The organism is Tardiphaga sp. P4_G1 (assembly GCF_056401215.1).
Genome location: NZ_JBFUJU010000002.1, coordinates 569,405 through 627,075, shown reverse-complemented (window position 1 = coordinate 627,075; position 57,671 = coordinate 569,405). Strand labels below are relative to the sequence as shown.

Below are 57,671 nucleotides of genomic sequence, written 5' to 3'. Positions count from 1 at the left end.
GCCGTCTTGATCTTGAACAGACCGCGCAGCGTCAGCAGACGCTCGGACTGTTCGTTTAGGATCTTGGCGAAGGCGCGATAACGATCCTGCGAGTTGCCGCGCACCGCATGCTGCAGCAGCGATACCGACTCGGCGTTCCACGCATGGTCTTCACCACGGCTGCGATAAGCGTATTCGCCGCCGACATCGAGCGCGGTCTTGTAGATCTGGATTTCGCCGAACGCCTCGTTGTGGCGGCGCACGGTTTCCTCGGCGATTTCGGCGAGGCCGACGCCTTCGATCTTGGTGTGGGTGCCCGTGAAGTACTTGGTGACGAATTCCTGACGCAGGCCGACGGCGTCGAAGATCTGCGCGCCGCAATAGGACTGGTAGGTCGAGATGCCCATCTTCGACATGACCTTGAGCAGGCCCTTGCCGATCGACTTGATGAAGCGCTTGACGATTTCGTAGTCGTCGAGCTGCACCGGCAGCCGGTCCTTCATGGCGATGATGGATTCGAAGGCCAGATATGGATTGATCGCTTCCGCGCCATAGCCGGCGAGGCAGGCGAAGTGATGCACTTCGCGCGGTTCGCCGGATTCGACGACCAGGCCCACCGAGGTGCGCAGGCCAGTGCGGATCAGGTGGTGATGCACGGAGGCGCAGGCCAGCAGAGACGGGATCGGAATGCGATCCGAGCCGGCCATGCGGTCGGACAGGATGATGATGTTGACGCCTTCGCGCACCGCGGCTTCGGCGCGGGCGCAGAGTTCATCGAGCACCTGCTCCATGCCTGCCGCGCCGAAACCGGCATGGAAGGTGGTGTCGAGGGTGCGCGAGACAAAGTGCGACTCGGCGACGTCGGTGATCGAGCGGATCTTTTCGAGATCCTGGTCGGTCAGGATCGGCTGGCGCACTTCGAGACGCTTGGTGGTGGCGACGCCCTGCAGGTCGAACAGGTTCGGCCGCGGTCCGATGATCGAGACGAGGCTCATGACGAGCTCTTCACGGATCGGATCGATCGGCGGGTTGGTGACCTGCGCGAAGTTCTGCTTGAAGTAGGTGAACAGCGGCTTCGGCTTGCTCGACAGCGCCGAGATCGGCGTGTCGGTGCCCATGGAGCCCGAGGCTTCTTCGCCCTGCGATGCCATCGGCGTCAGCAGGATGGTGACGTCTTCCTGGGTGTAGCCGAAGGCCTGCTGGCGATCGAGCAGCGGCAGGTTGGAGCGCTGGCCCTTGGCCGCCGCGTCCGGGAGCTCTTCCAGAACGATCTGGGTGTGTTCAAGCCACTCGCTATAGGGATGACTTGCAGCCAGCGTCGCCTTGATCTCGTCGTCAGGGATCAGACGGCCCTGGACGAGGTCGACCAGCAGCATCTTGCCGGGCTGCAGGCGCCACTTGGTGATGATGTCTTCTTCCGGAATCGCCAGCACGCCCATTTCGGACGCCATCACGATGCGGTCGTCCTTGGTGACGAGATAACGTGCGGGGCGCAGACCGTTACGGTCCAGCGTCGCGCCGATCTGGCGACCGTCGGTGAAAGCAAGCGCAGCAGGACCGTCCCACGGCTCCATCATCGCGGCGTGATATTCGTAGAAGGCGCGGCGCTGCTCATCCATCAGGGGATTGCCGGCCCAGGCTTCCGGAATCATCATCATCACGGCGTGGGGCAGCGAGTAGCCGCCCTGCACCAGGAATTCGAGCGCGTTGTCGAAGCAGGCGGTGTCCGACTGGCCTTCATAGGAGATCGGCCACAGACGGCTGATGTCCTTGCCATACAGTTCGGACTCGATCGACGCCTGACGCGCCGCCATCCAGTTGACGTTGCCGCGCAGCGTGTTGATTTCGCCGTTATGCGCGACCATGCGGTAGGGATGCGCGAGCGACCATGTCGGGAAGGTGTTGGTCGAGAAGCGCTGATGCACCAGCGCCAGCGCGCTTTCGAAATCCTCTTCGTGCAGATCGGCATAGTAGCTGCCGAGCTGGTCGGCGAGGAACATGCCCTTGTAAATGATCGTGCGGCACGACATCGAGCAGGGGTAATAGCCCGCGAGGCCGCGCTCGCGGCGCTGATAGATCGCCTGCGAGATCGACTTGCGGAGGATGTAGAGACGGCGTTCGAATTCGTCCTCGTCGGCGATCTTGGCTTTGCCGATGCCGATGAAGACCTGCATGTTGGCGGGCTCGGTCGGCTTCACGCTCTCGCCGAGCGACGAATTGTCGGTCGGCACGTCGCGCCAGCCGAGCAGCTTCAGGCCTTCGGCCTTGATCTGGTCGCCGATGATGCCCTGAATGACTTTCCGCCACGCGGTATCACGCGGCATGAACAGTGCGCCGATGGCGTATTGGCCAGGCTCCGGCAGGCTGAAGCCGAGTTCCGCCGTCTTGCGGACGAAGAACTTGTGCGGGATCTGCACCAGAATACCAGCGCCGTCGCCAAAGCGCGGATCTGCGCCGGTGGCGCCGCGGTGCTCGAGGTTGCAGAGGATGCTGATCGCGTCAGACACGATCTGATGCGACTTGCGGCCCTTGATGTTGGCAATGAAGCCGACACCGCAGGCGTCCTTTTCCTGCGACGGGTCATAGAGGCCCAGCGCCGGCGGACGGTAGGTATGGAGTTCCGGTTTGATGGCGGTGTCTTTCACGTTAGCCGATTTGATAGCCGGGGCCGCCGAATGCGTGCCGGTTTCGATCAATTGGCGCTCGTGCTCTGATCCGCTCATCTTCGTCCTCTCAACCCCCGTCGGGGTTCTGCCACCCTTGTCGGCGCACCTTTGACGCTCGCGGAACCCGTTCGGGCTACCGCTCGCGCGTCTTGCGAGCCTCGTTTTCAGAATTCAGACTGGTGGTGCCCATCGTCCCCGGCGGCCACCCCATATCTCGCCTTAAAGGCATTTCGTCTCAGCAGGCGTGTTTTTTAGTCGCGACGCCTGCTTATGTTGCAAACCCCGTGCCGGATTTGCCACCAAAAATTGCGACAGTGATGCTGTCCTAACCAGGACTTTGCCAAATTTTTATCTAGCACACAAGCGCGCTTGAGTCCGTCGTCGCATAGCAACAACGCATGCCAAATTGTCCATGTCTCGAAGACACATTCAGCCCGGAGGTGCCGCGTTCCGGTCAAAGGCTGGCCCAAGGGCTGCCGGATTCAGCAGTGAGGTTGCGCAGTGCTCGTTAACGCCTGTGGCAGCGGTGCTGGCAGGCGAGCGAAGCGTGAGGTTCAGGAAGTTGAATACTCTCCGGGCGCGGGGGCGTCGAAGGAGCATGCAATGAAGGTACTTGTGGGATGTCTGGCCTCGGCCGGTCTGTTGCTGGCGAGCGGCGCTGTACAGGCGCAGGCGCTGCCGCCGATGCGCGGCGACGTTGCCGCTGTGGCGCAGGTATCCGATGTCGGCGGTCCCTATGCGGCCATGCGGCCCGTGGAATATGCGGAGCCGCGCCCCTATGGCGTGTTGCGCCGCGGTTATGATCTGGCGGTGCTGCCGCTGCGCGAGGTCTATTCGATCCTCCGCGAGGCCGGCTTCTCTGCCCTCGGCATGCCGCAGCAACGCGGCCTCATCTACACGGTTGCGGCGATCGACCTCGACGGCGAGGACGGCCGGTTGGTGATCGATGCGCGCAGCGGACGCATTCTGCGCTTCATTCCGGCCTATCGCATGGGCGACCGGATGAGCGAGGAGATCGACACGCGCTATGGCCCGCAAGGCGCAGTGCCGACGCTGCAATATCGCCGCCCGCCGTTTACGGCCGGAACGGCAACGCCCGCGCCGAAGGTTGCCAGCCGCACGACGAGCGTGCCGCTGCCGAAGCGGCCACCGGTGCGCGCGGTTGCGGCGCCGGCTAAGCCTGTTACGCCAGCCGAGACCAAGCCGGTCGCAGTCAAACCCCCTGAAACGCCGCCGGCCGCTGCGCCCGTGCAGCAATCGGCCGTAACTGAGCAGAAACCGGCCGAGACGAAGGCGCCGGAAACGACGGGTGCTGCGCCGTCGACCTCTACTGCCTCGAAGCCGGAGGCCGCAGCACCGACGGTCGCTCTGCCGGCAACAGAAGCAAAGCCCGCGGCGTCGCCTACTGCAGAAACGCCGCCGCCTGCCCAGGGGCTGGAATAGTCCGGGCCCTCCAACACTTCGCTTGGAGAGGGATCAAGAAAAAACGCCCCGGATCGCTCCGGGGCGTTTCGTTCTACAAACTACACTTACTTCAGTTCACATACTTCAAGTTCAAAGTCGCGGTTACGCGGCGACTTTCTCGGCCGAGCCGTCGACCACCTGCGGTGCGCTTACTGCGCTGGTGGAAATCGGAATGCTGCGCGGTTTCTTGGCTTCCGGGATCTCGCGGACAAGGTCCACATGAAGCAGGCCGTTCTCGAGTGAGGCGTTCTTCACCTGCACGAAGTCGGCAAGCTGGAAGGCGCGTTCGAAGGCCCGCGCGGCAATGCCGCGATAGAGCACTTCGGCCTTGCTGCCATTCTCGTTGGCAGCCTTCTCGCCCTTGATCGTCAGCGTGTTTTCCTTCGCGACGATGGCGAGCTCGTTCTGCGCAAAGCCTGAAACGGCAACGCTGATACGGTATTCGTTCTCGCCGGTGCGCTCGATATTGTAGGGCGGATAGCCCGGCGCTGCGTCACCTGTGCTCTGATCGAGCAGATTGAACAGGCGGTCGAAACCGACGGTGGAACGATAAAACGGGGTGAGATCATAGCTACGCATTGGATAGTCCTCCATTGAGCGACTGTTGCAATAACCCGCCCGCCATAGGGGCCGGGCTTTCGTGTCATGCAGCCTAGAGAGGCCTGCATGAAGCTGATATGGGAGGGGGCTGGCGGCTCGCAAGGGGGGCCGAAAGATTCGCGCCGACCTGATCTCCCGCCCTTGAAATCCCGCGTTTTTCGCCTAACCGGTCCCCCGCCATGACGCTCGTCTCCATTCCCGCCAACCCCGTTCCCGAGGGTGCCGTGTCCGGCACCATCAAGACGCCGGACGGCGCTGAGCTACGTTTTGCGCGCTGGGCGCCGACGACCGGGCGCAAGGGCACGGTCTGCGTGTTCAGCGGGCGCGGCGAATATATCGAGAAGTATTTCGAGACCGTGCGCGACCTGCGCGACCGCGGCTTTGCAGTGGCCATGATCGACTGGCGCGGGCAGGGGCATTCGTCGCGGCAGTTGCGCGATAGCCGCAAGGGTTACGTGCGCAGCTTCTCGGATTTCGAGATCGACGTCGAAACTTTCGTGCAGCAGGTGGTGATGCCGGATTGCCCGCCGCCTTACTTCGCGCTGGCGCATTCGATGGGCGGCGCGGTGATGCTGCGTGTGGCGCATTCCGGCAAGCGCTGGTTCGATCGCATGGTGCTGTCGGCGCCGATGATTGATCTGCCGGGCCGTTCGACCTCGCTGCCGGCGCGGTTGTTGTTGCGTGTCATGCGCTGGACCGGGCAGGGCGGCAACTACATTCCCGGCGGCAATGGCGAACTGGTCGGGACCTCGTCATTCCCCAATAACAAGCTGACCAGCGATCCGGTGCGCTATGCGCGCAACGCGGCGATCCTCGAAGAGGATCCGACGCTCGGCATCGGCTCGCCGACGGTGGCCTGGGCCGATACGGCGATCCGTGGGATGCACGGCTTTCGCGAGGCCAGCTATCCCGTGAAGATCCGTCAGCCGATCCTGATGCTGGCGGCCAGCAACGACCAGGTGGTGTCGACGCCGGCCATCGAGGAATTTGCCTATCACCTGCGTGCTGGCTCGCATCTGGTGATCGCCGGCTCCCGTCACGAGATCCTGCAGGAGCAGGATCGCTACCGGCAGCAGTTCTGGGCGGCGTTCGATGCGTTCGTGCCGGGCACGCCTCTGTTCAAGTAACGAAAGCCACTCATGCTCGGTATTCACGGTCTCTGGCTCTTCATCCTCTCCGGCATCCTCCTCAACATCACGCCGGGGCCGGACACGGCCTATATCGTCGGGCGCAGCGTGCAGATGGGCTGGCGCGGCGGCGTCGCGGCAGCGCTGGGGATCAGTGCAGGATGTCTGGTCCATGTCTTCGCCGCGGCGGTCGGATTGTCGGCGCTGCTGGCGGCGTCATCTTATGCTTTCACCGCAGTGAAATGGATCGGTGCGGCCTATCTGCTTTACACCGGCGTGCAGATGCTGCGTGCGCGGGCATCGACAGTTGCAACGAACGACGCCGCGGAAAAGCCGCTGCTGTCGCTTCGGCAGGTGTTCTGGCAGGGCGCCTTCACCAACGCGCTGAACCCGAAGGTAGCGCTGTTCTTTCTCGCCTTCCTGCCGCAATTCGTCGACGTGGATGCGCCCAGCAAGGCGCTCGCCTTCATCGTGCTTGGGCTGATCTTCATCAGCACGGGCACGATCTGGGGACTCGGCACGGCCATTGTCGCTGCGAAAGCCGCCAGCCGCGTCCGGCAATCCAGTCAGGCAATGGTGTGGATCAACCGCGCGCTCGGCGGCGTGTTCATCTATCTCGGCATCCGCGTGGCGATGCTCGAAACACGCTAGCGTTTACTTCAGCACCGCGAAAGTGGCGGTGACGGAGAGATAGATCCCGAGCAGCAGCATCGCGATCAGGAACCAGCGGCGGAACTGCTCGGGCTCCATGCGGTCGCGCACCGCCTGGCCGATGAACATGCCGGCAAAGGCGGTGATCATTGCGACAATGCCGGGCACCGCCGTCGCGGCCGTGAGCAGACCGGCGCTGGTGAGGTTGAACGCCTGGGCCATCGTGGCGACGGTGAAATAGAGGCCGAGCGCCTGCACCAGTTCGTTTTTCTCCATGCCGATTGACTGCATGAACGGCATGGAGGGAATGACCTGCACCCCGGTGGCCGCGGAGACCACGCCGGTCAGCACGCCGGCAATACCGCCGACCCACTTCTCGTTTTGCGGCGCCGTCTTGAACTGGAATTTCACCAGCGTCACCACGGCATAAATCACCAGCAGTACGCCGAGCACGATCGAGCCGTATTTGGCGTAGGGGCCGGTCATCAGGCTGCCGCAGAGCCAGATGGCCACCGCAGTGCCGATCAGCAGCGGCCACAGCCGGCGAATGATGTCGCGCAGATAGGGGCCGGCGAAGGTCTGCCAGATATTGGTGACGATGGCGGGCACGATGACGATGGTCAGCGCCTGCACAGGCGTCATGGTCACCGCCAGCAGGCCCATCGAGACGGTGGGCAGGCCGAGGCCGATGACGCCTTTTACGAAGCCGGCGAGCGCGAAAACAGCAGCAATCAGAATGAGCATGGAATCGATCATGGTGCGACACATTGACCGATCGGCCCGGCCGGCACAATCTGGAGGTTACGGAGACTGCCTTCGTTTACAACGAAGGCTGATATGGAGAGCGTCATGCATGCCGACCTTGTCGATCTCAGGCTGTTCGTGGCGGTCGCCGAGGCGCGCAGCATCACCGCGGGTGCCGCCGCTGCCAATCTGGCGCTGGCTTCGGCGAGTGCGAGGATCAAGGGGCTGGAGGCAACGATCGGCGTGCCATTGCTCAAACGCGGGCGGCGTGGCGTCACACTGACGGCGGCCGGCGAGAGCCTGCTCGGCCATGCCCGCATCATCATGCAGAATGTCGAGACCATGCGCGGTGACATGGCGGCCTATGCCAATGGTATGAAGGCCAGCGTGTCGATGCTGGCCAATACGGTGGGCCTGTCCGAACATCTGCCGAAGGCGCTGGCGAGTTTCCTGCGCGAGCACCCCAATGTCAGCCTCGAGGTCGAGGAGCGCGAAAGCGCCGATATTGCACAGGCAATCGCTGCCGGCATCGCCGATTTCGGCTTCGCGGCCGAGCATACGCTGCCAGACAGTCTGGAACGCTTCACCTTCAGCGAGGACCGGCTGATGCTGGTGACGGCGCCGCGCAGCGATTTCGCCGGCCGCCGTCACATCGATTTCCATGAGATCATCGACCGCGACTTTATCGGTCTCACCAATGCGACCGCGCTACAGAACCACATCGGCAAATATGCGGCGAAGCTGGGCGCGCGACTGCGCTACCGGGCGCAGATGCGGGATTTCGATGCGATGTGCCAGATGGCTGCGGCGGGGGTCGGCATTGCGGTTGTGCCGGAAGTCGCGGCACGGCGCTGCGCGCGGTCGACGGCGCTGGCGCTGATCCGCATTCGCGATCCCTGGGCGAACCGCAGACTGGCGATCTGCTTTCGCAGCCTGAAGACGTTATCCCGTCCCGCGCAGCAGATGATCGAGCATCTGCGGGCTGCAGCGCGGGCGTAGCAGTGCCCGATCAGGCGTTGAGGATCTTCAGCGCCGCCTCATGCACGCGCGGGTCGCCGGCGGCGACGATGCGGCCACCGTTCTGCGCGGGCTTGCCCTCCCACGTTGTCACCACGCCGCCGGCGCCGGTAATGATCGGGATCAGGGCTGCGATATCGTAGGGCTTCAGCTCGGTCTCGATGACGAGATCGAGATGGCCAGCGGCGAGCATGCAATAGGAATAGCAATCGCCGCCGTAGCGCGTCAGCCGCACACCTTTTTCGACGTCCTGAAATTTCGCGCGATCGGCGTCGTTCATCAGCCGCGGGCTGGTCGTGAACAAAGTCGCGTCTTTCAGCGATGCGCAACGGCGCACGGCAAGCTTGCGGGTGGTGTTGTTGGCACCCTGGTAGCGCGCCGAGCCGCTGTCGCCGCTGAAGCGCTCGCCGATATAGGGCTGGTGCATCATGCCATAGACCGGTGTGCCCCGATGCAGCAGCGCGATCAGCGTGCCCCAGATCGGGAAGCCGGAGATGAAGGATTTGGTGCCGTCGATCGGGTCGAGCACCCAGACATATTCGGCGTCTTCGCGTTCGGTACCGAATTCCTCGCCAACAATGCCGTGCTGGGGGAAGTTGGCCTTGATCAGCCGGCGCATCACCGCCTCGGCGGCGCGGTCGGCTTCCGTGACCGGGTCGAAATCGGTGCTGTTCTTGTTGTCGATACTCAGCGAGGTGCGAAAGAACGGCAGGATGGTCTCGCCCGACGAGGTCGCAAGACGACCAATGAAGGCGTTGAAGTCGATGACCGTCACGGAGAGGTCCTTTGTTGCGGCTGCTGGATGGGGACGTGTCGCTTCCTATACAGCGCAGGGCAACGACTCGCATCTGCGGTGATCGAAATCTCTCTGCGATTCCCCTAAGCCACAGCACTGAATCGGATTGCGATTTCCCTAAGATTCCTGATGTCCGGCATCAGAAATTGGCAAATGAAATGAATATATGATCATTTCTTAAATAGGTCAAAGCTGCTGTCATTTCTATATCGCATTGATTTTGCTTATAGAAATTATGACGCCTATGCCTGAACGGTGCGATCACCATGCGAAATTTGCATGGAAATTTGCCCGAAAACTCTTGCACTTGGTGCGTCGCGGCTGCATATTGTTGCGGTGCGGTAGCGCTTGCGCTATCGCTGCCCTCCTTGGGCGTTTCCTCCCTAGACTTGGACCGCTTGCTATCGCAAGCGGTCCTTTTTTCTTTTCGGAGGAGTTTTGCATCACGGCGTGCCGACGTGGCTGCCGGCGATTGTCTTTATGTCGCCTGGCCTGTTCGTCGCCTGGCACCCCGACAGCCTCGGGCCCATTGCGACGTCAGTCATCAAGCAAGACTTATTCGGCTGAGAACCTCAAGCCGGTGTCCACGTCGTGGCGGTTACTTCAGCGACCCATTGATTTCGGTGAACTTGCCGTTGAGGTTGGTGCCGAGGCCGTTGACGACGGCAATGATGGCCAGCGAGATGCCGGCGGCGATCAGCCCGTATTCGATCGCAGTCGCTCCCGATTCGTCCGACCAGAATTTCTTGATCATGTTCTTCATGTTCTCTCCTGCCATTTTACGCGGTTCCAATCCGCGGAACCACGCTGGTGGGGATAACCTAAAGTTGCATTAATCCCGGTGGTAAAACTCTGCCCCATCTCCAAATCCAGCGAAAATTGACAATTTGTCGCACGAAATAAGCGCTTCCGTGACCCGGCGGTCACGGTTCCAAATACCCCACCTGATTGAGTGACGGTTCGAACCCCGGCGAGACGTTCGGCCCCGGCCTATTCGGCGGCGGCCTGGAATGGGCCGAGGCTGTCCAGCGGGATCTTCGCCAGCGCATCGGCCAGGACGGTAAAATCGGCAGCAATCTGATCGAAGCGCGCGGTTCGCTCACGGCGGCGTTCGTCCATATAGATCGCCCGGTTCAGCTCGATCTGGATGGCGTGCAGCCCGCTGGCCGGGTTGCCGTAATGCTCGGTAATGAAGCCGCCGGCATAGGGCTTGTTACGGCCCAGCGAATAGCCGAGGCCGCCGAATGTGCCTTCGACCACCTCGGCCAGGATAGTGGCGCAGCTGGTGCCATAGCGGTCACCGACGACCACGTCCGGGCGGCGCGGCTCCTCACGGGAAATTCCGATCGAGGGCATCGAGTGGCAATCCACCAGGATCACCGTGCCGAATGTCTGGTGCGCCTTGTTGATCAGGCGGCGCAGGGCGCGATGGTACGGCTTGTACAGCGCCTCGATCCGGGTGAGGGCGTCATCGACGTCGAGCCGCTCGCGGTAAATCTCCTGGCCGTCGCCGACCACCCGGGGAATCGTGCCAAGGCCGCCGGCGACCCGCATCGAGCGGGTATTGGCAAAACTGGGCAGGCGGCCGTTGAACATCCGCGGATCGAGCTCATAAGGCTCGCGGTTGACGTCCACATAGGAGCGCGGGAAGTGCACCCGGACCACCGGGAAGCCGCGATCGCTCAATCCGGCGATCAATTCGTCCATGAACGAATCTTCCGAGCGGCGCAGCGCCGTCACGTCGATGCGGGACGCACTAAGAAACTCCGCTGGATAGACCGAGCCGGAATGCGGGGAATTGAAAATGATCGGGGCGCGCCAGTTGGCCGGCTCGACGATCTCGAAGGGAGGCGACAGCTCACCGTCAAACTGGGTCATCGTCGCGCATCGTCCCTGCAGCCGCGTTCTTCGGTTTGCCCAGTCTGGCAGAAAACCGGCGCTTTGTGAGGCTGCATTGTCGATAACCGAAACAAGTCTGCCAAGTTAAAAACCTTCCGCAGGCGCGGCGATCGCGAGAAACGCGCTCATTTGTTGTGTTTCACGACGTTCTGGCGCACCATCTTGAGACGCTTAGGCACAGTCTGCGCTGATCACCTTCACCCGAAATTTACCAGACCTCGGGCTTAGTGGGCGAACAGGTCCTCTCATTCGGGTTCGACGTCCAACCGCCATGCACAAAATCCTTCTCGCAGAAGACGACAACGACATGCGCCGCTTCCTAGTGAAGGCGTTGGAAAACGCCGGTTTTCAGGTGTCGCACCACGATAACGGGATGTCAGCCTATCAGAGACTCCGCGAGGAACCCTTTGAAATGCTTCTAACGGATATCGTGATGCCGGAGATGGACGGGATCGAACTGGCGCGCCGCGCCAGCGAACTCGACCCCGACATCAAGATCATGTTCATCACCGGTTTCGCCGCCGTGGCGCTGAATTCCGACTCGGAAGCGCCGAAAAACGCCAAGGTGCTGTCCAAGCCGGTCCACCTGCGCGAATTGGTCAGCGAAGTGAACAAGATGCTGGCCGCCTGAGGGCAGCCCGCTTTCCTGGATTTCTTTCTTGGATTTCCTGCAAATCAGGCAAGGATTGGCCCTCCGCCGTCCTTGCTTGTCCGGGTTTGACCCGTTATAGACCCCACACCCGTAACGACCGGTTCTTAGGGCGCGTAGCTCAGCGGGAGAGCACTTCCTTGACATGGAAGGGGTCACAGGTTCGATCCCTGTCGCGCCCACCATCCAAACGCACCTCAGACTTTCGAAAACTGCCGGATTGGCGCCTTTTCAGGCGCCGGGAGACGTTTATTTCCCTAATGCTCCGATTAGTGACAGTTTTATTTCGGAACCAGTCGTGTTCACGCCGTGACTCGGCTATAGCTCAATGGTCCAGGACTTTTCGACCGGAAGCTGATGCCAACGAAGACCCGGCCGGTAATCGGCGTGATCGGCAACGCGTATCGCATTGAGAACAGGTTCTCCGTCCAGGCGGTCGGAGAAAACAACCTTCGTGCGGTCGCTGAAGTGGCCAATGCCCTGCCGATGATGTTTGCCGGCACCCCCGACATTACCGATATCGGCCAGGTGCTCGATCTGGTCGATGGCATCCTGCTCACCGGCGCGCGGGCCAATGTCCACCCGACCCGGTTCGGAATGGAAGCCCATGCCCGTCACGAGCCCTATGACAACGGCCGCGATGCGGTGGCTCTGGCCATGATCGAAGCCTGTGTCGCGCGCGGAGTCCCGATTTTCGGTATCTGTCGCGGATTGCAAGAGATGAACGTTGCGTTCGGCGGTTCGCTGCATCCCGAGATCCGCGAGATTCCTGGCCGCATCAATCATCGCATGCCGCGGCTCGAGAGCGGCGAGATCCATCCCGATCCGGCGGTCGTATTTGCCGATCGCCACGACGTGCATCTGACCAGCAACGGCACCTTCGCCAGCCTGCTGGGGCGCGAGACCATCACGGTCAATTCCCTGCATGGTCAGGGCATCGATGTCCCTGGCGAGCGAGTGGTGATCGAGGGTATTGCCGAGGACGGCACCATCGAGGCCATCCGCATTGCCGATGCGCCGAGCTTCGCGCTCGGTGTGCAATGGCACGCCGAATATGATCCGCAGATCAACCCGATCAACCGGACGCTCTTTCAGGCCTTCGGCGAGGCAGTGGCCGCTCGCAGGCAGCGTGGGGCCTTCACGGCTGCGGCCGCGCCGCTATCAGCAGGAATGCGCTGAGCGCGGCTGCGACACAAAGCACAGCACCCGCGACCGTCGCTGCTGCAAAGGCGCTGATCAGCGCCGGCCCCTTTGCCGCCATAACCGATCCGATCAGCGCCGTGACCACAAGACCGCCCGTGCGTGCGACCGCGCTGTTGAAGCCCGATGCAGACCCGGTGTGACGCGCATCGACGGACATCAGCACGGCCGTCGTCAGAGGTGCGACAGCGCCGGCCATGCCGATAGCGATGACGACCATGGCGGGGAAGACGCTGGTCCAGTAGCTGGTGTCGGGACCGATCCGGAGCGCCAGCAGAAAACCCATCGCCACAATCACCGGTCCCAGCGTCAGCATGATCCTCGGGCCGGTTCTAGCTGCGAGCGAGCCAGCGAGCGGTGATGTCAAAGAGATGACAAGCGGCAAGGGCAGCAGCGCGGCACCGGCCTGTGTCGCCGTGTAGCCGGCGGCTTCGATCAGGAGAAAAGGCATCAGGACGAACAGCCCGCCGAGTGCGCCGTACAACAAGAATGTCAGCAGCGTCAGGCCGACGAAGCTCGCCGACCCGAACAGTGCGAGCGGCATCATCGCGCGTTCGCCCTTACGGCCTTCGATCCACACGAACACAAGCAAGAGCAGGAGTCCTGCGACGAGCGCGCCAAGCGTGAAACCCGTCCAATCATGTGACGTAGCTTCGGTCAGACTCCAGGTCGTCAGGCCAAGTCCCACAGTCGCGAGGATGGCGCCGAGACTATCGAGCGGCTCGTCGCTGTCGAGTCGATCGCGGGGGATGCCTAGCCAGGCAAGCGCCATTGCGGCCAATGCGATCGGCACATTGATGAGAAAGATGAGATGCCAGCTGCCGATGTCGATCAGCCATCCGCCCAACACCGGTCCGAGCGCGCCGGCGGCAGCGCCGCTGGCAGCCCAGATGCCGATAGCGCGGCCCTTGGCTTCGCCGGAAAACGTCTGGCCGAGGATCGCCAGGCTGTTCGGCATCAGCATCGCCGCGCTGACGCCCTGAAGGAAACGCGCGGCCAGCAGCAGAGGCAGGCTGGGCGCCACAGCGCAGGCCAGCGAGGCCAGCGCGAACAGGCCGACTCCGCAGATCAGAAGCCTGCGGCGGCCGAAGCGGTCGCCTGCTGCACCGCCGAGCAAAAGAAGTGCACTGAGCGGCAGCAGATAGGCATTGATCACCCATTGCAGGTCGACGGCATCGGCCTGAAAACTCGCAGCAATGGCCGGAAGTCCGACATTCACCACCGATCCGTCGATGAAGGCCAGGCTGGAGGCCAGAATCGTGGTGGTGATCACCAGGCCGGGATGGCTGATATCATCGATCTTTTCCGTGGCGCCGGCGGCGCCTGCGTCACAAAGCGCATGCAAGGCGTTACTCATGACCGGGTTGTAGGGGAACGGGAGCTCAGAACAAACCATTGTCCTCCGATCGGGCAATTCCGTTTTGGCCCCGATTGTGCAAGCATCCCGGGCGGTCGTGCCGGGGCGCTCGGTAAGAGAGTCGTCGGCGTGAGATCGGACTGTGTTGAGGAGAGGGACTATGAAACGAATTTATCTGTTGGGGACCATGATCGCCGCGGCGGTCTGCACGACGCAGGCGGGCGCTCAGGAGCTCACCGGCACGCTCAAGAAGATCAAGGACACCGGCGCCATCACCATCGGCTTCCGCGATTCCTCGGTGCCGTTCTCTTATCTGGATGACAATCAGAAGCCCGTCGGTTTCGCCATGGATATCTGCTACAAGATCGTCGATGCGGTGAAGAAAGAGCTGAAGAACGACAAGATCGAGGTGAAGCTCAATCCGGTGACCTCTGCCACCCGTATTCCGCTGATTGCCAACGGCACCGTCGACCTCGAATGCGGCTCGACCACCAACAATGCCGATCGCCAGAAGCAGGTCGCGTTCACCAATACGCACTTCCTGACGGCCAGCCGCTTCGTTTCGAAGAAGGCCGCCAAGCTCGACAAGATCGACGATCTGAAGGGCAAGTCGGTGGTCTCGACCTCCGGCACCACCAACATCAAGCAGCTCACCGAAGCCAATGCCGCGCGTAATCTCGGCATCAACGTCATTCCCGCCAAGGATCACGCCGAAGCATTCCTGATGGTCGAGACCGACCGTGCTGTGGCCTTCGTGATGGATGACATCCTGCTTGCCAGCCTTGCTGCCGGTGCGCGCGATCCGAGCGCCTATGTGATCTCCAAGGACGCGTTCTCGAAAGCTGAGCCCTACGGCATCATGCTCCGCAAGGACGACGCGCCGTTCAAGAAGGTTGTCGATGCGGCCACTGCCGAGCTCTACAAGAGCCCGGAAGGCGCCAAGATCTATGACAAGTGGTTCACGCAGAAGATTCCGCCCAAGGGCCTCAATCTGAACGTTCCGATGGGAGCCGAGCAGAAGAAGGCGTTCGCCAGCCCGTCGGATTCGCCTGATCCCGACGCCTACGCAGCCAACTAACTCTTGCTTACCTCTCCCCGCTTGCGGGGAGAGGTCGTCTTACATGCGCGTAGCGCGTGTAAGACGGGTGAGGGGGAGGCAGCGAGTAAAACACTGGCTCCCCCTCACCCGTCTCGAACGACCCTCGGTCGTTCGATCCACCCTCTCCCCGCAGGCGGGGCGAGGGAAGAAGCAATGGCCCGGCCATTGCATGGGTTTCTGCCTGAGGTTGCCAGGTTTTCGCGTGGACGGCGCGTGGGGGTGAATGCGTGAACTATAACTGGAATTGGGGAATCTTCTGGGATCAGACGCCTGATGCGACGGGGACCTATTTTGGCTCGCTGATGAGCGGCCTTCAGGTCACGATCCTGCTCGCACTCTGCGCCTGGTTCATCGCGTTTGTGATGGGCTCTCTGATCGGCATCATGCGGACCCTGCCTGCGCGCTGGGCGGTGTTTGTCGGCAATGCCTATATCGAGATGTTCCGCAACATTCCGCTGCTGGTGCAGTTGTTCATCTGGTTCTTCGTCGTTCCCGAACTTTTGCCCGGCGATCTCGGCATCTGGATCAAGCAACTGCGCAACGGGCCGTTCATCGCCGCGATGCTCGGGCTTGGCTTCTATATGTCCTCGCGTGTCGCTGCACAGATCACCGCCGGCATCAATGCACTGCCAAAGGGCCAGCGCATGGCCGGCACGGCCATTGGCCTTACCACCTGGCAGACCTATCGCTACATCCTGCTTCCGCTGGCCTATCGCATCATCTTCCCGCCGCTGACCTCCGAATTTCTCAACACCATCAAGAACACGGCGCCGGCGCTGACCATCGGCGTGCTTGAGCTGACGGCACGGGCGCGGTCCATGCAGGAATTCTCGTTCCAGGTGTTCGAGGCCTTCTCGGCTGCGGCCGCCATCTACCTCGTCCTCAGTGCCGTTGTGACGATCGGAATGCGCATCCTCGAAAAGCGCCTGGCGATCCCCGGCTTCAACGAGGGGAAATAAGCGATGTTCAGCAATTTCGATTACGACGTCATCTGGCGCAGCCTGCCTTACCTGTTTCAGCAGGGCATGGCGTTCACCCTCACGCTGACGGCCATTGCGACGGTCTTCGGTCTCATCCTCGGCACCTTGATCGCGATGATGCGGCTGTCGTCCAGTGCTGTGCTGTCGGGCTTCGCCGTAAGCTACGTCAATCTGATGCGCTCGCTGCCGCTCGTGCTGGTGATCTTCCTGTTCTACTTCCTGATGCCCTATGTCGGACAGTGGATCATCCGCTCCGATCAGCCGGTACAGGTCGGCGCCTACGCCTCGACTATCGTGACCTTCACGCTGTTCGAGGCTGCCTATTTCTCGGAGATCATGCGTGCCGGCATCCAGTCGGTGCCGCGGGGGCAGGTGATGGCCGGTTATGCCATCGGCCTCAACTATCGCGAGGTGATGCGCCATGTCGTGCTGCCGCAGGCGTTCCGCAACATGCTGCCGGTGATCTTCACGCAGACCATCGTGCTGTTCCAGGACACATCGCTGGTCTACGTGCTGTCGATAACGGATTTCCTGGGCGCCGCGTCCAAGGTTGCGCAGCGCGACGGTCGTCTCACCGAAATGTATCTGTTCGCGGCGCTGGTCTACTTCCTGATCTGCTTCACCGCGTCATTCTTTGTGAAGCGCTTGCAGAAGCGCATCAGCATCATCCGCTAGCCACTTTCGCTTTCAGTCTTTGCCTCCAACTGTCGGTCGCTCATCATGCCCATGATCACCATCGAAAAAGTCAGCAAGTGGTACAACCCGCAGTTCCAGGTGCTGAAGAACTGCACGACGGCCGTCGAGAAAGGCGAGGTGGTCGTCGTCTGCGGTCCCTCGGGATCTGGTAAGTCGACGCTGATCAAGACCGTGAATGCGCTGGAGCCCGTGCAGGCGGGCACTATCATGGTCGATGGACTGAATGTGACGACGATGAAGAAGGACCTGCCGAAGCTGCGCTCACGCGTCGGCATGGTGTTTCAGCACTTCGAACTGTTTCCGCATCTGAAGATCGTCGAGAACCTGTGTCTCGGCCAGACCATCGTGCTCGGCCGCTCCGAAGATGCGGCGAAGGCCAAGGCCATGAAGATGCTGGAGCGCGTCGGCCTCACGGCGCATGCGCAGAAATATCCCGGCCAGCTCTCCGGCGGTCAGCAGCAGCGCGTCGCCATTGCGCGCGCGCTGGTGATGGATCCGATCTGCATGCTGTTCGACGAACCGACCTCGGCGCTCGATCCCGAAATGATCAACGAGGTGCTCGACGTCATGGTCGAGCTCGCCAAGGAAGGCATGACCATGATGGTGGTGACCCACGAAATGGGCTTCGCCAAGAAGGTCGCCAACCGTGTCATCTTCATGGATGCCGGTGAGATCGTCGAGGATGCGCAGAAGGAAGACTTCTTCGGCCATCCGCGCAGCGATCGGGCCCAGCAGTTCCTGTCGAAGATCCTCGCGCACTGACGCAAGAGCGGGCGCATAGCATCGCGCAAGTGCCTCAAGTTTATGCAGATTCTTGAATGCTGCATGACGGGGCAATTAACGAATGTGTCAGAAATGGAGTGGTATCCTTCAACCGTGAGGGCGAGGGCCTGTTGGTCCGCTGATTGAACTCCACCGGAGCGATCGGGTCTTTGTCCTCACGGACAATTCCGCGACGCCCCGTTCTCTGCCTCTGCCCAATGCTTCTCTGACTGTCTTCCAACGACCCGAGCCGAGGGTGCGCGAGCCATGCTTGCGCGCGTCCTGACTTGGCCCTTCTCCGGAAAGTGCATCGCATGATCAAGATCAACAGTGTCGGCAACAAATTGGGTCTTGCCGGTCTCGTTGGCATCTTGCTCTCGGCGGGCGTTGTCGCAAACCAGATGAGGACCGAGAGCGCGATCTCGGAGGTCAATCGTCTGGCTGATGTGCAGCAGAAAATCGCCGATAGCGCGATGGAGGCCGACGGCCAGATGCGCGCCATGCAGGTGGCCAGTCAAGGCCTGCGTATGGCCATCACGACACCCGAGATTGACAAGAACGCGGCCGAGATCAGGGCCGCCAAGGCTGCGCAGGACCGCATCATCGATGCCGCGTCCGCCCTGGCGACCAGGCAGGAATACAAGGACAATTTCGCGAAGATCAAATCGCTGACGTCAACCTATCTCGCCGCCGCCGACGAGATCGTCAGTCTGCAGAAGAAACTGCTCGAGCTCTATCGCAACCGCAACGTCGCCGTGATCGACTGGAACCGGCATCTCGACCAGCTGCGCCTCACCACTGCCGTGACCGAGGCGACGAACTGGCCTGAAGTCGATGGACAGCTCAAGATCGCGGACAATGCCATCAACGCTGTGCAGGCAGCCGCATGGCGTTATGCGTCGATGAATGAAGTCACGCAGAAGGGCCAGATCATCACCAAGGCCAAGATCCTCACCGATGCGCTGGCCAAGGCCAGCGTGTTCGAAGACAGCGAGCTCGTGCAGAGCGGCCTGATCCAGCTCGGCACCGACATGAAGAAGTTCATGACGGCCACCGATGAAGCGATCGGCAGTAACGACCAGAAGACCGATATCGTCCGCACCAAGATCACGCCCGCCGCTGCGGCGGCATCTCAACTGGTCGCGCAATCGGTCTCGTCGGCCAAGGCTGCGGTTGGAGAGGCTCGGGCGCAGGCCGCCGAGGAAATGGCGCGCTCCGGTCAGGTCAATCTCGTGCTCGGACTGGCGGTCGTGCTGGTCCTGATCTGCACCATGGTGTTCTCCTTTGTCGGCGTTGCCCGGCCGATGACGCGTTTAAATGGCGCCATGGGCAAGATGGCGGCCGGCGATCTCGATGTCGTCATCCCCGGCGCCAAGCGTGGCGACGAAATCGGCGACATCGCCAAGACCGTCACGGTCATCCGTGCGAATGCCGAGCAGAAGGCGCGCGATGAGGCTGCGGCGCGCCTCGACCAGGACAATCTGGCCGCGGCGTCGCGCAAGCGCGAAATGGTCGAGCTCGCCGGGTCGTTCGAACGCGCCGTCGGCAATATCGTCGACAATGTCTCCTCGGCGTCGAACAGACTCGAGGAGTCCGCGGGGGCACTGACGGCAACGGCCGAACAGGCCAAGGAGCTGACCGCTGCAGTCGTCGCTGCATCGGACGAGGCATCCACCAATGTGCAGGCGGTTGCGTCATCGACCGAAGAGATGTCGTCATCGGTCAACGAGATCAGCCGGCAGGTGCAAGAGTCGGCGAATATCGCCAACTCGGCCGTGGCGCAGGCGCGCAAGACCAATGAGCGTGTGGCCGAGCTCGCCAAGGCAGCGGCCCGGATCGGCGATGTCGTCGAGCTCATCAATACCATTGCCGGCCAGACCAACCTGCTGGCGCTCAACGCCACCATCGAAGCGGCGCGCGCCGGCGATGCGGGCCGCGGCTTTGCGGTGGTTGCGTCCGAGGTGAAGGCGCTGGCCGAACAAACCGCCAAGGCGACGGGCGACATCAGCCACCAGATCAACGGCATCCAGGCGGCGACCCAGGAATCCGTCGGCGCCATCAAGGAGATCGGTGACACCATCGGCCGCATGTCCGAGATCGCCTCGACCATCGCCTCTGCTGTCGAGCAGCAAGGCGCGGCAACCCAGGAAATCTCGCGCAATGTTCAGCAGGCAGCGCAGGGCACGATGCAGGTGACGTCGAACATCACCGATGTACAGCGCGGCGCCAGCGCGACCGGATCAGCTTCGACGCAAGTGCTGTCCGCGGCGCAGTCGCTGTCCGGCGAAAGCGCGCGGCTCAAGCTCGAAGTCGGCAAGTTCCTGGACTCCGTCCGGGCCGCATAAATTCATGCTTCTCCCATGATGGGGGAAGCCACAACGAAGACGGCGCCCGTCGCCGAAGCCAGATCAAGTCCTACCTAGGAAGCCAATGATGTCGCTGCTTAATCTCCGTATCCGCGGTCGCCTCTATGGTGGTTTCGGCGCGCTGGTCCTGTTTGGTCTCGCCAGTTCGGGATTTGCCGTCTGGCAGATGACGGAAGTTGGAACGCAGGTCGACTCCCTGAACATTCTTTCGGCCAACACGATCCGGGCCTCGGAGATCGCCTCCGAACTGCACGCGATCCGCGGTGCCGTGTTGCGCTATTCGTTCGATCAGGATGAAGCGGCGCTTGCGGATGCCGACAAGCGTCTCGCCGGCGTCACCGCCAGCCTGGACACGGTGATCAAGACCAGTCGTTCGGAAGAGCGCCGCGCCGCCTACCGCACCATCGAGAAGGACGTCGCCGACGTGAAGGCGCAGCGCCAGGCGCTTGGCGAGGCCATCAAGCAGATGGTCGCCGGCCGGGAAGTGCTGCAGGAAGCCGGCGACAAGCTGTCATCTAGCCTGCGCAAGCTGGTGATCAGCACGCGCAACACCATGTATGGCCAGGGTTCGACCAAGCTCGAATCCGACACGCTGATGGTGCAGATTGCGAATTGGCGCTTCTTCGTCAGCCGCGACGAGAAACATATCGAATCTTTCAAGGATCATGTCCGCATCGCGGAGCAGCAGATCGGCGAAATGGAGAAGATGCAGATGCCGCCGACGCTCAGCGCGTTGTTCGGCACCATCCGCAGCAACCTGAAGAGCTACGCCGCCCAGTTCGAGAAGGCTGCCGCCAGCCTGCAGACGGCAGACGGCATCTTCAACAAGTCGATCAGCCCGACCGTCGTGAAAGCGATCGGGAAGGTCGAGACGATCAAATCCGACATCCAGCAGGTTCAGTCGCAGACCGTCGCCGCAACCAGCAACCGCATGTCGACGACGAGCATGCTGCAACAGATCGTGGCCGGCGTCGCTACTGTGGTCGGTCTAGCGATTGCCTTCCTGATCGCGCGCGGCATTATTGGCCCTCTGTCGGGCCTGACGGCTGGAATGAAGCGGCTCGCCGACGGGGATTTCAGCGTGGTGTTGCCGGGTCTCGCCCGCAAGGACGAGGTCGGCGACATGGCACGCGCAGTCGAGACCTTCAAGGTACGGGCCGAGGAGAAGGCACGCGCCGAGGCCGAAGCCAAGCTGACGCAGGACCAGCAGGCAGCGATCCAGCGCCGCCGGGACATGATCCGTCTCGCGGACGATTTCGAGGGCGCTGTCGGCAGCATAGTCGAGAACGTGTCATCGGCTTCGAGCCAGCTCGAAGAATCGGCGGGCGGACTGACTGCGACCGCCGAGCAATCTCGCCAGCTCACCGCCATGGTGGCCGCGGCCTCCGACGAAGCCTCGACCAATGTGCAGGCGGTGGCGTCATCCACCGAGGAGATGTCGTCTTCGGTCAACGAGATCAGCCGTCAGGTTCAGGAGTCGGCCAATATCGCCAACTCCGCGGTGGCACAGGCCCGCAAGACCAATGATCGCGTGGCTGAGCTTGCCAAGGCGGCCGCGCGGATCGGAGATGTTGTCGAGCTGATCAACACGATTGCCGGCCAGACCAATCTGCTGGCGCTCAATGCCACGATTGAAGCGGCGCGCGCCGGCGATGCTGGTCGCGGCTTCGCCGTTGTTGCATCGGAAGTGAAGGCGCTCGCCGAACAGACGGCCAGGGCAACCGGCGACATCAGTCACCAGATCTCCGGCATTCAGGCCGCGACCGAAGAGTCGGTCGGCGCCATCAAGGAAATCGGCGACACCATCGGCCGCATGTCGGAGATCGCGTCGACCATCGCATCTGCCGTCGAGCAGCAGGGCGCGGCGACGCAGGAGATTTCGCGCAACGTTCAACAGGCGGCGCAAGGCACGATGCAGGTGAGCTCGAACATTCTGGATGTGCAGCGCGGCGCGAGCAACACGGGTTCAGCGTCGTCGCAGGTCTTGTCCGCTGCGCAATCGCTGTCCGGCGAGAGCGCGCGGTTGAAGCGCGAGGTCGGCAAGTTCCTGGACTCCGTTCGCGCGGCATAGGACAAAACGTTACACGATCACGCGCGTTCGCCCGACGAGTAAGATACAACTCGCAAACAGCCCGGATGCGTCATCGCATCCGGGCTGTTTGTTTTAGTGGGTCAAACGATGACACGCGCGACAAAAAGTCATTCTACTTTAAAGCGTTTGCGCGGCTGAAATTAACCCGAAGTTCTCGCAACCTGACGATGATCGGATTCGAGATTGCCTCTTGCGTTGCGGGTGCGATTCGCGACGTGCAAGGTTGGCTGTCAGTGGTTCTCCCAAGAAGGGCATGTCGCATGTCGCTATTCAATCTCCGCATCCGTGGCAGGCTGTATGGGGGCTTCGGTGCGCTCGTCTTGTTCGGGTTGGGCATGGCGAGTTTCGCCGTGTGGAAACTCACGGAAATTCGCGACGACGTCTCGGCGATGAATGCCCAGTCAGCCAATGCGATGCGCTCGATGGAGATTTCGGCGGAACTCCAGGCGCTTCGCCGCGCGATGCTGCGCTACACGTTCGATCAGGATGAGGCGTCATTCGCTGAATCCGAGAAACTACTGACGCAGGTTGGTGGCGTGTTGGAGGAGACGATCAAGGCGAGCTCGGAGGAGCGTCGCACGATCTACCGCGAAGTCGAGAAGACGATCGCCGATCTGAAGAGCAGGCGCGTCGATCTCGGTAATACCGTCAAGGAGATGCTTGCCAGCCGCAAGGCGCTGCTTGCCGAAGGTGAAAAGCTTCAGGCCGACCTGAAGAAACTCGTGCTCGCGACGCGTAGCTCGCCATTCGCACAAGGGGCGACCACCCTGCAATCCGAAACTCTGTTGGTTCAGATGGCGAACTGGCGGTTCTTTGCAGGTCGCGACCAGGACAATGTGACGTTGTTTGCCAACAGCGTGAAGAACGCGCAGCAACAGATCGCCGAGATGGAAAAATTTGATATGGCGCCGAGTCTTTCAGCGCTGTTCGAATCGATCAAGAAAGGCTTGGTCAGCTATTCCAGCGGGTTCGATAAGGCGTCGGCCAATCTGCTGAAGATGGATCAGCTCTATTACAATACGATCACGCCGATGGTGGTCAGCGCCATCCGCAAGACCGACGGCATCAAGGCAGCGATCCAGCAGGAGGTCGTGAGCGCGACGACAGCCAATGAGCAGCGCATTTCCGGCACGATCACGCTGCAGCAGATCGTGGCCGGCGCAGCGACCATCACCGGTCTGCTGATTGCGTACCTGATCGCGCGCGGAATCATCGGGCCGCTGTCGGGGCTGACGGCGGGCATGAAGCAGCTCGCTGAGGGCAATTTCGGCGTGGTGCTGCCGGGGCTCGGCCGCAAGGACGAGGTCGGCGACATGGCGCAGGCTGTCGAGACCTTCAAGGTCAAGGCGGAGGAGAAAGCCCGGGCGGAAGCCGAGGCACGGATCACGCAGGATCAGGCGGCAGCGCTGCAACGCAAGCAGGACATGATCCGGCTCGCCGACGATTTCGAAGGTACGGTCGGTGAAATAGTTGAGGCGGTGTCGTCCGCGTCGACCGAATTGGAAGCCTCGGCCAGCACGCTGACGTCGACAGCAGATCGGTCGCAGCAGCTCACCACGGTCGTCGCGACGGCGTCGGAAGAAGCCTCCACCAATGTGCAGTCGGTGGCGTCTGCCACTGAGGAAATGGCGTCGTCCATCACCGAGATCGGCCGTCAGGTCCAGGAATCCGCGCGTATTGCCAACGAGGCCGTGGACCAGGCTCAGAAGACCAATGATCGCGTCGGCGAGTTGTCAAAAGCTGCCGGCCGCATTGGCGCGGTGGTCGAGCTGATCAACACCATTGCGGGGCAGACCAACCTGCTGGCGCTCAATGCCACCATCGAGGCGGCACGTGCCGGCGATGCCGGCCGCGGCTTCGCAGTGGTCGCGTCCGAGGTGAAGGCGCTCGCCGAGCAGACCGCCAAGGCCACCGGCGAGATCAGCCAGCAGATCGCAAGTATCCAGACTGCGACCGATGATTCCGTATCGGCGATCCGCGAGATCGGCACGACCATCGGCAAGATGTCGGAGATTGCGTCCACGATCGCTTCGGCTGTTGAAGAGCAGGGCGCGGCGACGCAGGAGATTTCCCGTAACGTGCAGCAGGCTGCGCAAGGCACGATGCAGGTCTCGTCCAACATCATCGACGTGCAGCGCGGCGCGAGTGAGACCGGCGGCGCGTCGTCTCAGGTGCTGTCGGCAGCGCAGTCGCTGTCGTCAGATAGCAACCGTCTGAAGCATGAAGTCAGTCGCTTCCTGAACTCGGTCCGCGCGGCCTGAGTTCTCCAACATCGCAATTCACTGGCTTGAGTAACGGTGCGTTCTCCGCGCACCGCCACTCAAGCCGCTGTATGCTCCGAGAGAATTCAGGACCTCGAAATATCCCGTGCAGGGAATCGCATGATGAGATTGCAATTTTAGATCGTTAACTCAGAACCTCTGATGCCTGAACTCGAACTCCATCACTGTCTGAAAAGTCCGAATTGCTCGACGACCATTGCGGTACCGGCTCAATTTGAGTGATTGCATCATCGGCGCGTTAACGTTTGTGTCAGAAGCGCGGTGGTAGGTTCCTGCCCATGAGCAGGTGATTTGATCGATCATCGAACGTATCGCTCGCTCATATGAGCCGATGACGCTTCTCGTTCAGGATCGGCTCACGCCAAGCTTCGCGTGCCCGTCGGATTGCCGCCGGGCTGCGCCAAAAATGACAACCGTTTAGCATTCGACCATTTCACGCGACGCCGGAGTCCGTCCGGCGAAGGACGACCCGACTCATTTTTCTGCCGCTTCATTCCCAGGAACTGTCATGGCCTTCATCCAGAATCTGCGTATCGGCACGAAGCTCGCGATTGCGTCCGGGCTCGGCATCATTCTCCTTGGTGTCATGATCTATATGCAGACGATGGGAAGCGCAGGCGTTCGCCAGTCATATCAGACGGCCGGCGTCTATCAGGGCATTGCGCAGAACGCTGCCGAGGCCAAGGCCTCGTTTCGCGGCATGCAGATCGGCGTGCGTGACTTCCTCGGGGCAACGAAAGTGGCCGATGTCCAGAAGGCCGCCGACTATTTCACGGCGCGTACTACCGCCGGCCTTAAATTTTCGGCTCAGATGCTCAAGCTTGCGACCGCACCGGACGAGCGCGAACGCATCGGCAAATTCCTCGACATGATGACGACCCTCGGTAAGGGCGGCGACAAGATCGGTGTAATCCGCACAGATATCTTGAATCTGCAGGCGACGCGCAACGAAGCTGGCGAATTGTCTGCGGATGCCTCCGCGCGCATCACCACACTGGGCGCGGAGATCGTGAAGCTCCGCACCGACGTGCTGCTACCCATGAGTGCAGAACTCGACAAGCTGGCCGATACGATCGTCAATCTGGCTAAGGAGAAGGTCGAGCAGCAGACGACCGCTGCGGCGAACGAGGCCGCTGCGACCGAGCGAGACTCGCTAATTCTCGGTGGTGTGGTCGCCCTGATGCTGATCGGGACCTGTGTGTTCTCGGTGTTCACCATCGGGCGTCCGATGCGCGCGCTGAGCCGTTCGATGGAAGAACTCGCCGAGGGCAATTTCGGCGTGGTGTTGCCGGGCTTGGGCCGCAAGGACGAGATCGGCGACGTCGCCGGCGCCGTGGAGAAGTTCAAGGTCAAGGCACAGGAGCGCGCCCGCGCCGAAGCCGACGCTCAAAAGCAGCAGGAGCAGATCGCCGCCGAGCAGCGCAAGCGCGAGATGATCACGCTGGCGAACAATTTTGAGAGCGCGGTCGGCGAGATCGTCGAAACAGTGTCGTCTGCATCGACCGAACTCGAAGCGTCGGCCGGCACGCTGACGTCGTCTGCCGAGCGTTCGCAGCATTTGACCACCATGGTGGCAGCCGCTTCGGAAGAGGCCTCGACGAACGTACAATCCGTGGCATCGGCGACCGAGGAAATGGCGTCATCGGTGAACGAGATCAGCCGCCAGGTTCAGGAATCTGCGCGCATTGCCAGCGAGGCCGTGCAGCAGGCCCAGAAGACCAACGACCGTGTCGGCGAGCTATCCAAGGCGGCCAGCCGTATCGGCGACGTGGTCGAGCTGATCAATAGCATCGCGGGGCAGACCAACCTTCTGGCGCTCAATGCGACCATAGAAGCCGCCCGCGCCGGTGAAGCCGGCCGCGGCTTCGCCGTGGTGGCGGCCGAGGTGAAGACGCTCGCAGAGCAGACCGCCAAGGCGACCGGCGAGATCAGCATGCAGATCGACAGCATCCAGTCCGCCACGGACGAATCGGTCAGTGCCATCCGCGAGATCGGCGTCACCATTGGCCGGATGTCGGAAATTTCGTCCACGATTGCTTCGGCCGTCGAAGAGCAGGGTGCCGCCACCCAGGAGATTTCCCGCAACGTGCAGCAAGCCGCGCATGGCACCCAGCAGGTCTCGTCCAACATTACGGATGTGCAGCGCGGCGCCAGCGAGACCGGGTCGGCCTCGTCGCAGGTTCTTTCGGCAGCACAGTCGCTATCGTCGGACGGCGCGCGGCTAAAGGTCGAAGTCGCGCGGTTCCTCAACTCTGTTCGCGCGGCCTAGGGCCATGCGGGATCAGAACTGATCATTCTATTGAGCGATAACAGGACGTCCAGCCATGCTCTCGAACATCTCTATCAAAGCCAAAATCACCATCGTTATCGCTTTTCTGTTAATCGCAATGACGGGGATGGGGGCGCTTGCTGTCAGCAAGATGCAGACAATTAACGCCAATGCGTCGGACATCCAGAAGAACTGGCTTCCAAGCGTCCGTGTGCTCGGCGGGCTGCGGGCGACGACCATCGATTATCGCAATCTGGTGCGCGCGCACATCCTCGCAGCCAATGCTGACCAGATGCAGAAGACCGAGGCTGGTATCGACACCATCGTCAAGCGGGCCGCCGATGAGCGGATTGCCTATGATAAGTTGGTATCGAGCCCCGAAGAGCGCGCAATCTTCAACGATTGGAGCAAGGAGTGGGACAACTACGTATCACGCAGCCAGGAAATCTTTGTCCTCGATCGCAAGAATCTCGGCAAAGGCAGTCAGGAAGCCCATGAGCTCAATCTGAATGTGATCAATCCGCTGGGATCCAAAGCCGATTTTGCCCTGCGCAAGGCCATCGAATTCAACGACAAGGGTGCGGCAGCATCGGGACAGAAGGCCGATGAGAGCTATGGTTCGGCACTGATGACGGTGATCGTGATCATTGCAGCGACCGCGGTCATCGGCATCGGTGTCGGCATTTATCTGGTCAAGGACGTGTCGTCGGGTATCGCTTCGATCGTGCAGCCGATGCAGGCGCTGAGCGCTGGAGATCTCACGGCGCATGTGGCGCATCAGGGCGAGAAGACCGAGATCGGCGCGATGGCCGACACGCTTCAGGTGTTCAAGCAGGCGCTGATCGACAAGCGCGCGGCAGATGAAGCTGCCTCTGCCGACGCCGAAGCCAAGATCGAACGCGGTCGCCGCGTTGACAACATCACCCGCGAATTCGAATCGATGATCGGCGAAATCGTGGAGACCGTATCGTCGGCATCGACCGAACTTGAAGCTTCCGCAAGCACGCTGACCGCGACGGCCGAACGTTCCCAGGACCTGGCCACCACAGTGGCGGCGGCGTCCGAAGAAGCTTCCACCAACGTCCAGTCGGTGGCATCGGCCACTGAAGAAATGGCCTCGTCGGTCAACGAGATCAGCCGACAGGTGCAGGAGTCGGCGAGCATCGCCAATCAGGCGGTCGACCAGGCGCGGCGTACCAACGATCGCGTCAGCGAACTCGCCAGTGCGGCATCCCGCATTGGGGACGTCGTCGAGCTCATCAACAATATCGCCGGCCAGACAAACCTGCTCGCGCTCAACGCAACCATCGAGGCGGCGCGTGCCGGTGAAGCGGGCCGGGGCTTCGCCGTCGTGGCTTCCGAAGTAAAGGCATTGGCCGAGCAGACCGCCAAGGCGACCGGCGAGATCTCGACGCAGATTTCCGGTATCCAGGCGGCGACGCAGGAATCGGTCGGCGCCATCAAGGAAATCGGCGACACCATCGGCCGGATGTCCGAGATTGCCTCGACCATCGCATCGGCGGTGGAAGAGCAGGGTGCCGCGACGCAGGAGATTTCGCGTAACGTCCAGCAGGCGGCACAGGGTACCATGCAGGTCTCGTCGAACATCACTGACGTGCAGCGTGGAGCGTCCGAGACCGGCTCTGCGTCGTCGCAGGTGCTTTCGGCCGCGCGGTCGCTGTCATCGGACAGCACACGTCTTAAGAATGAAGTGGGCAAGTTCTTGAATTCGGTGCGCGCTGCCTGACGGGCTTGAACACAAGTGTACAGCGCAAAAAGCCGGCGCGTGAGCGTCGGCTTTCCTACGCGATAGTGTTGTTATGCGTGTGCGCCACACTCATTCGAGAAGTCATGCACAAGAAGCAGTCATGATGCACCGCTCCTTAACTTTATCCGGACAATCTCGATCACGAGATCGTTGAAAGCTATCGACGCTCGGCCGGCAGCTCCAATGCATGCCGTGTCTTCAAACCCAGAAAATGCCATTCGTGCAGTTGCGCGCCAACGGTCAAAAACCGAGGGACCATCACCTATGTTTGCCAGCCTGTCCATCCGCACCAAGATCACTCTTGTCGTCTCGTTCCTGCTGCTCGCCATGTCTGCGATGGGCGCGCTGGCCATCAAGCAGATGTACACCATCAACGGAGCGACATCCGACATCGTCACGAGCTGGCTGCCGAGCGTGCGCGCTCTGGGTGAAGTCCGCGCTGCAACGATCAGCTATCGTTCGGTGGTTCGTGGACATCTGCTTGCGACCGATGCCGCAGATACGAAGGTCCAGGACGACACGCTGGTGCGTTACGCCGAGATGCTCGACAAGGCGCGCAAGAGCTATGAGCCGATGATTTCGTCGCCCGAGGAGCGCGCGATGTATAGCGAATTCAGCAAGCTCTGGAGCGAATACATCGCGGCGTTGCAGCCGGTTCTTGCGTTGTCGCGCAAGAACGCTCGTGATGAAGCGCGAGATATGAACGTGAAGGTCAACCAGATTGGCTTCAAAGCGGACGAAGCCCTGCAGAAGGATGTCGAGCTCAACAACAAGGGAGCTTTGACAGCCGGAGAACTGGCGACGGACAGCTTTGGGGTCGCCATCAAGATGGTGATCGGTTCGCTCTTGTTTGCGATTGTTGTCGGCATCGGTGCGGCTATCTTGCTGGTGCGCGATGTCTCCGCCGGCATTACGTCGATCGTGCTGCCGATGCAGGCGCTTGGCACAGGAGATCTGACAGCAAATGTTCCGCATCAGGGCGAGAAAACCGAAATCGGTACGATGGCGGATTCGCTTCAGGTATTCAAACAGGCGCTGATCGACAAGCGCGCGGCGGATGAAGCCGCGGCGGCCGATGCAGAAGCCAAGATCGAGCGCGGTCGCCGCGTCGACAGCATCACCCGCAACTTCGAATCGATGATCGGTGAGATCGTCGAGACGGTGTCGTCGGCATCGACCGAACTGGAAGCCTCGGCAGGTACGCTGACCGCCACGGCGGAGCGCTCGCAGGAATTGACCACGACGGTTGCTGCAGCCTCCGAAGAGGCATCGGCCAATGTGCAGTCAGTGGCATCGGCAACCGAAGAAATGGCCTCGTCGGTCAACGAGATCAGCCGACAGGTGCAGGAGTCGGCTGCGATCGCAGGGCAGGCGGTCGATCAGGCACGCAAGACCAATGATCGCGTCGGCGAGCTCGCCAGCGCTGCGTCGCGCATCGGCGATGTGGTCGAGCTGATCAACAACATCGCAGGCCAGACGAACTTGCTGGCGCTCAACGCCACCATCGAAGCAGCGCGCGCCGGCGAAGCCGGTCGCGGTTTCGCGGTTGTGGCTTCCGAAGTGAAGGCCCTCGCTGAGCAGACTGCCAAGGCGACTGGCGAGATCTCGACGCAGATTTCCGGCATCCAGGCGGCGACGCAGGAATCGGTTGGCGCCATCAAGGAGATCGGCGACACCATCGGCCGGATGTCGGAGATTGCCTCGACCATCGCATCGGCGGTGGAAGAGCAGGGTGCCGCGACGCAGGAGATTTCCCGCAACGTTCAACAGGCGGCGCAGGGCACGATGCAGGTCTCGTCGAACATCGTTGATGTGCAGCGGGGTGCAACGGAGACTGGATCTGCCTCGACCCAGGTTCTCGCTGCGGCGCAATCACTGTCCTCGGACAGCACGCGACTGAAGGATGAAGTCAGCAAGTTCCTCAACGCCGTGCGCGCGGCCTGATCATGGCTTGTAGGGTGGGCGAGGGCGCTTTTGCGCCGTGCCCACCGCAGCGCGTTCGATGATGGTGGTGGGCACGCTGCGCTTTTGCCCACCCTACGGATGTTGGGCGTTCTATCTCGTACTCGCCGACACCAGTCCCGCGATGTCCATATAGGTGCGCACCAGCGGGGCGACGAAACGATGCGCCGATGTCTTGGACACCAGCGTATCGTGCAGGATCAGATGATCGATGCCGGTATTGATGAAACACGCCATGGCGTCGCGCGGAGTCTCGACGATCGGTTCGCCCTTCACGTTGAATGACGTGTTGAGCAGCACCGGTACGCCGGTGAGCGCATCGAATTCCTTCAGCAGCCGATAGAGCACAGGATTAGTGTCTTCCGTGACGGTCTGGATGCGCGCCGTTCCATCGATGTGCACAATGGCCGGAATCTTCTCGCGCCATTCGGGGCGCACCGGGGCGGCGGTCAGCATAAACGGCGAATCCTGATCGCCTTCGAAAATCTCTCTGGCGCGCTCGGCGAGCACAATCGGCGCGAACGGACGGAACGGCTGACGGTGCTTCACGCGTGAATTGAGGATGTCCTTCATCTCCGGCCGGCGCGGATCGGCGATGATGCTGCGATTGCCGAGCGCGCGGGGGCCGTATTCCGAGCGACCTTGAAACCAGCCGATCACTTTCTGGTCGGCGAGCAGCTTGGCCGTATCGCGGCAGATATTGTCGCTGCGCACCGTGCTGGTCTGCGCCTTGACCAGCGTGCGCTGTGTTGCTGCCTCGATGTCGCGATCGGTATAGTTCCTGCCGGTGTAGGAATGCGTCATCACATAAGAGCGCGGCTGCTTCTGTACCTCCAGCAGGCCATAATAGGCGCAGCCGATTGCGATGCCGTTGTCGCCGGCGGCGGGCTGGATCCAGACATTCTCGAAGCCGGCTTCGCGGGCGATGCGACCATTGGCGACGCAGTTCAGCGCGACGCCGCCGGCAATGCAGAGGTTCTTCGCGCCGGTCGTCTCGCGCAGCCAGCGGGCGCGGGCGAGCAGCACTTTCTCGGTGTCGTCTTGGACTCGCCAGGCGATATCCTCCCAATGCCGCATCGACGGATGGGTGTCCCATTTGCCGTCGCTGTCGGCGATATAGGGCTGGTTGTATTCGGGGGTCCAGCGCGGCACGCTGAGGACATTGTCGGTGATATCCATCAGCGGCTTGACCTGGTCGCGGCGGCCATAGGGCGCCAGCCCCATCAGCTCGCCGCATTTGTTCCAGTCGCCGAACACATAGGTCGAGGCCCGGCTATAAAGCGCCCCGAGGCCTGGCATGTTGTAGAATTCATCGCTGAGGAAGCCGCGGTCCGGCTCCATCCAGACTTTCTTGAGGCAATCGAGCTGCGTGCCCTTGAACGTGTAGTAGCTCTCGGATTCCCGGGCGAGCTTCGAGCCCGGCTCGTCGCCGGGATAGACCTCCATCACATCGGAGCGATAGCTGCCGACGCCGTCGACGATCATGATCGCCCCCTCTTCGAAGGGGCAGACGGCAAACGCGCTATAGGCGTGCGCCAGATGATGCGAGATCGTTTTGACCTTGCCGGTGCGCGCCCGAAACAGCGGATGGACGCTGGCGTCCTGCCGTTCATATTCGGGCAGGAAGCCCGGCATGTCCTGATAGATCAGGCGGTCTTCCATCTCCGGAACCGGCAGGATGTAGCAATTGCTCACCACCAGGTCGACGTCGTCCAGCGTGATGCCTTCGGCGTCGAGGACGTAGTCGATCACTTCCTTGTAGAACCCCGTCGCGTGTTTCTCGCGGGTAATCCGCTCCTTCTCGATCGCATAGGCCAGCGCGCCGTTGCGCAGCAGGCAGGCGCTGACGTCGTGATCGTAGGTGTTGAGACCGAGGATGTAGCTGGGTTTGGGCATGAATCAGCTTCTGACAATTCGCGGGAAGGGATGAATGATGGGATCGATCTGCTAACGCAGACGCGGCGGGTGGGGCTGACCGCATATTCGCAGTTGCGAGGTGCAGCGATCAGCATAGTGCGAGGCAATATGAAGAGAAGATGAACGCAGGAGGTCAAAAGCGAGGTGACGCGTGAAGGTGCGCATTCGTTCGTAGTGACAGCGTTGCCGGCAACTTGACCGGCGTTCGAGCTTGACCCTATTGTAAAGTTGTTCGTGCGTGCACGCCTTGTGATGGCCATATTACTATTCTGGTTTCAGCACCTGTGTGAATCAAGAATTGCTCACTGAACGATTCGAGGCCGGAAGCATTCTAAAGCCGTGCTTCTGCAGAATGGGAGTTCCTAAGAATGGCTCAAACCAAAACGACGCGCCATAATATCGTGACCCGCTGCCTGGCAGCGATGGCGCTTGTGTCTGTCTACTGTGTTGGTCTGATCGGCGCATCCACGGTGTTGCTCACCACGAGCAGCACCTCGGCCGAGGCCCGTGGCGGTGGTCGCGGTCGTGGCGGCGGCGGTTGGGGCCGTGGACGCGGTGGCGGCTTCTATCGTGGCGGCGGTCGTGGCTATGGTCGCGGCTATGGCTTCTACGGTGGACCGCGCTTTGTGGCGCCGGGCTGCTATTTCAGCCGTCGCTGGGGCCGGGTGGTCTGCCCGTACTAAGTCATAAGCGCTACGGCGCTGAATGAACGAGATGGAGAGGCGCGCCGGGTAACCGGGGCGCCTTTTGCTTTCCAGGCTCGCCTTTCTCCAGGAAACGGGCCTCTCCTTCGGGAATGATTTGTCGAAAGCTACCCTCCTTGCACAATGCTGAGGTCGCTTTTGGCATGCCATCTTGTGTTTTCTCATCCAAATTCCAATGTCGGCATGGCAAGCTTGCGCGCCCGCGCATGGCAATTCGGTCCTCCCACCCTGGAACCTTCATGAGCGCCCTGTTCTCTCCCTTCAAGCTGCGCGACCTCACGCTGCCGAACCGCATCGTCATTGCGCCGATGTGCCAGTATTCCGCCGAAGATGGCCGGGCGACCGATTGGCACATGATCCATCTCGGCAATATGGCCCTGTCGGGCGCCGCCATGCTGGTGATCGAAGCGACCGCCGTGGAAGCCATCGGCCGCATCACACCCGGCGATCTCGGCCTCTATAATGACGCGACCGAAGCCGCGTTGAAGCCTGTGCTGGCGGCGATACGCAAACATTCGAACATTGCCGTTGGCATGCAGATCGCCCATGCAGGCCGAAAGGCGTCGAGTCACGCCCCATGGGATGGCGGCCAGCAGGTCCCGCTCGACAAAGGCGGTTGGGTCGCCCACGCCCCGTCCGCCATTCCGCAGAAGTCCGGCGAATTGCCACCGCAGGAGATCGATGCCGCGGGCCTCATGCGCATCCGCGATGCCTTCGTGGCCACAGCGAAGCGCGCCGAGCGGCTCGGCATCGATGCGCTCGAAATCCACGGTGCACATGGCTATCTGCTGCACGAATTCCTGTCGCCGATCTCCAACCAGCGCACCGACAATTATGGCGGTTCGCTGGAAAATCGCATGCGCTTTCCGCTCGAAGTATTCGACGCTGTGCGCGCAGCGTTTCCGGCCCACAAGCCGGTTGGTGTCCGGGTCTCGGCGTCGGACTGGGTCGAGGGCGGCTGGGATATCGAGCAGACCATCGTCTTCGCCAGTGAGTTGAAGAAGCGCGGCGTCGACTGGATGGATGTGTCGTCCGGTGGTGTCTCGCCGCAGCAGAAGATCGCGCTCGGGCCGGGTTATCAGGTGCCGTTCGCCGAAGCCGTGAAAGCGGCGACGGGACTGCCGACGATTGCGGTGGGGTTGATCACCGAAGCGCAACAGGCTGAAGACATCGTGGCCTCCGGCAAGGCCGATCTGGTCGCCATCGCACGTGGCATTCTCTACGATCCGCGCTGGCCGTGGCACGCGGCGGCGCAGCTTGGCGGTCAGGTACAGGCGCCGCCGCAATACTGGCGCTCGCAGCCATCGACGCAAAAGGCGTTGTTCGGCGATACGACGTTCGGCGGGCGCTAAACCACTTCAAGGCGCCTGACTTTCGACACCCACACATTGTCCCGCAAGCCGGGTGCGATGTGTGGGTGTTTGTCTTTGCTCCGCGTCCACTCCGCGAATGGCAGCCCTGCGGCGCCATCGTGTTTACATGACAGAATGTCGCACCTACACAGCGCAAAATTCTGCGCCGTAAAATAATCGTGGCATCCGGCGCTGCCCGCCTGTCGAGAGGAGCCCCGCCATGGCCCGCCATTTCCTATGGCTTCTGCTGATCCCCTTCGTCGGCCTGCTCTGGGTCCCGTTCTACAATTTTCATGATCCGGTGCTGTTCGGCTTTCCGTTCTTCTACTGGTACCAGCTCGCCTGGGTGCCGATGACCGCCTTTCTGACCTGGCTCGCTTACCGGACTTACGCCAATGAAGACTGAGCTCGATATTCCCGCGGTTGCGGTCTTTCTGTTCTTCTTCGCGCTCGTCACCGTGATGGGCTTCGTCGCCTCGAAGTGGCGCCGCCCGAAAACGCTGGCCAGTCTCGACGAATGGGGCCTTGGTGGCCGCCAGTTCGGCACCTGGATCACCTGGTTTCTGGTCGGCGGCGATTTCTATACCGCCTATACGGTGATCGCCGTGCCGGCACTGGTCTATTCGGTCGGCGCTTATGGCTTCTTCGCGCTGCCTTACACGATCCTGGTCTATCCCATCGTGTTCATGGTGATGCCGAGGCTGTGGCAGGTCGCCAAGGACAACGGCCATGTCACTGCCGCCGACGTTGTGCATGGCCGCTATGGTTCACGCATGCTGGAAGCAGCAGTCGCCATCACCGGTGTCGTCGCCACCATGCCCTATATCGCGCTGCAGCTGATCGGTATGGCCACGGCTGTGAAGGCGCTTGGCTTCGAAGGCGAACTGCCGCTGATCGCGGCCTTTGTCGTGCTCGCGCTCTACACCTACTCGTCGGGCCTGCGTGCCCCGGCGCTGATCGCCTTCGTCAAGGATATCATGATCTATATCGCCGTCATCGCGGCAGTGTCGGTGATCCCCGGCAAGCTCGGCGGCTATGCCGCGGTGTTCGACGCCGCCGATCAGGCATTCAAGGCCAAGGGCTCGGGCAGTATCCTGCTGCAGCCCAGCCAGTATGTCGCCTATGCCACGCTGGCACTTGGTTCGGCGCTCGCGGCCTTCATGTATCCGCATACGCTGACCGGTATCTTCGCCAGCAAGAGCGCCACCACCATCCGCAAGAACGCCGTACTGTTACCGGCCTATACACTGATGCTCGGCCTGCTGGCGCTGCTCGGCTACATGGGCCACGCCGCCAAGTTGAAGCTCGCCAGCAATAATGACGTGGTACCGGCGCTGTTCCAGACGCTGTTTCCGAGCTGGTTCGCAGGCTTCGCTTTTGCAGCGATTGCCATCGGCGCGCTGGTCCCTGCGGCCGTGATGAGCATTGGTGCGGCCAATCTCTTCACCCGCAATTTCTGGAAGGCCTATGTCAATCCGCAGGTCGATTCAGCGGGCGAAGCAGCCGTTGCCAAGATCGCGTCGCTGGTGGTGAAGGTCGGCGCGCTGCTGGTGATCATCTATCTGCCGACGCAGTTCGCGCTCGACCTGCAGCTTCTCGGAGGCCTGTGGATCCTGCAGACGTTGCCGGCCTTGATCTTCGGCCTGTTCACCCGCTGGTTCACCGCGCCGGCATTGCTGACCGGATGGGTAGTCGGCCTGTTTGGCGGCACATATCTGGCCTGGACGGACGGCCTCAAGCCGCTGCACATGCTGTCGGTCGGCAGCTTCCAGGCGACGGTCTATGTCGGGCTGATTGCCCTCGTCGCGAATATCGTGGTCGCAATGCTGGTCAATCTCGTGGTGCCGAAGCCGGTGGCAACGGCCGAGGCGGCGAGCACTTAAAGGCCCCGCTGTAAAGCCCGCGCGCGCATTGTTTCCGGCGCGCGCTGGCTTTATTGTCCGCGCGAATGCCCGCCATCCCTGTGCGGGACCGCCGGATGGAGCTTGCCTGAGTGACTGAATCGATGCGCATCGGCACGCGCAAAAGCACCATGGCGCTGGCCCAGACCGAAGAGATCGCGCGCCGGCTGGCGGTGGTCGCGCCGGAACTGGCCGTCGAGATCGTGAAATTCGAGCCGGTCGGCGACCGCGACCAGACCAGCAATCTCCTGAAGCATGGCGGCAAGGGCGGGGCTTTCGTCGGGGAGATTCGCGCGGCCGTGCTCAAGGGCACGCTGCATGCGGCGATGCATTCGCTGAAGGACATGCCGGGCAACGAGGACACGCCGGGCCTCGTGATTGGTGCAACGCTGGTGCGCGATCCTCCGACCGATGCGCTGGTGCTGCGCGAAGGCGTCAGCCTTGACGATCTCAAGCGCACGCATGGCAAGGGCTTTAAGATCGGCACCAATGCCGTACGCCGTGCCGCCTATATCCGCCGGCTGTTTCCCGAGATCGAGGTGATCCACTTCCGTGGTGCTGCCGATACGCGCGTGCGCAAACTCGACAATGGCGAGATGCAGCGGATGCCTGATGGCGGCGAGGTCGGTCCCGCCGACGCGCTGATCATGGCGCGTTCAGGCCTCGAGCGTGTTGGATTGGCGAGCCGCATCGCACGTGATTTCACGCCGCAGGAAATGTTGCCGGCTGTGGGGCAGGGCATCGTCGCAGTCGAATGCGCGGCGCATGATTGGGCCTCGCGGCGTCATCTGTCACTGATCGACGACCCTGCGGCGCATCTGTCCTGCGATGCCGAGCGCGAGGTGCTTTGGGTGCTGAACGGCCACTGCAATTCGCCGATCGCCGGCTATTCGGTGATCTCAGGGCACGAGATGTCGCTGACCGCATCGGTGCTGGATGAAGCCGGCGGGCAGTTCATTGAGGTGACGCGCATAGGGCCGGCGGATCGTCCGCGCGAGCTGGGGCGGGCTGTCGGGCTGGAGCTGCTCGACAAGGGCGCCGGCGCGCTGATCGAGGCCAATCGGCCGGAGCACTAGGCCGTTCGATACGACACTTTGCCCTCTCCACGTCATGCCCGGGCTTGACCCGGGCATCCATCCTTTGATGTACGACAGTGAAGTTGGATGGCCGGGTCAGGCCCGGCCATGACGGAGTGTGTGGCGACTAGCTCTCCGCCATCCCCACCGACCACAGTGCGAACGCATAGACGATCGCGATCTCATCCAGCCGGTTGAAACGCCCGGACGCGCCACCGTGACCGGCGCCCATATTCGTCCGCAGCAGCACCGGGCCTCCACCCGTCATCGTCGCGCGCAGCCGTGCGATCCATTTCGCCGGCTCCCAATAGGTGACGCGTGGATCGGTGAGGCCGCCCATCGCCAGGATTTTCGGATAGTTCCTCGCCGCGACCTGATCGTAAGGCGAGTAGGACAGGATCGTCTTGAAATCCGCTTCGCTCTCGATCGGGTTGCCCCATTCGGGCCATTCCGGCGGCGTCAGCGGCAGCGTGTCGTCGAGCATGGTGTTGAGCACATCGACGAATGGCACTTCGGCAACGATGCCGGAGAATAGCTCGCCGGAGCGATTGGCGACGGCGCCCATCAGCATGCCGCCGGCGCTGCCGCCATGGCCAACGATGCGCTTCTCCGAAGTGTATTTCGCGTCGATCAGCGCGCGCGCAGCCGCGGCGAAATCGTCGAACGAGTTGGTCTTCTTGTCGCGCTTGCCGTCGAGATACCAGCCCCAGCCCTTGTCGGCGCCGCCGCGGATATGCGCGATGGCATAGACGAAACCGCGATCGACCAGCGACAGCCGGTTGGCGGAGAACGACGCCGGCATCGCCATGCCGTAGGAACCATAGCCATAGAGCAGCAGCGGAGCCTTGCCGTCCCGTGCCAGGTCCTTGCGATGCAGGATCGACACCGGAACCTCGGCGCCGTCATGTGCCTTGGCCATGATGCGCGTGGTGACATAGTCGGCGGGATTGTGCCCCGACGGAATCTCCTGGCGCTTGCGCAACGTACGCTCGCGCGTCGCCATGTCGTAGTCATAGACTTCCGACGGCGTCGTCATCGAGGAATAGGCGAAGCGAAGCGTGGTCGTATCGAATTCGTAGCCGCCCATGGTGTCGAGCGAATAGGCGGCTTCGTCGAAGGCGATAGCGTGTTCTTCCTTGGTGGTGAGATCGCGAATCACAATCGACGGCAGAGCATTGGCGCGCTCCAGACGGACGAGATGGCCGGCCGTGAGATCCATGTCGAGGACATAGATGCCTTCGCGATAGGGAATCAGGTCTTTCCAGTTCGTGCGCGCGGGCGCCGCCAGTGGCGCGGTGACGATCTTGAAGTCGATGGTGCCATCGGCATTGGTCAGGATGAACAGCTCGTCGCCACGATCGGCCAGCGAATATTGCACGCCCTCTTCGCGCTTCGCCACGAGGCGGGGGGGCATGTCTGGTGCTGCGAGATCGATCAGTTGCTGCTCGGAGGTCTCATGATCGCCGCCCGCGATGACGCAGAAGCGGCCGCTGGCGCTTTCATGGATGTGGGTGAACCAGCCGGAATCCTGCTCCTCAAAGATCAGCCTGTCATCCGCCTGTCTGGTGCCCAGCCTGTGCAGCCAGACCTGCATCGGGCGATGGTTGTCGTCGAGCTTCACATAGAAGAACGCCTTGCAGTCTAGCGTCCACACCACGCCGCCATCGGTCTCCTCGACCACGTCGTCGAGATCGTTGCCGGTGGCCCAGTCACGCACGCGGATGGTGAAATACTCCGAGCCCTTGACGTCGGCACTCCAGGCTTCCAGCGCATGATCGGGTGAATGGCGGGCGCCGCCGAACTTGAAATATTTGTGGTCGGCGGCAAGCCTGTCGCCATCGAGAATGATGGTGGCCTCGCCGCCATCCCGCGGCATGCGGCCGAATAATTCGTGCTGGCCGCCCTCGCGGAATTTCCGCAAGTAAGCATAGGGGCCGTCCGGCGACGGGACGCTGGAATCGTCTTCCTTGATGCGGCCGCGCATTTCCGCAACCAACTTGGTCTGCAGCGCCGCCGTGCCGCCGAGCAGGCTGTCGGTATAGGCGTTCTCGGCGTCGAGATAGGTGCGGATCTCCGGCTCCAGCACATTGGGGTCGCGCAGCACCTCCTGCCATTTGGCATCCTTTAGCCAGGCATAGTCATCGGTCACGGTGATGCCGTGGGTCGTGAAGGAATGCGGATGACGCGGCGCAACCGGCGCGGGCATGGAGGATGTCTGCTTTGTCATGAACGCTCTTTTCGCGGAAGCCTGATCGGATATGATTACGGAACACGCGCGCATCGGCGCCTGCCCCGCATATTGGATATTCCATGGATATAGAGATTATCGACCGCCTTGCCATCCGCGATCTCATTGAAAACTGGGTAGTCTGGCGCGATGCCGGCGACTGGGACCGCTTCCGCACCGTCTGGTTCGACGATGGCCGCATGGTGGCGACCTGGACCCAGGGCACCGCCGACGAGTTCATTGCCATGAGCAAGGCCGGCTGGGCCAAGGGCGTCTCGATCATGCATTTCCTCGGCGCGCAATCGATCGATCTCGCTGGCAACCGCGCAATTTCGCAGACCAAGATGACCATTGCCCAGCGCGCGCTGGTGCACGGCGTCAATGTCGACGTGATGCTGACCGGACGCTTCTATGATTTCCTCGAAAAGCGTGACGGCAAATGGGGCATGGTGCTGCGCCAGCCGATTTATGAAAAGGATCGCATGGATCCCGTGGTACCCGGTGCGCCGCTGAAGCTCGATGCGGATCTGCTCGCGAGCTTCCCCGAGGGCTATCGCCATCTTGCTTATCTGCAGAGCCAGATCGGTTATCAGATCAAGCCGGATATGCCCGGGCTGCGCGGCGACGCGGTGGAGGCGCTTTATGCCAGTGGGAAGAAATGGCTGAACGGCGAAAAGCTGGATCGGTAGCCGCCTTACCCTCAGCCCTCATTGCGAGGAGCCTCTTGGCGACGAAGCAATCCAGTCTTTCCTTGCCGCTTTCTGGATTGCTTCGTCGCTCCGCTCCTCGCAATGACGTGGATAGTTGATAAAGAACAAAAAAGACTGGGAGAAACAACATGCCCGACTTCATCACCCTCGATGCACTGGTCCGTAACACCGCCGCATCCAAGCCGACCAAGATCGCCGTGATCGATGCTGATCGCCAGATCGACTACGCCGCCTTCGATGCGCTGATCGACCGTATCGCTGCATCACTGCAGGCCAGCGGCCTCAAGCCGCGCGATGCGATCTCGATCTGTGCACTCTCCTCCATCGAATATGCTGCGGTCTTCCTCGGTGCGTTGCGCGTCGGTGTGGCGGTGGCGCCGCTGGCGCCGTCATCGACACCCACGGATTTCGCCGCGATGGTGAAGGATGCGGCCGCAAAAATCCTGTTCATGGATGACGCGACGGCCGCCTCCCTTGCGGAGGCTATGATCGATCCCTCCATCCAGCGCGTCGCGCTCGACGGCGGCAAGGCCGGAAAGCCGTTCGCGCAATGGCTGGCGCCGGAAGGTGCGAAGCCAGCGCCAGTGACGATCGATCCGGAATGGGTCTTCAATATCATCTATTCCTCGGGCACGACCGGTACACCGAAAGGCATCATCCACACCTGCTGGATGCGCTGGCGACAATATGGCCAGCTCGATCCGCTCGGCTACGGGCCGGATGCGGTCACCGTGCTGTCGACGCCGCTCTATTCCAACACCACGCTGGTCTGTTTCAATCCGACACTCGCCGGTGGCGGCACCCTGGTGCTGATGAAGAAGTTCGATGCGCGCGGCTTCCTTGAACTCAGCGCCAGACATCGGGCGACCCATGCGATGCTGGTGCCGGTGCAGTATCGCCGCATTATGGCTGTGCCGGATTTCGACAGTTTCGATCTGAAGTCCTTCGTGATGAAATTCTCGACCTCGGCGCCGTTCGGGGCAGCGCTGAAGACCGACGTGCTCAAGCGATGGCCTGGCGGACTAACCGAGTATTACGGCATGACCGAAGGCGGGGGCACCTGCGTGCTGCTGGCGCATGAACATCCGACCAAGTTGCACACCGTCGGCCAGCCAGCGCCAGATCATGAGATCCGCCTGATTGACGAGGACGGCAATTTCGTTGCCCAAGGCGAAATTGGCGAAGTGGTCGGGCATTCGCCCGTCATCATGCAGGGCTATCTCAACCAGCCCGGCAAGACCGCCGAGACGTTCTGGCACGACGCTTCCGGAAAGCGCTATGTCCGCACCGGCGATGTCGGGCGCTTTGACGAAGACGGCTTTCTGCAGCTGATGGACCGCAAGAAGGACATGATCATTTCTGGCGGTTTCAACATCTATCCGAGCGATCTCGAAGCCGTGCTGACGAAACACGACGACGTGCTCGAAGCCGCTGTCGTGGCCATACCGTCGGAAGAGTGGGGTGAGACACCGGTCGCCTTCGTGGTGATGAAGGCGGGTGCCTCGGTCGATGCGCCGGGACTGAAGGCTTGGACGAATGAGCGTGTCGGCAAGTTCCAGCGACTCAACGATGTCGTGCTGGTCGATGTGTTGCCGCGCAGCGCCATCGGCAAGGTGCTGAAGCGCGAGTTGCGAGACCGCAAGCTGGCGGCGGATTTGTCGGTTTAGAGCACTGGCCTATCAGGTGTCGTCCCCGCGGAGGCGGGGACCCATAACCACGGTCAGTATGGTTCAAGCGGCAGAGTTATAGCCACAGCGTCTTTTCTAACTCTTCGGCGTGTATGGGTCCCCGCCTCCGCGGGGACGACGGCTGAGTTTGGGATCGCCGCCTCAATAATGCGGCGGAGGTTCATTCCGCGGCGCACCGCTGTTGCTTTCGGCCTCCTGCAGCCGCTCGCCGAGCGTGGCAACCTGCCGCGTCAGCATGTCGATCTGTTTCCACTGGGCGGTGATCGTCGTATTCAGCGTCTCGATCGTGTCGTCCTGATAGGCGACGCGAGTTTCGAGTGCGTCGATACGTTCGCGTAAGCCTGTCAGGTCTTTTGCGGTCTCACTCATCGGATGCGCTCTCCCGCAGCATCGCAAAATCTTCCGAATTGATCGGCAAGTCAGGCTTGATCGACTGGCTTTCGACGAGGCCATGACCGAGCGCGACGCGCTGGTCGAACACGAAGCATTCGCCGCGCCAGCGGCTCTCGGCCTCGGGGATCTGCTCGAGATATTTCAGGATGCCGCCCTTGAGATGATAGACGTCGGCGAAGCCGCGCGATAACAGATACGAACTCGCCTTCTCGCAGCGAATGCCGCCGGTGCAGAACATCGCGATCTTCGTGTGCTTCTCGGGATCGAGCGTACGCGCCACGAAATCCTTGAACTGGCCGAAGCTTGCGATCTCCGGATCGACCGCGCCCTCGAACGTGCCCATCGCCACTTCGAATGCATTGCGCGTATCGAGCACCAGCGTGGTCTCATCGGCGATCAGATCGTTCCAGTCCGCGACGTCCACATAGATGCCGACGGTCTTGGTCGGATCGGTCTGGGGATCGCGGAGGGTGACGATCTCCTTCTTCAGCCGCACCTTCATGTGCAGGAACGGCATCAGGCTGGCGCGGGAGAATTTCAACTCGAGATGGTTCAGCCGATCGCTGAACATCACCCCTGTCTGCAGTTCCGCCATCAGCGTATTGATGGCAGCGTCGGTGCCAGCCACGGTGCCGTTGATGCCTTCCTCGGCGAGCAGGATCGAGCCTTTGATGCCGAGATTGGCGCAATAGGCGCGCAGCGGCTCGCGCAATTGCCGAAAATCCGGCAGCGCGGCGAATTGATAGAGGGCGGCGACATTGAACATGGCGGGGGTTTACCAGCCGGACCGGCGAGGGGGAAGTCCGGGAACTGGCCGAAATATCGTTGCCATCAGGGCTTTGGGCCGGCTGCTCCCCGCGCAGGTATTGACCTATGTCATACCCGGCGAAACCAGCGCAACGCGTAGTGCTAGAACGCAAAAAACCGGCCCCTTACGGGACCGGCTTCTTTTGCAGCGTCACCTGCGACCGACGGAGGAGTCAAAACTCCGCCGGTTGGAATTGGTTAAAGTTTGCGGTTCGCAAAATCCGACGCCTTGTCGGCGGCGTCCTTGGCAGCCTGCTTGGCATCGCCGACGGCCTTCTGCGCGTGGCCCTTGCCTTCCTGGATCAGGCCTTCGCCCTGCAGGCGGTCAGAGCCGGTCGCTTCACCGATGCCCTGCTTGGCCTTGCCGATGGCTTCGTTTGCGGTTCCCTTGATCTTGTCTGCGGTGGCACCCATGGGATACTCCTGTCATGTAGCAGACGCAGTTCCGAGACCATTCTCGATACGCGCTGCTTGAGCTTCGCAGAGACAATTGCCAGCTCAATTGAATGTTCCTCACTCCCGGGGGCGTGATGCCGCATGCGGTGGCAGCATTTCTTCGGAACCCAAGAAGGCATTGAAATGTCCGGTCACGGCCACGATCACACTCATCCGCACGATCACGCGCATGATCATTCTCACGACCATGATCCAGATCGCTGGAAGCACGACGGCATTCGCGTCATTCCCGCCGACAATCTCGATACCAACGTGCCATCGACCAAAGGCATGGACCGTGCGGCGGCTATCAATTTCGCGCGCGTCGGCGCGCAGAAACTTTGGGCCGGCACCGTGTCGATCCAGCCGGATGCCAAGACCGGTGCGCATCATCACGGCCATCTCGAAAGCGTCATCTATGTGGTAAAGGGCAAGGCGCGGATGCGCTGGGGCGATCGCCTGCAATTTACCGCGGAGGCCGGTCCTGGCGATTTCATCTTCGTGCCGCCTTACGTGCCGCATCAGGAGATCAATGCCAGCGCTGACGAAGTGCTGGAATGCGTGCTGGTGCGCAGCGACGGCGAAGCGGTCGCCATTAATATCGACATCGAGCCGGTGGAGAAGCCGGAGACGGTGTTGTGGGTCGATCCCACGCATCCCGATGGCGCGGTGAAGAAGTAAGCATCAAGCTGAAGCCCTCGCCCGAGACCGGGCGAGGGCTTCTTGCTATTTGATCTCCGGCAATCCCGGCGAAAATGCCAGCGCGCTCTCGATCCACTTCGCTACGCGCAGCGTGCGCAGATCGTTCAGATAGGGGCCGACCACCTGCAGGCCGAGCGGCAGATGGTTCCTGCCAAACCCGGCCGGCAGCGACAGCGCAGGCACGCCGATCAGGGTCCATGGCGCGCAATATTCGGCGTCGCCGGTATAGCTCAGCCCTTTCGGTGCTTCGCCATAGGCCGGCAGCGTCAGCACCGCATCGTAATTCGTCATCTGCGCGGTGAAGTCCGCGCGCAGCTTCGTCTGCAACGCCTTGGCCTTGAGATAGGCTGCCGCGCTGATGGCGCTGCCGGTCTCCACCAGCTTCTTTAGGTGATCGCTGGTCTTGTCGGGATAGCGCGCGACGAGATCGCCAAAGATCACCGCGCCTTCGGCGGCCAGAATGATGTTGATCGCGTCCCAGTTGCTGCGATCGAGTTCGGGCAGTTCCAGTTCTTCGATGACAGCACCCGCGCTGCGCAGTCGGGCAACGGAGGCTTCGAACACCTGTTGCTGCTCGCTCTCGGCCTTGGCGAACTTGGCGAAGCGCACCACCGCGAGGCGCGGCGACGGCAGCGGTAGCACGCCGCGCTCGACGGAGATTTCAAAGGCCGGCACCGGCGCGCCGTGCGGATCGCTGCCGCTGGTGCCTGCGATCAGTGACAGCGCATAGGCGACGTCATCGACCTTGCGCGCGAAGAAGCCGATGTGGTCGAGCGACTGGCTGAGGTGGTGTGCGCCGCTGCGGGGAATAGCGCCGAAGCTCGGCTTGAAGCCGACGATGCCGTTGAAGGCAGCGGGACGGATGATGGAGCCCAGCGTCTGTGTGCCCAGCGCCAGGGGCACGATGCCGGCGGCGACGGAGGCTGCCGAGCCGGAGGACGAGCCACCCGGTGTGTGCTTGCTGTTCCATGGATTGGTGGTCGGGCCGGGATGGCGCCAGGCGAATTCGGTGGAGACGGTCTTTCCGAAGATGGTGGCGCCGAGATTGCGCAGACGTTCGACGACCCATGCATCGGCCGATGGCACGTGATCGGCATAGACGGCCGAGCCATTGGTGGTCGGCATGTCGGTGGTGGCGATGATATCCTTGACGGCGACGGGAATGCCGGAGAGCGGCCCTGGCTTGCGCACAGTGTCGGTGGGGAGGACCTCAAAGGCCTTCAGTATGGGCTCGGCAGCCTTGGCCTGTGCGAGCCGCTCCGATGCGTAGTGATCTGCCGCAGATGTGTTGCCCTTGAACAGCCGCAGCAGGTCCAGAACCCCCGCGCCAGATGTTGCAGTGCGCGCGGTTGCATTCGTCATGTCGTGTCGTCCTGAACGTTTCTTCTGGGATCAAGAGAGGCGCGCAACCGCGAGGCTGCGCGCCTTCGACATTACTTCATCGCCAATGCTGGCTCGATATATTTCTTCACGACAAACTTGTCATAGTCAGGCTGGGCCGCGAGATTGCCGAGCGCGATCTGGGTGTCCATGGAGATCTTCAGCGAGGGCGCAGAAATATCGACGCTGTCCGGATAGACGCCGTCGGCCAGCATGCGCTTGACGGCGGATTCGATCACAGCCGGATCCAGCGTTGGAAATTCCTTCTGCGCAATGGTCACGGTCTTGGCAGGATCTTTCTTCATGAAGCGCATCGCCATTTCCATACCGTTGGTGACGCGCTGCGCCAGATCCGGATTGACGTCGTTGCGTGCCGTCACCGACGAAAATGCATAGGCGCCGTAGCTCTTCGGGAAGCCGTAGACCACCTTCATGCCCTTGGCGACCACCTGATCGAGGCCGGGTTCATACATCACGGCGACGTCAGCCTGCTTGGCGAGGAACGGACCCGGTTCGCTGCCGATTGCGACGGGGATCATCTCCACATCGGTCTTGCCGTCCATGCCGTTCTCCTTCAGCAGCTTCAGGAACAGCGAGGTGCTGGTGGTCGGCATGGTGCCGACGACCACTTTCTGGCCTTTCAGGCTCTTGACGTCAGCGAACTTGAAATCCGGCGCGGTCGCGATCCACACGGCGGCGCCGTTGACCACATTGGCGATGATGCCGACCGGCGCGCCCTTGGAGGCCGCAATGGCTGTCCATTCCGGACCATGGATCGAGAACTGTGCGCTGCCGGAGATCACCGCCGAGAGTGCGACTGTGGGCGAGCCTGCGGTTTCCTTGGTGAGGTCGAGGCCCTGCGCGGTGAAGAAGCCCTCGTTAATGGCGACATAGAGCGGCAGGTACAGCATCGACTGGAAGGCCTGCGACAACACCACCTTCTTGTTCTGCGCCATCGTTGGCGTGGCGAGCAAGACTCCAGCCAGCGCAACCGCGCCGGTGATACGCTTCAACAACGACATAGAACGTCTCCGTTATGGTGGAAAGGGAGGGATTAAACCTGGACCTGATGCGAGGTGGTCGCCTGCTTCCACGGCAGCGAGGTGCGCTCGATGATGTCGATGACGTAATAGAGCACGAAGCCGAGGATCATCAGCGTGAACAACCCGACCCAGACCGAGTTGAGGTCGTACAGGCTGGAGGCGAGGAAGATCATGTGGCCGAGGCCGCGCTGCGACGAGATGAACTCGCCGACAACGGCGCCGACCAGGCCAAAGCCGATATTGATGCGGAAGGTGGCGATAATCGACGGCAGTGTGGATGGCACTACGGCCTTCCAGAACACCTGATGCTTGTCGGCACCCATGGAGATCATCAGCGACTGCAGATCGACGTCGGCATCCTTGGCCGCCTGATAAGCGGCGATCAGCGCTACGAGTGCAGTGAGTGAAACGGCGAGTGCGACCTTCGATATCAGGCCGGTGCCGAACCACAGCACCACGATGGGCGCGAGCGCGATCTTCGGCACGGAATTGATGGCAACGATGAAGGGCTCGACCAGCTTCGCGACGAACACCGAATACCACAGCGCCAGACCGAACAGCGACCCGAAGATGGTGCCGATGATGAAGCCCAAAATGGCCTCGAATAGCGTGTACCAGGAATCCGACAGCAGTTCGCCGCTCAGGATCAGTTTGTAGAACGTGGCGAAGATGCCGGAGGGCGATCCCATCAGGAAGGCGGAGATATAGCCGGCATGGACGCCGAGCTCCCATAGCGCGAAGAACACTGCGACGGCGAGCAGCTGTAACACCGCGCGGCCGAGCGTGGTGTCGAAGGTCGATCGCTTCTTGCGGGACTTGCGCGGTGCGGTCTTCTTGCGCGCGGATGTGCCGGACATCACGAGGCTCATGACGTTGTCTCCGTCTGGATATCGAGTTCGGCGCAGAGCGTCTTGAAATAGGTCGAGAATTTTACGTCGTTGCGCGCGGTGATGGGTGAGGTTGCCTCGATGTCGATCTCATGCACGACCTTCACCCGTGCCGGGCGGCCGGACAGCACGACGACGCGCTTCGACAGCGCGACCGCTTCGTCGATGTCATGGGTCACGAGGATGACCGTCTTGTTGAATTTCTGGACTGCATCCTTCAGCACGCCTTCGAGATACAGCCTCGTCTGATAATCCAACGCCGAGAACGGCTCGTCGAGCAGCAGGATGTCGGGATCCATGATCAGCGTCCGGATCAGCGCCACGCGCTGGCGCATGCCACCGGACAGGGTCTTGGGATAGGCGTTCTCGAAGCCGGCGAGGCCGAACTGCTTGAGATACTCGCGCGCCTTCTCCTCGGCCTCCTTCTGGTCGACGCCGCGAGTCTCCAGCCCGAGCAACACATTGCCCATCACCGTGCGCCACGGAAACAGCAGGTCTTTCTGCATCATGTAGCCGACGCGGCCGCGCAGGCTTTCGATTTCCTTGCCGCGATAGGTGATAGTGCCGCCATCGGGCTCGAGAAGTCCGGCGATGATGTTGAAGATCGTCGTCTTGCCGCAGCCGCTGGGGCCAATAATGCTGACGAAATCGCGTTCGTTGATGGTGAAAGAAAGATCGTCGAGCACATTGACGTCGCCGCCCTTGCCGGCAAACGATTTGCTGATGTTCTGGACGGTGAGCTGAACTTGTTTCGGCGGCATGATGCGGTTTCCTTGGTACCGCACATACGCAAGCTGCGTGCCATCTTGGGCGCGAAAAGGCCTCAAGCAATCGCGCAGTTTTTCTGCTGAGTGCTTGAGGCTTGAAGTGTTTTGCCCCGGCTTTGGGCAGGCTGGATTTATTCTCGGCGATAAATTGAGCAGGCGTGGCGAAGTGTATTTTTGGCGAACACTTTGCGTTAGCCCGTTACGGCCATCACTGCTTCCTTGATCTTCGCCAGCGCGTAATTGCCCACCATGGCGGCGTCCACATGCGGCAGGTTCGGGATCTCGTCGGCCGCCACTACGCAATCGACGATGGCGGGCCCGTCACAGGCCAGCGCGTCGGCGATGGCCTTCTTCAGATCACCCGGCTGCTTGGCCGTAAAGCCCTGCGCGCCGCAGGCACGCGCCAGTGCGGCGAAATCGGGATTGGGGAATTCGATGGCTTCGCGGAAGGGCGCCAGGCCGATGCTTTCGGCTTCCAGCGTGATCAGGCCGAGGGCGGAGTTGTTATAGACGATGACCTTGATGGGCAGCTTGTGCTGCACAGCCGTCATGAATTCACCCATCAGCATGTTGAAGCCGCCGTCGCCGGTGAGCACGATCACCTGCTTGCTGCGATCGAGGATCTGCACGCCGTTGCCCTGGCCGACGGACGTGCCGACCGCGGCATTGTTGAACGAGCCGATGATGCGCTGGGTGCCGTTCTGGCGGATCCAGTTGGCCGACCACAGCGTGTTCAGACCGGTGTCGAACACGAAGATTGCATCGGGCCGTGCCAGATCGCTGGCGATGCGCGCGACGGCCTGCGGGTGGATCTTGTTCTTACTGCGCGCAGGATCGGCCTGCTTGTCGAGCATCTCATCCCACTTCTTGCGGGCGTCACTGGTCGTCTCGAAGAACTGGCCGTCGGTCTTGGTCGGCACCCTGTCCAGCAGCATCTTCAACGCGGGGCGTGCCGAGCCGATGACGCCGAGGCTCGTCGGCGTGCGCCTGCCGAGTGCTTCGGCGCGCACATCGATCTGGATGACATTGCCCTTGCGCGGCAGGAAGTTGGAATAGGGATAGTCGGTGCCCACCATGACGAGCAGGTCGCAATCATGCACGGCATTGTAGACGGCCTTGGTGCCGATCATGCCGAGACCGCCCATCCAGCGTGGATCGTCAAACGCCATGATCTCCTTGCCGCGCACCGAATGCACCAGTGGCGCCTTCAGCTTGTCGCTGAGCGCACGCAGGAGTTCGGCGCTGCCGATGGCGCCATGGCCGCACATGATGACAACGCTGCCGGCTTCGTCGATGCGGCGGGCGGCTTCCTGTATGGCGGCATCATTCGGCAGGATCTCGCCGCGTGGCATCAGCGTGGCAAGGCTCGCTGTCGACCCTTCGGCTTTCGAAGACAGGACATCGACAGGCAGCGTCAGGTGCGCGACGCCCGGGCCGGCATAGGCGGTGGAGATCGCCTGATGGATCACGCCGGGCGCCTGTGCCGCGGTGGTGATGGTCTGGGTGTAGAGCGCGACGTCGCGAAACAGCAAGTCCGGCTCGGTGGTCTGGAAAAAGTCGACGCCTTTTGCTGCTCGCGCCATTTCGCCCGAGAGTGCCAGCACCGGGGCGTGATCGCGCGCCGCTTCATAGAGACCGGCGACGAGATGCGTGCTGCCGGGCCCGGTGGAGCCGGCGCAAACGCCGAGCTTGCCGGTGAGCTTGGCCTGGCCTGCGGCGGCCAGCGCGGCGCCTTCCTCGTGGCGCACGCCGACCCATTCGATCTTGCTGCGCCGGACCGAGTCCGCCAGCGGATTAAGCGAGTCGGCGATCAAACCGAAAATCTGCTGTACGCCAATCGTCTCAAGCACATGGACAATCTCATCCGCGACAGTTTTCGACATGGGAGCTCCGATTTCTAGAATTGGCTCTCCGCCGGGAGGCGGGCTGATGCAGCTATGCGCTCGGTCCAATTGTGATTGGAACCGAATGGTCGCACTGCAGCAATAGCTGAACCGAGAAACGGTTTCATGATGGTCAATCAAGTTTGCGCAATGCTTGGAGAAATGCGCGATGTGTTGAACGTTTGTTACGTGTATCGGAAGATCGGATCGCCATAGTCGATGGCCGGAAATACGTCCTTGTCACTCCAGTAGTCCTGGTTGTGCTGCCACTCCTGCTTGTCACCGCGCTTCGGCAACAGGTGCATGCCGCGCATGATGTAGCCCGGGTTGAAGTCCTCGGGGTCGATCCATGGCAGCAGCGGCATGTCGCGGTCTTCGGGCCGCAACTGCGGCGTGATCGTCGTGACGCTGGTTGTCTCCATATGCTTCAGCAGCCCGCAGACGAAGTCGGCCACGAGATCGACGCGCAATGTCCAGCTGGCACGGAGATAGCCGAAGATCCACACCATGTTCGGCACGCCGGTGAACATCATGCCGCGATAGGTCACAGTGTCGGAGAAATTCAGCGGTGCGTCATCGATGGAGAGGGCGATATCGCCGAGCACGTTGAGATTGAAGCCGGTGGCGGTGACGACGACTTCGGCGTCGATCGTCTTGCCTGATTTCAGCGTGATGCCGTGTTCGGTGAAGGTCTCGATCTCATCGGTGACGACACTCGCCTTGCCGGCCTTGATGCTCTGGAACAGGTCGCCATCCGGAATGAAGGCGATACGCTGCCGCCACGGCCGGTAGCGCGGCGTGAAATGTGTGGCGATGTCGTAGTCCTTGCCGAGATAGGCCTGTACGCCCTTCAGCAATTCCTCTTTCACCACCTCCGGTTCACTGTTCGTCCGCTTGGTGAAGGCCTGCTGATCGAACAGGATCTTGCGGCGGACGATCTCATGGACCCATTCTTCGTCGACATCCAGCTCGCGCAGCGTCTCTGCCAGAGCGTTGGCATTGCGGCCGGTGATGAAGAAGGTCGGCGAGCGCTGCAGCATGGTGACTTCGGCACATTTATCGGCAATGGCGGGCACCAGCGTCGCGGCAGTCGCGCCGGAGCCGATCACGACAACCTTCTTGCCGGTGACGTCGAGATCTTCCGGCCAGGTTTGCGGATGCACCAGGCGGCCCTTGAACCGGGTTATGCCCGGCCATTGCGGCGTGTAGCCCTGATTGTGGTTGTAATAGCCCTGACACATCCAGAGAAAACGCGTGGTGAAGTTCAGCGTCTCGCCGGTGTCGTAACGGATGACGGTGAGCGTCCAGAGCTTGTCGGCATTCGACCAGTTGGCGGAGAGGATCTTGTGCTTGTAGCGGATATGCGCGCCGAGGTCGTTCTCCGAGATCACATCGCCCATATAGCGCAGGATTTCCGCGGCAGTGGCGATGGGTGCCGAGGTCCATGGCTTGAAGCGATAGCCGAAGGTGTGCAGGTCACTGTCAGAGCGGATGCCGGGATAGCGATGGGTATGCCAGGTGCCGCCGAAACTGTCCTGGGTTTCCAGAATCAGAAAACGCGTATCCGGATTTTGCTTAGTGAGGTGATAGGCGGCTCCGATGCCGGAGATCCCGGCACCGACAACGATCACATCGACATGTTCGGCGGAGTTTTCGACGGATGGATCTGTGGCGATCTTTCCCTGGACGTTCATGGGCTCCCGATCTTTTTTGGCTCTCGCGCTTGGTGCGCGGATGCTTTTATGCGGCGATCCCCGGTTTAAGGCCGGAGATCGCCGCGATCGGTATCATTGACGATCGCAGGGAATGCGCAAGCGGGAATTGCGCTGGAGAGGCGTCAGCTTTCTGCTGCAGGGGCCCCCGCGGGTGACTGTGCGCGTCTCGAGAACAGGATGCGCTGATACAGCCAGCCGATGGCCACCAGCACGAGGCCGAGGCACATGAAGGACAGCGCGCGATAGACGCCTGTCAGCGACGACATGTCGACCAGGAACGCTTTGAGGATCGTCAATGCGATGACCACGGCGGAGGCGAGCCGCGCGCGCTGCGAGTTGAACAGGATGCCGATGCCGAGCAGCACGACGCCAAAGCCCAGCCACGCGATCGACAGCGTATATTGCTCGGCATCGGTGATCGAAGCGTTGTAGAAAATCGGGCCGTGATAGATGCGGCGGATTTCCAGCGTCACATACATCAGGGCTAGCACCAGCGCACCACCGGCGATGGTGTTGCCATAGGCCGGCTTGCGACGGCCGGCGACGGCATAGGACAGCAGCAGAGCGAGCACCGCGGGCAGAGCATAGCCGAGCAGCAGCAGGTTGAAGATTACGCCGCCGACATCGATACGCCAGATGCCGGGATTGGTGATGAACAGCAACCCGCCGAGACTTGCTACGCCGGCGAACAATGTCAGCAGCCCGGCACTGACGCTGTGAACGATGCTGCGGCTCCGCTCCCACAGGCGTTCCAGTCCGATTGCCATGGCCAGTGCGACGCAGACCTGCAGCGCGACCTCGGTGAGGCTTGAGGAGGACCGATAGACATCGCCGCCATTCACGAAGTGGCGGATCTCCATGAAGGCCAGCAACACTGTGAACAGAATCGCAGCGGATTCCACCATGCGGAGCGGCGCGTCATCGCCGCGGCGGCGCATCAGGATGCTGGCGGCCCAGAACGATGCAGCGGGCACGCCGTAGCCCCACAGCAGCCAATTGAAGATCGGCGTGGTGCCGACGAGATCGCCGACCACGCGGGGCTCCCAGCCCATCCGGGCGACGACAATGCCGGCAAGGATGGCCGCGAGCCAGCGCAGGAACGGGATCGGCCGCTGCATGGAGATCCAGGCTGTGCCCAGCGCCATCAGCGACAGTGCGATGGTGAGCCAGCCTTTCTCCAGTGCAAAGGTCAGCCCCAGCGCCAGCGCACCGAGCGTACCGGTGGCGAACAGCGCCGTGGAGATCGCGAGGCCCGGACGTGGCTCGCGCTTGCCGAGCAGTTCGGTGGCGGCCGCGAAGGCTGCGCCGATGATCACGGCGAGAATGGCGAAGGGGATCGAGCGATCGAGATGCGCGATGCGGGCATAGAGCGCGATCAACAGCGCCAGCGGCGTGAATACCGCGGCGCCCGACCAGATCACCGGAATAACGGCACTAACGGATCGGCCCTGGGCGAGGAAGCCGAGCACGCCGAAGCCAATGGCGAAGATGGCGGCGGATGCGAGATGCAGCGACACCGAGCTTTCCACCGGGCTGGCGCCGATGCCGGCTAGCGGCCCGCCGGGCAGTACCAGCATGTCGAGATTGCCCTGGATGGCCCACTCCAGGAAGACCACGGCGACGAAGCCAGCGGCCACGGCAACCGCCGCGGTGGCCGCTTGTGCGTACCATGCGACGAACAGCGTGCCAGCGACGATCAGCGCGAAGGTCACCATGGCCATGTCGGCATGGAAGCTCGAGAGCACCACCAGCGTCGCGCTGAGCAGGCTCGCACTGAGGGCGCCCGACGAGATGCCTTCGATGCGGCCTTCTTCGGCCGGCGGACCATACAGGAAGCCGCAGACGACCAGCAGTGAGGCCAAGATGAAGCCGGCCAGGACATGGAACGCATGAGGCGCGAGTGCCGGTGTGCCGGCGTCGAGGCCCGGCAGGGTCCACAGCGTCGCGAAGACGATGGTGGTCAGCGCCAGCCAGCGCCACAGCCGGATACGCGCGAGGCTGAAGGCGGCCGCCATAACGATGGCGAGATAGATATACAGCGCCCAGTAATCCGGTTTGCCGGACGATACCAGCACCGGCGTGACGAAAGCGGCGGCGATGCCGAGGCCGGCAAGGGCCGGGCCGTGCAGCAATGCCGCGGCCATGGTGCACATGGCGACGATGCCGAGCAGGGCGAAGGCCGTGCCGGGGACGAGGAAGTCGTACAGCGCATAGGCGGCGTAGACGGTGGCAAAGGCGACGGCAGTGCCGGCCGCTGTGAGGATCGCCGGAATATTGGCGATGGGCAGCGGTGCAATCGCAGACAGGCTTTCCTTGCGGCGCGCAAATTCGCCGACGGCAAGCAGTGCCAAGGCGAACAGGCCGCCGAGCAGCACGCGCACTTCGGGGCCGAGCAGGCCGGCCTCGATGGAATAGCGCACCATGAAGAAGCCGCCGAGCGCCAGCGTGAGGCCGCCGACCCAGACCACCCAGCGCGTGCCGATGCGTTCCTCGAAGCCGGGGCCAGCCGCAGGGGCTTCCACAGGCGCGGCGGGTTCGGGCGTAGTATGAGCAGGGACATCCGGCTGGATCGAGGGGGCAGCTTCGCGGGTCACCTCGGTTGGAGTCTCGGATACGGCAGGGGCGGATGCAATGTTCGGCGTGGTCGGTGTGAGGTCCGGCCTTGCGACGGCGGCCGGCATTGCCGCCACGCGCGGCAGCGCCTCATAGGCGTCGACCCGGGCGCGCAGCACCTTCACTTCATTGCGCGCCTTGCGCGCGAAGATGAAGGCAACGATAGCAATCACCAGCGTGACGAAACCGAAATCATCGAACATCGACTATCAAACCCTCAGAGAGCAGGACGCACGCCAATCATGCCCCGGAACGACGTCCGGGGACATGGCAACTCTATGTGTTGTCGTGGAGAACTTTAGTTCACGCGATCCGTGTATTTGGCGTGCAATTGCTGGAATTAATCCAGATCGAGGCGAAACGGCTTGCCGATCACGGTCAGATTGCCGGGGCCCATCTCGTCGAGCGCGCGGACCATGCGGCCGCCGCGGCCGAGCGCCTTGTCGGCGAGGGTCACGAGCAGGCGGTTGGGGGAGGCGATCGGCGAGGCCGCGCGGATTCGCAGCGCGATGTCGCGCTCGTCGCGGTCCGGATTGAGCATGCAGACGGCGGCAAAGGCGCTGGCGGTTGAGCGCGAGATGCCGGCATAGCAATGGATCACCAGCGGCGAGGCGCGATCCCAGCCGCGGACGAAGTCTAGCACCTGCGTGATGTGGCCTTCGTTGGGCGCGACAAAGCCGTCCATCACCTCGGTGATGTCGTCGACCTGCACCCTGCGATGATTGGCCTCGCTGATCGACGGCGGCCGCTGCACCTGCGCGACATTGGCCATGATGGTGAGCACGTGGCTCGCGGCCGTGTCCTTCACGGTGGGATGCAGATCGGCGAGCGAGCAGACGTGGATCATCGGGGAACCTTTTGTTGAGCGTCGTTATAACGCTCCGTTCTCTCCACGTCATGCCCGGGCATGACGGAGTTTAAATTACGCCAGCAGCGCCTCAAACCTTGCCAGAAACCGCTTCTCAGCCTTCCCCGCCGACCACGGCGTCAGGTAATCTTCCACCATGGCTTCCGAGAGGCCGGGATCCTTGCCGAACAGACGCTTTGCCTCGGCTTCCTTGAAGCCTGCAAGGCGTGTGGCTTCCAGATAGGCGGCGCCCATATCGGCGGCCTTGATCTGTTTGGTGATCCCGGGCTCCAGCGCCGGCGGCAGGCCGAAGCGGATGTGGATGGCGCCGAGCAGGCGATTCTCGATCACCTTGTAGTCGCCGCCAATCACCGCCTTGAACGGCGAGATCATGTCGCCGATGACATATTCCGGCGCGTCATGCAGCAGGGCCGCGAGCCGCACGCGCTCGTCGGCGCGCGGCATCTGCTCGCGCAACACGGCTTCCACGAGGAGCGTGTGTTGCGCCACCGAGAAAATATGCGCGCCGTGGGTCTGCCCGTTCCAGCGCGCGACGCGCGCGAGCCCGTGGGCAATATCGGCAATTTCGATATCCAGCGGCGAGGGATCGAGCAGATCAAGCCGCCGGCCCGACAGCATGCGTTGCCAGGCGCGGGTAGCGACGTCGCGGGAAAATCTTTGGTCGAATTTCGATTTGGCCATCGGTTCTTGGTCTTGAGTTTCTTGTTGCTACTTCGCCTTGAGGCGCGGCTTGCGCTTCAGGCCCATGCAGGCCTCGTGGCAAAAGCAGGTCACGAGATGATCGTTGACCATGCCTGTGGCCTCCATAAAGGCATAGACGATGGTCGGGCCGACGAATTTGAAGCCGCGCCACTGCAGGTCTTTCGAGATCTTGGTCGATAGCGGTGTCGAGGCAGGCACGCTGCCATGGGTCTTGAAATTGTTGACCAGCGGTTTGCCATCGACGAAGTCCCACAGATATTTCGAGAAGCCGGCGCCTTCTTCCATGATTTTCAGATAGCCTTTGGCGCTGAGGATCGCGCCTTCTATCTTGGCGCGGTTGCGCACGATGCCAGCATCATTCATCAGCGCGTGAACTTTTTTCTCGCTGTAGCGCGCGATTTTTTCCGGCTGAAAGTCATCGAATGCTTTGCGGAAATTGTCGCGCTTGCGCAGGATGGTGATCCAGGAGAGGCCGGCCTGGAAGCCATCGAGGATCAGCTTCTCGTAGAGCGCGCGGTCGTCATATTCGGGGACGCCCCATTCGGTGTCGTGATAGGCGACATAGAATGGATCTTCACCCGGCCACGGGCAGCGCGTCTTGCCGTCGGCATGCGTGATCGCGGGTTTGCTCATGCCGAGATCTTTTTCATGCGGGGGTCTTCTTCGTGGCCAGCGCGCGCACGGCAGCGGCGTCGGCCAGATGAATGGCGATGTCGCCGGCCAGGAAAGCGGCATCGGCATCGAGCGCATCACTGGCGCGGTCGGTGCGGATCATGGCGAGGCCACGGCCATCGGCAGACGAGCCCATGGTGCCGATGGGCTTGTCCGCAGCGCGGATTTCGGTGCCGGCGGCCGGCGCCGCGCCATCCAACGTGACGCCGACGATGCGCGTGCGCGCGGTGCCGCGATGCTGCATGCGGGAGACGACCTCCTGGCCGATGTAACAGCCCTTGTCGAAATCGACGCCGGCGAGCTTGTCCATATTGGCTTCGTGCGGGAACGCATCGCCATAGGCGAAATCAGCTCCGCCGCGTGGCACGCCGAGCCTGATGCGGTGCGCTTCATAGGCTGATGCATCGACCAGTTCGGCACCGACCAGCGCGGCCGTCTTCGGGACGAGATCGGGCGGCACGAGGATGCGATAGCCAAGCTCCGCATTGCGCGGATCGGCGAAGGTCAGGTCTGGCTTCATGCCGGGCTCGCCATCCCACACCGCAAGCACGCCGAGCGCGTCGGAGAGATTCTCTACCGTCACCTTGGCGCGCAGCTTGTAGAAGCCGAGCTTGGTGGCCAGCGGTTGTGCCAGTTCGCGCGGGCAGTCGATCAGGAGCCCACCGCCATGGCCGGCCGGTGCTTCGGTGATGAGGAAGTCGGCGATGATCTTGCCCTGCGGCGTCAGCAGCGCGCCGAACCGGGCGATGCCAGGCGCCACCACCTCGATCTCGGAAGTCACGAGGTTGTTGAGGAAACCGCGGG

General features: G+C 61.9%; 47 protein-coding genes and 1 tRNA gene (2 of these 48 running past the window's edge). 25 read left to right on the top strand and 23 right to left on the bottom strand.

Annotation, left to right across the window (positions count from 1 at the left end; translation table 11 throughout):
- Positions 1–2,702: the 5' portion of a glutamate synthase large subunit gene (gene gltB / locus AC1DUY_RS07050; protein WP_478113233.1), read on the bottom strand. The gene continues 2,056 nt to the left of window position 1, outside the view; only the first 2,702 of its 4,758 coding nucleotides appear in the window; the start codon lies at positions 2,700–2,702; the stop codon falls past the left edge of the window.
- A gap of 546 nt (positions 2,703–3,248) precedes the next feature.
- On the opposite strand from gltB, the gene AC1DUY_RS07045 reads away from it, so the two are divergent.
- Positions 3,249–4,088 carry a hypothetical protein gene (locus tag AC1DUY_RS07045; RefSeq protein ID WP_478113231.1) on the top strand — a complete coding sequence of 280 codons (840 nt, stop codon included), beginning with the start codon at positions 3,249–3,251 and terminating at the stop codon, positions 4,086–4,088.
- 123 nt (positions 4,089–4,211) lie between these two features.
- On the opposite strand, the gene AC1DUY_RS07040 is transcribed toward AC1DUY_RS07045, so the two are convergent.
- Positions 4,212–4,688 carry an Hsp20 family protein gene (locus AC1DUY_RS07040; RefSeq protein ID WP_170849586.1) on the bottom strand — a complete coding sequence of 159 codons (477 nt, stop codon included), beginning with the start codon at positions 4,686–4,688 and terminating at the stop codon, positions 4,212–4,214.
- A 200-nt stretch (positions 4,689–4,888) separates the two neighbouring features.
- Here AC1DUY_RS07040 and AC1DUY_RS07035 point away from each other — a divergent pair, with 200 nt between their 5' ends.
- Together AC1DUY_RS07035 and AC1DUY_RS07030 are read left to right on the top strand one after the other, a co-directional pair.
- Entirely contained in the window at positions 4,889–5,836 is a 948-nt protein-coding gene (locus AC1DUY_RS07035) for an alpha/beta fold hydrolase (RefSeq protein ID WP_093757193.1), read from the top strand.
- A gap of 12 nt (positions 5,837–5,848) precedes the next feature.
- Positions 5,849–6,487 carry a LysE family translocator gene (locus AC1DUY_RS07030; protein WP_441230716.1) on the top strand — a complete coding sequence of 213 codons (639 nt, stop codon included), beginning with the start codon at positions 5,849–5,851 and terminating at the stop codon, positions 6,485–6,487.
- 3 nt (positions 6,488–6,490) lie between these two features.
- Here the strand turns inward: AC1DUY_RS07030 and AC1DUY_RS07025 are convergent, their stop codons facing one another.
- On the bottom strand, positions 6,491–7,243 hold the full coding sequence (locus AC1DUY_RS07025; RefSeq protein WP_439074619.1) for a sulfite exporter TauE/SafE family protein: 753 nt from the start codon (positions 7,241–7,243) through the stop codon (positions 6,491–6,493).
- A 93-nt stretch (positions 7,244–7,336) separates the two neighbouring features.
- Between AC1DUY_RS07025 and AC1DUY_RS07020 the strand changes: the two genes are divergently transcribed.
- Positions 7,337–8,230, top strand: coding sequence for a LysR substrate-binding domain-containing protein (locus tag AC1DUY_RS07020; RefSeq protein WP_478113227.1), 894 nt, complete (start codon positions 7,337–7,339; stop codon positions 8,228–8,230).
- 10 nt (positions 8,231–8,240) lie between these two features.
- On the opposite strand, the gene hisN is transcribed toward AC1DUY_RS07020, so the two are convergent.
- From hisN to AC1DUY_RS07005, 3 genes are all read right to left on the bottom strand, one after another.
- Positions 8,241–9,023 carry a histidinol-phosphatase gene (gene hisN / locus AC1DUY_RS07015; RefSeq protein WP_068728932.1) on the bottom strand — a complete coding sequence of 261 codons (783 nt, stop codon included), beginning with the start codon at positions 9,021–9,023 and terminating at the stop codon, positions 8,241–8,243.
- Between the two features lie 619 nt (positions 9,024–9,642).
- The gene (locus AC1DUY_RS07010) at positions 9,643–9,807 is read right to left on the bottom strand and encodes a Flp family type IVb pilin (protein WP_175367776.1); all 165 of its coding nucleotides are present in this window, start codon (positions 9,805–9,807) and stop codon (positions 9,643–9,645) included.
- Between the two features lie 227 nt (positions 9,808–10,034).
- Entirely contained in the window at positions 10,035–10,922 is an 888-nt protein-coding gene (locus tag AC1DUY_RS07005; protein WP_320445547.1) for an N-formylglutamate amidohydrolase, read from the bottom strand.
- 292 nt (positions 10,923–11,214) lie between these two features.
- On the opposite strand from AC1DUY_RS07005, the gene cpdR reads away from it, so the two are divergent.
- The 3 genes from cpdR to AC1DUY_RS06990 all read left to right on the top strand — a co-directional run bounded on the left by cpdR (position 11,215) and on the right by AC1DUY_RS06990 (position 12,771).
- The gene (cpdR, locus tag AC1DUY_RS07000) at positions 11,215–11,574 is read left to right on the top strand and encodes a cell cycle two-component system response regulator CpdR (protein ID WP_015669438.1); all 360 of its coding nucleotides are present in this window, start codon (positions 11,215–11,217) and stop codon (positions 11,572–11,574) included.
- Between the two features lie 128 nt (positions 11,575–11,702).
- Positions 11,703–11,777, top strand: a tRNA-Val gene (locus tag AC1DUY_RS06995).
- 172 nt (positions 11,778–11,949) lie between these two features.
- Complete coding sequence (locus AC1DUY_RS06990; protein ID WP_120287183.1) at positions 11,950–12,771, top strand: gamma-glutamyl-gamma-aminobutyrate hydrolase family protein; 822 nt, start codon at positions 11,950–11,952, stop codon at positions 12,769–12,771.
- On the opposite strand, the gene AC1DUY_RS06985 is transcribed toward AC1DUY_RS06990, so the two are convergent.
- Positions 12,731–14,149 (bottom strand): DHA2 family efflux MFS transporter permease subunit, encoded by a 1,419-nt coding sequence (locus tag AC1DUY_RS06985; RefSeq protein WP_478113223.1) that lies wholly within the window; start codon positions 14,147–14,149, stop codon positions 12,731–12,733. The two genes, AC1DUY_RS06990 and AC1DUY_RS06985, sit on opposite strands and share 41 nt — an antisense overlap.
- A gap of 160 nt (positions 14,150–14,309) precedes the next feature.
- Between AC1DUY_RS06985 and AC1DUY_RS06980 the strand changes: the two genes are divergently transcribed.
- The 10 genes from AC1DUY_RS06980 (at position 14,310) to AC1DUY_RS06935 (ending at position 30,407) form a co-directional block, all read left to right on the top strand.
- Positions 14,310–15,227, top strand: coding sequence for an amino acid ABC transporter substrate-binding protein (locus AC1DUY_RS06980; protein WP_093757187.1), 918 nt, complete (start codon positions 14,310–14,312; stop codon positions 15,225–15,227).
- A 248-nt stretch (positions 15,228–15,475) separates the two neighbouring features.
- Positions 15,476–16,207 (top strand): amino acid ABC transporter permease, encoded by a 732-nt coding sequence (locus tag AC1DUY_RS06975; RefSeq protein WP_068728920.1) that lies wholly within the window; start codon positions 15,476–15,478, stop codon positions 16,205–16,207.
- 3 nt (positions 16,208–16,210) lie between these two features.
- Positions 16,211–16,903 carry an amino acid ABC transporter permease gene (locus tag AC1DUY_RS06970; RefSeq protein WP_068728918.1) on the top strand — a complete coding sequence of 231 codons (693 nt, stop codon included), beginning with the start codon at positions 16,211–16,213 and terminating at the stop codon, positions 16,901–16,903.
- Positions 16,904–16,954: 51 nt separating this feature from the next.
- Positions 16,955–17,686: an amino acid ABC transporter ATP-binding protein gene (locus AC1DUY_RS06965; protein ID WP_320447879.1), complete on the top strand. Its 732-nt coding sequence runs from the start codon at positions 16,955–16,957 to the stop codon at positions 17,684–17,686.
- 314 nt (positions 17,687–18,000) lie between these two features.
- The gene (locus AC1DUY_RS06960) at positions 18,001–20,031 is read left to right on the top strand and encodes a methyl-accepting chemotaxis protein (RefSeq protein ID WP_478113219.1); all 2,031 of its coding nucleotides are present in this window, start codon (positions 18,001–18,003) and stop codon (positions 20,029–20,031) included.
- Between the two features lie 88 nt (positions 20,032–20,119).
- Positions 20,120–22,123, top strand: coding sequence for a methyl-accepting chemotaxis protein (locus AC1DUY_RS06955; protein ID WP_478113217.1), 2,004 nt, complete (start codon positions 20,120–20,122; stop codon positions 22,121–22,123).
- Between the two features lie 281 nt (positions 22,124–22,404).
- A complete protein-coding gene (locus AC1DUY_RS06950; protein WP_478113215.1) occupies positions 22,405–24,405 on the top strand; it encodes a methyl-accepting chemotaxis protein in 2,001 nt (666 codons plus the stop codon).
- Between the two features lie 529 nt (positions 24,406–24,934).
- The gene (locus AC1DUY_RS06945; protein WP_478113213.1) at positions 24,935–26,695 is read left to right on the top strand and encodes a methyl-accepting chemotaxis protein; all 1,761 of its coding nucleotides are present in this window, start codon (positions 24,935–24,937) and stop codon (positions 26,693–26,695) included.
- Between the two features lie 55 nt (positions 26,696–26,750).
- On the top strand, positions 26,751–28,442 hold the full coding sequence (locus tag AC1DUY_RS06940; RefSeq protein ID WP_439074748.1) for a methyl-accepting chemotaxis protein: 1,692 nt from the start codon (positions 26,751–26,753) through the stop codon (positions 28,440–28,442).
- A 285-nt stretch (positions 28,443–28,727) separates the two neighbouring features.
- Complete coding sequence (locus AC1DUY_RS06935) at positions 28,728–30,407, top strand: methyl-accepting chemotaxis protein (protein ID WP_175367783.1); 1,680 nt, start codon at positions 28,728–28,730, stop codon at positions 30,405–30,407.
- 111 nt (positions 30,408–30,518) lie between these two features.
- Here AC1DUY_RS06935 and AC1DUY_RS06930 read toward each other — a convergent pair whose 3' ends face one another.
- Entirely contained in the window at positions 30,519–32,321 is a 1,803-nt protein-coding gene (locus AC1DUY_RS06930) for a carbamoyltransferase family protein (protein WP_478113210.1), read from the bottom strand.
- A 389-nt stretch (positions 32,322–32,710) separates the two neighbouring features.
- Between AC1DUY_RS06930 and AC1DUY_RS06925 the strand changes: the two genes are divergently transcribed.
- The 5 genes from AC1DUY_RS06925 (at position 32,711) to hemC (ending at position 37,375) form a co-directional block, all read left to right on the top strand.
- The gene (locus AC1DUY_RS06925) at positions 32,711–33,025 is read left to right on the top strand and encodes a hypothetical protein (protein WP_089265834.1); all 315 of its coding nucleotides are present in this window, start codon (positions 32,711–32,713) and stop codon (positions 33,023–33,025) included.
- A 260-nt stretch (positions 33,026–33,285) separates the two neighbouring features.
- The gene (locus tag AC1DUY_RS06920) at positions 33,286–34,398 is read left to right on the top strand and encodes an NADH:flavin oxidoreductase/NADH oxidase (protein WP_478113208.1); all 1,113 of its coding nucleotides are present in this window, start codon (positions 33,286–33,288) and stop codon (positions 34,396–34,398) included.
- A 220-nt stretch (positions 34,399–34,618) separates the two neighbouring features.
- Complete coding sequence (locus AC1DUY_RS06915) at positions 34,619–34,804, top strand: DUF3311 domain-containing protein (RefSeq protein WP_093757178.1); 186 nt, start codon at positions 34,619–34,621, stop codon at positions 34,802–34,804.
- The gene (mctP, locus tag AC1DUY_RS06910) at positions 34,794–36,281 is read left to right on the top strand and encodes a monocarboxylate uptake permease MctP (protein WP_478113206.1); all 1,488 of its coding nucleotides are present in this window, start codon (positions 34,794–34,796) and stop codon (positions 36,279–36,281) included. The genes AC1DUY_RS06915 and mctP overlap by 11 nt, the downstream gene beginning before the upstream one ends.
- A gap of 110 nt (positions 36,282–36,391) precedes the next feature.
- Positions 36,392–37,375: a hydroxymethylbilane synthase gene (gene hemC, locus AC1DUY_RS06905; protein WP_478113204.1), complete on the top strand. Its 984-nt coding sequence runs from the start codon at positions 36,392–36,394 to the stop codon at positions 37,373–37,375.
- Between the two features lie 127 nt (positions 37,376–37,502).
- Here hemC and AC1DUY_RS06900 read toward each other — a convergent pair whose 3' ends face one another.
- Positions 37,503–39,602: a S9 family peptidase gene (locus tag AC1DUY_RS06900; RefSeq protein WP_478113202.1), complete on the bottom strand. Its 2,100-nt coding sequence runs from the start codon at positions 39,600–39,602 to the stop codon at positions 37,503–37,505.
- 83 nt (positions 39,603–39,685) lie between these two features.
- On the opposite strand from AC1DUY_RS06900, the gene AC1DUY_RS06895 reads away from it, so the two are divergent.
- Both AC1DUY_RS06895 and AC1DUY_RS06890 read left to right on the top strand, forming a co-directional pair.
- Entirely contained in the window at positions 39,686–40,291 is a 606-nt protein-coding gene (locus AC1DUY_RS06895) for a nuclear transport factor 2 family protein (protein ID WP_184512045.1), read from the top strand.
- 149 nt (positions 40,292–40,440) lie between these two features.
- Complete coding sequence (locus tag AC1DUY_RS06890) at positions 40,441–41,979, top strand: class I adenylate-forming enzyme family protein (protein WP_478113199.1); 1,539 nt, start codon at positions 40,441–40,443, stop codon at positions 41,977–41,979.
- Between the two features lie 162 nt (positions 41,980–42,141).
- Here the strand turns inward: AC1DUY_RS06890 and AC1DUY_RS06885 are convergent, their stop codons facing one another.
- The 3 genes from AC1DUY_RS06885 to AC1DUY_RS06875 all read right to left on the bottom strand — a co-directional run bounded on the left by AC1DUY_RS06885 (position 42,142) and on the right by AC1DUY_RS06875 (position 43,614).
- On the bottom strand, positions 42,142–42,369 hold the full coding sequence (locus tag AC1DUY_RS06885; RefSeq protein WP_089265841.1) for a SlyX family protein: 228 nt from the start codon (positions 42,367–42,369) through the stop codon (positions 42,142–42,144).
- Entirely contained in the window at positions 42,362–43,159 is a 798-nt protein-coding gene (gene trhO / locus AC1DUY_RS06880; protein WP_478113197.1) for an oxygen-dependent tRNA uridine(34) hydroxylase TrhO, read from the bottom strand. The genes AC1DUY_RS06885 and trhO overlap by 8 nt, the downstream gene beginning before the upstream one ends.
- 239 nt (positions 43,160–43,398) lie before the next feature.
- The gene (locus AC1DUY_RS06875) at positions 43,399–43,614 is read right to left on the bottom strand and encodes a CsbD family protein (protein WP_089265843.1); all 216 of its coding nucleotides are present in this window, start codon (positions 43,612–43,614) and stop codon (positions 43,399–43,401) included.
- Positions 43,615–43,779: 165 nt separating this feature from the next.
- Between AC1DUY_RS06875 and AC1DUY_RS06870 the strand changes: the two genes are divergently transcribed.
- On the top strand, positions 43,780–44,316 hold the full coding sequence (locus AC1DUY_RS06870) for a cupin domain-containing protein (protein ID WP_089266238.1): 537 nt from the start codon (positions 43,780–43,782) through the stop codon (positions 44,314–44,316).
- A 45-nt stretch (positions 44,317–44,361) separates the two neighbouring features.
- Here AC1DUY_RS06870 and AC1DUY_RS06865 read toward each other — a convergent pair whose 3' ends face one another.
- The 11 genes from AC1DUY_RS06865 to ygfZ all read right to left on the bottom strand — a co-directional run.
- Positions 44,362–45,699 (bottom strand): amidase, encoded by a 1,338-nt coding sequence (locus AC1DUY_RS06865; protein WP_478113194.1) that lies wholly within the window; start codon positions 45,697–45,699, stop codon positions 44,362–44,364.
- A gap of 71 nt (positions 45,700–45,770) precedes the next feature.
- Entirely contained in the window at positions 45,771–46,739 is a 969-nt protein-coding gene (locus AC1DUY_RS06860) for an ABC transporter substrate-binding protein (protein ID WP_478113192.1), read from the bottom strand.
- Between the two features lie 32 nt (positions 46,740–46,771).
- Positions 46,772–47,629: an ABC transporter permease gene (locus AC1DUY_RS06855; protein WP_231079191.1), complete on the bottom strand. Its 858-nt coding sequence runs from the start codon at positions 47,627–47,629 to the stop codon at positions 46,772–46,774.
- Positions 47,626–48,408, bottom strand: a complete 783-nt coding sequence (locus AC1DUY_RS06850; RefSeq protein ID WP_089265846.1) for an ABC transporter ATP-binding protein — start codon at positions 48,406–48,408, stop codon at positions 47,626–47,628. Before AC1DUY_RS06850 ends, AC1DUY_RS06855 begins: the two co-directional genes overlap by 4 nt.
- Before the next feature lie 197 nt (positions 48,409–48,605).
- Positions 48,606–50,297 (bottom strand): thiamine pyrophosphate-dependent enzyme, encoded by a 1,692-nt coding sequence (locus tag AC1DUY_RS06845; protein ID WP_478113189.1) that lies wholly within the window; start codon positions 50,295–50,297, stop codon positions 48,606–48,608.
- A gap of 185 nt (positions 50,298–50,482) precedes the next feature.
- Positions 50,483–51,991, bottom strand: coding sequence for a flavin-containing monooxygenase (locus tag AC1DUY_RS06840; protein WP_478113187.1), 1,509 nt, complete (start codon positions 51,989–51,991; stop codon positions 50,483–50,485).
- 143 nt (positions 51,992–52,134) lie between these two features.
- On the bottom strand, positions 52,135–54,828 hold the full coding sequence (locus AC1DUY_RS06835; RefSeq protein ID WP_478113185.1) for a DUF2339 domain-containing protein: 2,694 nt from the start codon (positions 54,826–54,828) through the stop codon (positions 52,135–52,137).
- A gap of 137 nt (positions 54,829–54,965) precedes the next feature.
- Positions 54,966–55,472 carry a tyrosine phosphatase family protein gene (locus tag AC1DUY_RS06830; protein ID WP_478113183.1) on the bottom strand — a complete coding sequence of 169 codons (507 nt, stop codon included), beginning with the start codon at positions 55,470–55,472 and terminating at the stop codon, positions 54,966–54,968.
- 75 nt (positions 55,473–55,547) lie between these two features.
- A complete protein-coding gene (locus AC1DUY_RS06825; RefSeq protein WP_439065046.1) occupies positions 55,548–56,174 on the bottom strand; it encodes a YfbR-like 5'-deoxynucleotidase in 627 nt (208 codons plus the stop codon).
- A 27-nt stretch (positions 56,175–56,201) separates the two neighbouring features.
- Entirely contained in the window at positions 56,202–56,828 is a 627-nt protein-coding gene (locus AC1DUY_RS06820) for a DNA-3-methyladenine glycosylase I (protein WP_478113181.1), read from the bottom strand.
- A gap of 13 nt (positions 56,829–56,841) precedes the next feature.
- A protein-coding gene (ygfZ, locus tag AC1DUY_RS06815; protein ID WP_184512033.1) for a CAF17-like 4Fe-4S cluster assembly/insertion protein YgfZ crosses the window boundary here: on the bottom strand, positions 56,842–57,671 show its 3' portion. It continues 55 nt past the right edge of the window; 830 of the gene's 885 nt are visible here — the last part of the coding sequence; the start codon falls outside the window, past its right edge; its stop codon occupies positions 56,842–56,844.

Coding starts and splice junctions, on each gene's coding strand:
- AC1DUY_RS07020 (WP_478113227.1), top strand. CDS start 7,337: ATGCATGCCGACCTTGTCGATCTCAGGCTGTTCGTGGCGGTCGCCGAG.
- mctP (WP_478113206.1), top strand. CDS start 34,794: ATGAAGACTGAGCTCGATATTCCCGCGGTTGCGGTCTTTCTGTTCTTC.
- AC1DUY_RS06820 (WP_478113181.1), bottom strand. CDS start 56,828: ATGAGCAAACCCGCGATCACGCATGCCGACGGCAAGACGCGCTGCCCG.
- AC1DUY_RS06845 (WP_478113189.1), bottom strand. CDS start 50,297: ATGTCGAAAACTGTCGCGGATGAGATTGTCCATGTGCTTGAGACGATT.
- AC1DUY_RS07005 (WP_320445547.1), bottom strand. CDS start 10,922: ATGACCCAGTTTGACGGTGAGCTGTCGCCTCCCTTCGAGATCGTCGAG.
- trhO (WP_478113197.1), bottom strand. CDS start 43,159: ATGTTCAATGTCGCCGCCCTCTATCAATTCGCCGCGCTGCCGGATTTT.
- AC1DUY_RS06920 (WP_478113208.1), top strand. CDS start 33,286: ATGAGCGCCCTGTTCTCTCCCTTCAAGCTGCGCGACCTCACGCTGCCG.
- AC1DUY_RS06900 (WP_478113202.1), bottom strand. CDS start 39,602: ATGACAAAGCAGACATCCTCCATGCCCGCGCCGGTTGCGCCGCGTCAT.
- AC1DUY_RS06870 (WP_089266238.1), top strand. CDS start 43,780: ATGTCCGGTCACGGCCACGATCACACTCATCCGCACGATCACGCGCAT.
- AC1DUY_RS07030 (WP_441230716.1), top strand. CDS start 5,849: ATGCTCGGTATTCACGGTCTCTGGCTCTTCATCCTCTCCGGCATCCTC.
- AC1DUY_RS06985 (WP_478113223.1), bottom strand. CDS start 14,149: ATGAGTAACGCCTTGCATGCGCTTTGTGACGCAGGCGCCGCCGGCGCC.
- AC1DUY_RS06875 (WP_089265843.1), bottom strand. CDS start 43,614: ATGGGTGCCACCGCAGACAAGATCAAGGGAACCGCAAACGAAGCCATC.
- AC1DUY_RS06950 (WP_478113215.1), top strand. CDS start 22,405: ATGTCGCTATTCAATCTCCGCATCCGTGGCAGGCTGTATGGGGGCTTC.
- AC1DUY_RS07035 (WP_093757193.1), top strand. CDS start 4,889: ATGACGCTCGTCTCCATTCCCGCCAACCCCGTTCCCGAGGGTGCCGTG.
- AC1DUY_RS06890 (WP_478113199.1), top strand. CDS start 40,441: ATGCCCGACTTCATCACCCTCGATGCACTGGTCCGTAACACCGCCGCA.
- AC1DUY_RS07010 (WP_175367776.1), bottom strand. CDS start 9,807: ATGAAGAACATGATCAAGAAATTCTGGTCGGACGAATCGGGAGCGACT.
- AC1DUY_RS06915 (WP_093757178.1), top strand. CDS start 34,619: ATGGCCCGCCATTTCCTATGGCTTCTGCTGATCCCCTTCGTCGGCCTG.
- AC1DUY_RS06965 (WP_320447879.1), top strand. CDS start 16,955: ATGATCACCATCGAAAAAGTCAGCAAGTGGTACAACCCGCAGTTCCAG.
- AC1DUY_RS06970 (WP_068728918.1), top strand. CDS start 16,211: ATGTTCAGCAATTTCGATTACGACGTCATCTGGCGCAGCCTGCCTTAC.
- AC1DUY_RS06980 (WP_093757187.1), top strand. CDS start 14,310: ATGAAACGAATTTATCTGTTGGGGACCATGATCGCCGCGGCGGTCTGC.
- AC1DUY_RS06825 (WP_439065046.1), bottom strand. CDS start 56,174: ATGGCCAAATCGAAATTCGACCAAAGATTTTCCCGCGACGTCGCTACC.
- AC1DUY_RS06840 (WP_478113187.1), bottom strand. CDS start 51,991: ATGAACGTCCAGGGAAAGATCGCCACAGATCCATCCGTCGAAAACTCC.
- cpdR (WP_015669438.1), top strand. CDS start 11,215: ATGCACAAAATCCTTCTCGCAGAAGACGACAACGACATGCGCCGCTTC.
- AC1DUY_RS06860 (WP_478113192.1), bottom strand. CDS start 46,739: ATGTCGTTGTTGAAGCGTATCACCGGCGCGGTTGCGCTGGCTGGAGTC.
- AC1DUY_RS06955 (WP_478113217.1), top strand. CDS start 20,120: ATGTCGCTGCTTAATCTCCGTATCCGCGGTCGCCTCTATGGTGGTTTC.
- AC1DUY_RS06960 (WP_478113219.1), top strand. CDS start 18,001: ATGATCAAGATCAACAGTGTCGGCAACAAATTGGGTCTTGCCGGTCTC.
- AC1DUY_RS06855 (WP_231079191.1), bottom strand. CDS start 47,629: ATGAGCCTCGTGATGTCCGGCACATCCGCGCGCAAGAAGACCGCACCG.
- AC1DUY_RS06850 (WP_089265846.1), bottom strand. CDS start 48,408: ATGCCGCCGAAACAAGTTCAGCTCACCGTCCAGAACATCAGCAAATCG.
- AC1DUY_RS06895 (WP_184512045.1), top strand. CDS start 39,686: ATGGATATAGAGATTATCGACCGCCTTGCCATCCGCGATCTCATTGAA.
- AC1DUY_RS07040 (WP_170849586.1), bottom strand. CDS start 4,688: ATGCGTAGCTATGATCTCACCCCGTTTTATCGTTCCACCGTCGGTTTC.
- AC1DUY_RS06865 (WP_478113194.1), bottom strand. CDS start 45,699: ATGACGAATGCAACCGCGCGCACTGCAACATCTGGCGCGGGGGTTCTG.
- AC1DUY_RS06935 (WP_175367783.1), top strand. CDS start 28,728: ATGTTTGCCAGCCTGTCCATCCGCACCAAGATCACTCTTGTCGTCTCG.
- AC1DUY_RS07025 (WP_439074619.1), bottom strand. CDS start 7,243: ATGATCGATTCCATGCTCATTCTGATTGCTGCTGTTTTCGCGCTCGCC.
- AC1DUY_RS07045 (WP_478113231.1), top strand. CDS start 3,249: ATGAAGGTACTTGTGGGATGTCTGGCCTCGGCCGGTCTGTTGCTGGCG.
- AC1DUY_RS06945 (WP_478113213.1), top strand. CDS start 24,935: ATGGCCTTCATCCAGAATCTGCGTATCGGCACGAAGCTCGCGATTGCG.
- AC1DUY_RS06925 (WP_089265834.1), top strand. CDS start 32,711: ATGGCTCAAACCAAAACGACGCGCCATAATATCGTGACCCGCTGCCTG.
- AC1DUY_RS06830 (WP_478113183.1), bottom strand. CDS start 55,472: ATGATCCACGTCTGCTCGCTCGCCGATCTGCATCCCACCGTGAAGGAC.
- AC1DUY_RS06885 (WP_089265841.1), bottom strand. CDS start 42,369: ATGAGTGAGACCGCAAAAGACCTGACAGGCTTACGCGAACGTATCGAC.
- AC1DUY_RS06990 (WP_120287183.1), top strand. CDS start 11,950: ATGCCAACGAAGACCCGGCCGGTAATCGGCGTGATCGGCAACGCGTAT.
- AC1DUY_RS06835 (WP_478113185.1), bottom strand. CDS start 54,828: ATGTTCGATGATTTCGGTTTCGTCACGCTGGTGATTGCTATCGTTGCC.
- AC1DUY_RS06940 (WP_439074748.1), top strand. CDS start 26,751: ATGCTCTCGAACATCTCTATCAAAGCCAAAATCACCATCGTTATCGCT.
- AC1DUY_RS06930 (WP_478113210.1), bottom strand. CDS start 32,321: ATGCCCAAACCCAGCTACATCCTCGGTCTCAACACCTACGATCACGAC.